Source organism: Pseudoalteromonas denitrificans DSM 6059 (assembly GCF_900112265.1).
Lineage (GTDB): Bacteria > Pseudomonadota > Gammaproteobacteria > Enterobacterales > Alteromonadaceae > Pseudoalteromonas > Pseudoalteromonas denitrificans.
Map to the genome: position 1 here is coordinate 1 of NZ_FOLO01000047.1, position 43,865 is coordinate 43,865.

A 43,865-nucleotide genomic window follows, 5' to 3' on the forward strand; every position below is an offset into this window, starting at 1 on the left:
TGGTTTGTGTGATAGTGACAAGCAAGAAGTTAGTGTTAACTAAAGTAGAGAATTTTTACGATATCTGTATCAGCAGACCGAATTATTAAAGACAAAAACAAGAACAAAGCAAGATGAAAAGAATTTGCTTGGTGACAATAGCGTTTTGGACCCACCTGACTCCATGCCGAACTCAGTAGTGAAACGAAACAGCGCCGATGATAGTGTGGGGTTTCCCATGTGAAAGTAGGACATCGCCAGGCTCCTAATAAGAGAAACCCGATACAGCAATGTGTCGGGTTTTTTGTTTTTGTATTTTAGAAAATATATGAGAATCAAATTAATTCATTTCATCATAGAGCTGATATAAAAACTTTTATTTTTAGAGTTTTTATAAAAAAATGAAAAATTAAGATCTTTATTCGTCAATAATTATAGAAACTTCAACTAATAGTGGAACAATGCTTGTATTTTGCCCTGCAAATAAATAGCATTAGAAGTTCATAAAATAATAAGATAAAAATGAGCAAGAACAGGCCGTTTAGGAATGAAATATATGCGATTAACACCTTTGTCTCTTTTAATATCATTAAGTTTGCTGACATTTAATTCTAATGCACAGAATGTAAATTCAGTTGCAGGAATAAAAAATGAAATTGCGGTTAAACAAACTGAGTTTGATAGCTTTTCTAATGTTCTAAATAAACATTTAAAAGAAGAAAGTCAGCAACAACATCAATTAGATTTACTACGAGCACGTTCAAATAAACTAGAAAAAGAAAAAAAACAAGCTTTGGATGCAATGAATGACGTCTATCGAAGAATGATAGAAGATCCCTCCTTAGAAATTACCGATGTTAGACTTCGGTATCAAAAAGCAGTTAACTCGCATAAAAAGAATAAAGAAGACATAGCGATACAATTGGCCGCAATTTCAGCACATCGCAGAGATATTGAACAGATAAGAATAAGCCGACATGCTTTACTAAATACAATTGAAGGGCTTAAAGAACAAAAAAATTCAGCGCGAGTTGAACGATTAAGAAATGAATTTACTCGTGATGGTGTTTTAGAAATTAATCACACGATTAATTGTAAACGCACAGAAACTTTAGCTGCTTGTGAAAAAAGAGGTCAAAACTTAGGTATGAAAAAAGCAACAAAACGCTTTCTCGATCAAGTTTTTTCTAATTTAACTGAAATTCGTTTAGTTGAATCAAAGCGCAGTTCGTCTGGAGCTAAAGTTAAAGTTTTAAATAGCCATATTGTTAAAAGTGGATTTAGCGGTCAAGGTAATTATGACGTAAACCTAAGTGTGACTATGCGTGGTGATGTAAATAATAGTAGATTATGTCACTTATTGAATCTTGATAATCGTTTTTGTAGTGATTATTTGACTACTTATCAAAGTGTATATGAGCCAGAGGTAAGCCAGCCTAATAATAAAGTTAAAGCTTCTGAAGTTGTCGTAATATCTGAACCTTATGTTGAATCAGGTTCTTTTGAAGAAGATGCTTCTAAAAAAAAAGAAATAAATCGATACTTTGAGTTAACTTTAAGATCAAATGTACATGATGATGAAGTTTTTATTGATGGTGTCAGCTTTGGTTCAACTCGTTTAGTAACAAAATTACCTTTGGGTATACATGACATTGAAGTTAGAAAATTAGGTTATAAACCATATAAAGGGACTGTAAATTTAAATAAAGCTCAAACATTAAGAGTAAAGTTGCTAAAAAAAAATGAAGTTTTAGAATCCGAGACCATAATTAATAATACTTTTGATGGTTTACCCTCCTCTAATATGGTGGTGATCCCGGCTGGAAGTTTTAATATGGGTGATATTACAGGCAACGGTTTGGCCAATGAAAAGCCTGTTTTAAAAAAAACACTAAATAGTTCATTTTCTATGGATGAAAAGGAAGTCTCTGTTTCCCAGTTTGATTTTTTTGTTAGTGAAACAAATTACACTACAGAAGCTGAAATTGGCAAAGGCTGTGCGCATTACTTAAATGGTGAGCCTGTATGGGAATCATCTTTAAATTGGAAAAATCCAGGTTATGCACAGCAGGATGATTTTCCGGTTGTTTGCTTAACTTATAATGACGCTAAAGAGTACGCACAATGGCTTTCTGAAAAAACGGGAAATGAATATCGCTTACCAAATGAAGTTGAGTGGGAGTATGCAGCCAGGGGCGGAACAGAAACAGATTATTCATGGAGTAATGATATTGGTTCTAATTTGGCAAATTGTGGTTGGTGTGGTAGTAGTTGGTCAAATGTAAGTTCAGCACCTGTTGGTTCTTTTGCTGTAAACCAATTTGGTTTATACGACATGGTTGGCAATGTATGGGAATGGACACAAAAAACATCAGGTCAATCAGATGTTGCTGTAAGAGGAGGTTCATGGAACTTTGCTCCCAGCCTCGCAAGAGCTTCAACCCGTTTAATTTTGGCAAGAGATTTTAGAGCTAATTATATTGGTTTTAGATTAGTAAGCGAAAGGTAACTAAAGGGGAAAAGTAGTTTCCTTTTTAGTTTAAAAGCTAATTTCAATTGTTGCATTTTTTTTATAAAATATAACGCGAAACTTTACTCATAAAAGTTCAATTAATTAATAACAATGATTAGTTATTCTTGCCCTATTATAAGGGCATTGGTAAAGTTAACCCAGTAAATAAAATAATAATATACAAGGATCAACCTGCTTTATGTTTAAAAAGCTTCGAGGAATTTTCTCTAATGATTTATCTATAGATCTTGGGACTGCGAATACTCTGATTTATGTAAAAGAGCAGGGAATTGTATTAAATGAACCTTCTGTTGTCGCAATTCGTCATGATAAACCCGGTGGTCCAAAAAGTATTGCTTCTGTGGGTACAGAAGCTAAGCAAATGTTGGGTAGAACCCCTGGTAACATAAAAGCAATTCGCCCAATGAAAGATGGTGTAATTGCAGATTTTTATGTTACAGAAAAAATGTTACAACATTTTATCAAACAAGTTCATGATAATAACTTTTTAAGACCAAGCCCTAGAGTTTTAATATGTGTTCCTTGTGGTGCAACCCAAGTTGAAAAACGCGCAATTCGTGAATCGGCTATGGGAGCGGGTGCAAGGGAAGTTTATTTAATTGAAGAGCCGATGGCTGCTGCAATAGGTGCCGGCTTACCTGTTTCTGAAGCAACGGGTTCTATGGTTGTTGATATCGGTGGTGGTACAACTGAAGTCGCAATTATTTCACTTAATGGTATTGTTTATTCGTCATCTGTTCGTATAGGTGGAGATAAATTTGATGAAGCAATTATAAATTATGTTCGTCGCAATTTTGGTAGCTTGATCGGTGAAGCAACTGCGGAGCGTATTAAGCATGAAATTGGTTCTGCATTTAAAACTGATGAAGCAAAGGAAATTGAAGTTCGTGGTCGTAATTTGGCTGAAGGTGTGCCGAGATCTTTCACACTTAACTCACATGAAATTTTGGATGCTTTACAAGAACCTCTTCAGGGAATTGTAAGTGCTGTTATGGTTGCTTTAGAGCAATCACCACCGGAACTCGCTTCTGATATATCAGCCCATGGTATGGTATTGACTGGTGGTGGCGCATTATTAAAAGATTTAGACAGATTATTGATGGAAGAAACAGGCATTCCAGTTGTTGTTGCTGATGATCCTCTAACGTGTGTTGCGCGTGGTGGTGGTAAAGCATTAGAAATGATTGATATGCATGGCGGTGACGTCTTTAGCTACGATTAATGAATTTACTTTTTGGACGAAATGCTTCTTTACAGCTGCGATTAGTCATCGCAGTTGTTTTAAGTGGGATATTAATGGTTGGGGACAAATATACTTCAGGTGCCTCAACTATTCGTACAAGTTTAAACACTTTAGTGAGCCCGTTATTTTACTTTGCAAATATACCTTCTGAATTTTTAAGTTGGAGCTCTCAAAATTTAGAGAGTAAAAAGCAGCTGTTAGCTGAAAATAGCCTATTAAAAACAAAACAATTATTACTAAATGAAAAATTACAACAATTCCAATTTCTTCAAAATGAAAATTCAAAGTTACGTGCCTTACTAAATTCGACAGCAAAACCAGAAACAAAAAAAATAGTTACAAAAGTATTATCTATTCATTCAAACACTTATAGTCAACAGGTTGTTATTAACAAAGGTTTTCTTGATAATGTAATTGAAGGTCAGGCTGTTGTTGATGATTTAGGTATTGTTGGTAAAGTTGTACAAGTTGGCTCTACAACAAGTAGGGTATTGCTCATGACGGATAATACACACGCTATTCCTGTTCGTGTATTAAGAAATAACGTTAGAACGGTTGTTGAAGGCGTCGGGAAATTAAATCAGGTTGAATTACCTCATGTACCGCATAGTATGGATATCAGGATGGGCGATATTTTAGTAAGTTCAGGCTTAGGTGACCTTTTCCCCGAAGGTTTTCCTGTTGCGACTATCACTAAAATTGAACGAGATGAGAGTAAACCTTTTGCTAAAGTATATGCGGAGCCAATCGCGCAGTTAGATCGAATTCGTCTACTTGTTTTATTGTGGTCTCAGCAGGTTAAGGTTGAAAAAAAAGATGAATAGGCATTTTTGGTTGATTCTAATATCAATTTTTGTCGCTCTTGTCGTTGCTTTAATTCCTTTACCAAGAGAATTACAACCATTTCAGCCTGATTGGGTTTTACTTATATTGATGTATTGGTCTTTGGCATTACCACATAGAGTAAATATTGGTACTGCATGGCTTATTGGCTTACTCATGGATTTAGCGATAGGTTCTCCTTTGGGTGTGCACTCTTTAACTTATTCCATCCTAGTTTATATTACAGCAAGTAATTATCAAAAAATTAGAAATTACTCAGTGCCACAGCAATCTTTATTAATTGCGTTATTTTTAGCTTTATATCACCTGCTTCAATTTTGGGTGAGCCACTTTTTAATTGATATATATTTTTTACCGCAATATTTATGGCCTGTTTTAACTGGTTCTTTATCTTGGGTTTGGATCTTTTTATTGCTTAGAAAATATCGACGTCACTTTAGGATCCGATAATGAAAAATAAAATATATTTAGCTTCGGCTTCACCAAGACGTAAAGAGTTATTAAAACAATTAAATGTTGAGTTTGAGCAGTTTAGCTTAGATGTCGATGAATCACATATTAAACAAGAGTCTCCAGAAGAGTGTGTTGTGCGACTAGCATGCTTAAAAGCACAAACAGCGGTTGAATTAGGTTATAAAGACCGCCCTGTTTTAGGCTCAGATACTATCGTGGTCTTAGATGACAAAATTTTGGGTAAACCAAAAAATGATATCCACGCAAAAAGCATGTTAAAAAGTTTATCTGGGCGTTCACACCAAGTTATGACAGCAATTGCATTAGCAAGCGAGAAAAAAGTTTTAAGTAAACTCGTAATAACAAATGTCACATTTAAAACATTATCTGAACAAGAAATAATAGACTATATTCACACAAATGAGCCTAAAGATAAGGCTGGAAGTTATGGTATTCAAGGCTTCGCAGGACGATTTGTAACTCATATAAGTGGCAGTTATTTCTCTGTAGTCGGTTTGCCTTTATTTGAAACCGAACAATTATTATCTCATTTTTGGAATAAATCATGAGTTCTGAAATATTAATAAATATCACGCCAAGTGAAAGCCGGGTTGCGTTAATTGAAAATGGTGTTTTACAAGAAATTCAGTTAGAGAGGCAAAGTCACTTAGGCATTGTTGGTAACATTTATTTAGGAAAGGTAAGTCGAGTTTTACCAGGCATGCAAGCAGCATTTGTAGATGTAGGATTAGAAAAAGCCGCTTTTCTTCATGCTTCCGATATTGTTAACAGTACCTCTATTGTTGAGGGCGTTGCAGCATCAAATGTGAAAAAAACTCAAGATATCCGTACCTTAGTTCGCCAAGGTCAGCTGATTATGGTGCAAGTAGTTAAAGATCCTTTAGGCACAAAAGGAGCTCGTTTAACCACTGACATCACCATACCTTCTCGTTATTTAGTTTTTATGCCTGATGCTAAACATGTTGGTGTGAGTCAAAGAATTGAAACAGATGAAGAGAGGCTTCGTTTGAAAAACATTGTGAAACAATACAATGATGATGAGGGGGGCTTTATTATTCGCACAGCTGCAGAAGGTGCCTCCGAACTTGAACTTGCTCACGATGCAAAATTTTTAAAGAAACTTTGGCAAAAAATCAATCAAAAAAGAAGTAAAACACGTAAAGAAGGTATTTTACATGAAGACCTAATATTAGCCTTTAGAACATTAAGGGATTATGTTGGTGAAGATATGGAAAGGATCCGAGTTGATTCTAAGTTGACATATCAACAGTTAAAAGCATTTACCGAAGAGTTTGTACCACAATTATCAACGCAACTTGAATACTATCCTGGTGAACGTCCTATTTTTGATTTGTTTGATGTTGAGAATGAAATTCAAAAAGCTTTACAACGTAAAGTTGAATTGAAATCAGGTGGATATTTGATTTTTGATCAAACAGAAGCTATGACTACAGTAGACGTAAATACTGGCGCATTTGTTGGACATAGAAATTTAGAAGAAACTATTTTTAATACAAATATTGAAGCTGCCCATGCTATTTCGCGCCAGCTTAGATTACGTAACTTAGGTGGCATTATCATTATAGATTTTATAGATATGCAAAGTGATGAACATCAGAAGCGCGTTTTGCACTCTCTGGATTTTGGTTTATCAAAAGAGCGCACCAAAACAAACATTCATGGCTTTTCTGCTTTAGGTTTAGTTGAAATGACACGCAAGCGTACCCGTGAAAGCTTAGAACATATTTTGTGTGATTTTTGCCCATCGTGCCAAGGACGTGGCGCATTAAAAACGACAGAAACAGTTTGTTATGAAATTTTACGAGAAATAGTTCGTGTTAACCGAGCTTATGATGCGGCTAAATTTGTTGTTTATACTTCACCCGCTGTAAGTGAGGCTCTAAAAAATGATGAGTATCATAATTTAGCTGAACTTGAACTATTTATAGGAAAACCAGTCAGTATTCAAACAGAAATATTATACAACCAAGAGCAGTTTGATGTGGTGATGATGTAGTGCAAAAAATAATTGTGCGCAACAAAGAACACAAGCAAGAGAAGCGCTTAACAATTGGGCGCTTTTGTTTTTTTTGTGCCCGAAAAATCTGGCAGTTTTTTGCTATTACTTTGGTCCTAATTGCCGTACTTATTTCAGTTTTAAAATATAGTTTGCCTCATGCAAATGACTATAAGTCTCATTTTGAACAGCTTATTTTTGAAAAATTTAATGTGGAATTATCTATTGAGAATATCTCTGCTGGATGGGAGGGTAAAGGGCCTGCGCTAGAATTAAATGGTATTTCTTTTCAATCAAATAGTTTATCTCCAATTAAACTTGAAATAAAACAGACACGCTTGCATGTTAATTTATGGCAAACATTACTTGATGGTCAGTTTAGGTCTAGCTACTTTGTTTTAGATGGATTAAAAGCAAATATAGATTTACCTGAGTTAATCAATTCATCACAACAAAATGACAGTGATAGTTCAAACAATCAATTGGATTTATTTGAAGGTTTATTCTTAGGTGAAATTGGTCATTTTGCCCTAGAAAATAGCGCTATTGAAGTTATTATGCGTGATAGAAAACATCGTACAGTTGAGCTACAAAATTTAACTTGGCACAATAAAAATGAAAAGCATCAAGGGCAGGGAACTATTCGTTTACCTGGAATTTCAGAAAGTTCATTAAACTTAATTTTAGATTTATATGGCACTGAATTTAAAAATGCCTTTGGGGAGTTATATTTAGTTGCTAATAACCTTAATATTACACCTTGGTTATCTTCTACGATTGCCGAGCAAGTTACGCCGATAGCTTCAAATATTAATTTTGAGGCTTGGTCTCGCATTGATAAAGGCATGTTTAAAACAATCCAGCTAGAGTGGCATCAAAGTGAACTAAGTTGGGGGTTTAAAAATTCGAACCAAAAATTTGCTATAAATTCTGGTGCACTACAGTTTAAACCTACCTCAGATGGTTGGCGATTAAATTCATCTGACATAGAGATGAGTAGTAATCAAATACTGTGGCCAAAAATGAATTTTGAGCTTATTAATAGTGGAAATAAATATAAAGGAAAATTGGTTAATTTAGATTTTAAAATGCTTTCCCAGCTATTTCAGTTAACTGATAATGAAAGTCTAATACCTTTGCTTTCACGATCGCCTAAAGGGCTTGTTAGTAGTTTATTTATTAACTTTAATAGTGATGAACAATGGCAGGTTTCGGCTAAGGGTAAGCATTTTGGTTGGGAGCAATATCAAGATGTTCCGGGAATGGAAGAACTCGAATTAGAAATTAATTTAAATCAATCATTAGGTATTGTCAGTTTACATTCGGAAAAAAGTAAGTTGTTTACAGGGAGTTTATTTCCGCAAGATGTTGCTTATGAACAACTCGATTTCACAGCTTTTTTATTTAAAGTAAATAATAAGTGGCAAATTAAGAGCGAAGATCTTTGGCTACACAACAAAGATTTGAGCTTAGCGGCAGAGTTTAAAATAAATTTGTTTGATGTACCTTCTATGAGTCTTTATGCTGAATTAAAAGGCCCTAAAGCAATATTGGCAAAACAATATTATCCGAATGGGTATATGCCTCAAGGGACTATAGACTATTTGAATTCAGCGATTATCGATGGTGAAATTGAACAAGCACAAGTGCTATGGCATGGTTCATTTGAAGATTATCCATATGAAAACAATAGTGGCCACTTTGCAGTAAATGCAAAGATAGTTGATGCTCAATTTAAATTTCAACCAGACTGGCCAAGTATAACTAATTTAGATGTTGATTTAATTTTTAATCGTGAACGCATGGATATTGTGAGTCGTTCAGGGAAGTTGGAAAACTTGTCTTTACATGACGGTGTGACTGTTAGTATTGATGATTTAAGAATATCCGAATGGCTAGATGTTATAATTAACACTGAAGTGAACGCACAAATATTGCAACCTTTTTTTGCAAAAACACCTTTGTCAGCTTCTATCGGTGAAGTTCTCCAAGTTGTTGAAGTCGAAGGGGACGTAGTTGGATTAACACATCTCAGGGTAAATTTATCTGAACCTGAAGTGATCACTTCAGGTCGAGTCGTATTTAATAATCTGGATGTTAATATCACAACACCAGGTATTAGGTTAGATAATGTTGCTGGTGAGTTAACCTTTAATGATGATGTAATCCGTTTACCAAATATTATGGGAACTTGGCTAGATTTACCTATTAATTTATCAATATCAGGTGAGCAAACAGATAAAGAGTACTCATTGACAGCCAAGGCTATGGCAAATTGGAATGTCGAAAATGTCTTATCCAAAAGTTCAGGTTTAATGCAAGGTTATTTAGCTGGGTCTATACCTTTATCAGTTGATTTTAAATTAGGCCTACCAAATACGGGTTTTCATTATCAAGCTGAAATAACCTCTTCACTTGAAAGCGTATCGAGTTTATTACCAGTACCATTTAATAAAGAAGCTGACAAAAAAAAGCCATTTAAAGGGGTCGTTAGAGGTGATGAAATTTCTAACCTGATCACTTTGAATTTAGATAATCAACTTTACTTTAATAGTATTATCGAAAATAAAACTGCAAGCATGACAAATGCCCATTTAATCATAGGTAAAAGTGATTTGGGTTTAAATGCTTCAGACTTTGATGTCAGCATTGATCTAGATAAAGCGGATATGTCGGCCTGGATCCCTTTTATAGACCATCTATTAGAAAATATAAATGAAGGTGAATCTTCTAATTTTTTTCCATCTTTAAAGCAAATTAAAGGTGAAATTTCTCAGGTTGATTTTTTTGGTGCTTTATTTAATCAACTTGATTTTAAATTAGATAACTTTGCTCAAAGTACACAATTAAAAATAATGGCTAAAGAGCTTAGAGCACAGGTGAGTATTCCTAAAGTTTTGGCGCAAAGGCCAATTTATATTGAGACAGATTACCTACGCTTTAATTTACCTGATAAAACTAAAAGTGAAATAGAAAAAGAACCAATAAAAAATACGCAATGGCTTACTTCATTACCAGCTATTCGTTTTAAATGTGCAGATTGTAGGGTTGATGATTACCAGTTAGATAAAGTGACAATTAACTTAGATCCTATAGAAAATGGAATTCAAATGTCTGATTTTATTTTAGATAAAGACAAGCATAAGTTCACAGCTAAAGGTATATGGAAAAACAAAAAAACAGATATTAAAGGGCACTTTACGAGTAAGGACATAGGGGAGTTATTTGATGAATATAATTTTACTTCTTCAATTAAAGATTCAAAAGCTAATGCTGAGTTTGAGTTAAATTGGCAAGGGCTTCCTTATGAATTTGATGTTAATACATTATCTGGAGATATAAAATGGAGTTTAGCTGAAGGACACTTAACTGAAGTGAGTGACGGGGGAGCTAGGGTATTTTCATTACTCAGTTTAGATTCTTTAGTGCGTAAACTTAAGCTCGATTTCAGAGACGTGTTTGCGAAAGGTTTTTTCTATAACAGCATTAAAGGTGATATGCATTTAAATAATGGCATTGCTAGCACCAAAAATACAAAAGTAGATGGCGTACCTGCAGATGTTGCAATTAATGGCTATGCTAATTTAATTACCCAAGAGCTTAATTATAATTTATCTGTTTCACCTGAGGTAACTTCAAGTATTCCTGTTATAGTCGCATGGATGGTTAACCCTGTAACTGGACTTGCAGCTTTAGCGATAGATAAAGTATTACATTCAGCAAAGGTTATTTCCGAAATTAAATTTAAGATCAGTGGCACTATGGTAGAACCGGTTGTAACTGAATTAGGACGTAAAAGTCGAGAAGTGGAAATACCGCAAACAGCAAAACCGACACCAGAATTGCCAGAGTCAAAGTTGCAACTACAATAACAATTGACTAATCGCATTTATTTTTTGGCAATTTATATACTTATTAATTGAATAAAAGAGTTAATACATGACAACTGAAGTAGAAAATAACTTATTACGAGATAGTCATTTATCTCGAGACGATCTAACAAAGGCATTAACACTTATTCATCAGAATAACGTAGATTTTGCCGATCTTTATTTTCAATCGAGTTATAACGAAACTTGGATGTTGGAAGATGGCCTAATTAAAGAAGGTTCATATAATATAGAGCGCGGGGTGGGTGTTAGGGCTGTAAGTGGAGACAAAACTGGGTTTTCGTATTCTGATGCTATTAATTTAGAAGCTTTAACCCAAGCATCAAATGCAGCAAAAAGTATTGCGAAAGCTGGAGAGAGTAAAAAAATACAAATCTTTACAGATAAAAAACATCAACTTCAGTTTGCACCAGTCAACCCCATTAATAGTCTGACAGATGAAAAAAAAATTGAACTGTTACATCAAATAGAAAGTTATATTCGTCAGCTTGCACCAGAAGCAGAGCAGGTTATTAGTTCAATATCGGCTGTATATGAAGAGATATTAGTGGCTGCCAGTGATGGTACTTTTGCGACAGACATTAGACCTTTGATTCGTTTGAACTGCTCTGTTTTATTAGAAAAAAATGGCAAACGTGAACGTGGTGGTGCTGGTGGTGGAGCAAGACTCGATTATGGCTACTTCTTTGAGCTTATAAATAATAAACCTCGTTGGATGGAGTATGCGGAAGAAGCTGTGCGTCAAGCGAGAGTTAATCTTGAAGCTATTGATGCACCTGCAGGCTCAATGCCAGTTGTTTTAGGCTCTGGTTGGCCAGGTGTTTTATTACATGAAGCTGTTGGTCATGGGCTAGAAGGTGACTTTAATCGTAAAGAAGCTTCAGCTTTTAGTGGTAAAGTTGGTCAAAAAGTGGCATCTGAATTATGCACTGTAGTTGATGATGGCACATTACATGACAGGCGAGGTTCACTAAATATAGACGATGAGGGCACTCCAGGACAATATAATGTCTTAATTGAAAATGGTATTTTAAAAGGTTATATGCAAGATAAGCTTAATGCTCGATTGATGGGCGTTGAACCTACAGGTAATGGCCGCAGAGAATCATATGCTCATCTTCCAATGCCTAGAATGACAAATACCTATATGTTGGCGGGTCATAGTACACAGGAAGACATTATATCGAGTGTTAAAAATGGAATATTTGCTCCCAACTTTGGTGGTGGTCAGGTTGACATCACCTCTGGTAAGTTTGTATTTTCTGCCTCTGAAGCTTATTTAATTGAAAATGGCAAAATCACACGACCTATCAAAGGGGCAACCCTTATTGGTAATGGACCAGAAGTTATGCAGAAAATATCGATGGTTGGTAATGATTTATCTTTAGATAAAGGTGTTGGAGTGTGTGGAAAAGATGGCCAAAGCGTACCTGTTGGTGTTGGTCAACCTAGTTTGAAAATTGATATGTTAACTGTAGGCGGTACGGCTTAAGTTATTATTAATAATATAAAGGTTGCTAACTTGTTTAAAAGCCCGCTATTTAGCGGGCTTTTAGTTTACTAAGGCTCTACAAAAGGGATCGTAATACTAGAACCCGAAAGTATTCCTGATGGGCTAGATATTGTAAAGTTTAATATTGATGGGGGTAAAGCCGCTGAAGTTAAGTTATTTGTAACTGTGAACTCCATTAAATAACCTCCATAAACTGATTTTGATATTGCTTCAGAAATGGTGATTGTGTTTTTATCTGCTTGAGCTAAAGGCATTACGGCACCTATAGTATTGGGCACCGTATAATTAATTTTGCCTGCAACTTCCCCTTGACTCGCGGTAATGCTGACGGTTGTACCTGATGGCATTGTTTGCAAAGCTGTGTCTGAGAAAAACAGTTGATAGGTTTTTGATGCATTTCTTTGAATACTATTTATAGTGCCTGAAGCCTGTTCAGGAGAATAATTAGATATTATAGGTTTTGCTTGTCCTTTTTCATATAAAGACCAATTACTATCTGACGAGGCCATGATCATTTTTAATGCTTTGCGAACATTTATCGTTTTACTTATATTTTCACCACACTTACTCGTGCTGATGCAGTGAGGACCATTAAACTTGCTATCTTGTGATGTATAGTTGTCGTCATTTACGTCGTATTGACTATCACGCTCAAAATCAATAAATAACTCACCAGGATCTCTGATATTGTTTTCATTGTCATCTCTCCAAGCCTCTGGCATATCAATAAAACCAGAAGCGAGGTATTCTGAGCGCCCAAAACCACTTGAAACATCAGTATCTACAACAGGTTCACCATCTGAATTATCAAATACATTATTACCATTAGTATCAAAAAAGGTTTCATGTCCAATCGCTGTAGCTAAGATAGTGATCCTATGATTGAAGACTTTAGGTTCGGCACTTTTCCATTTTACAAAACATGAACCATTTGTGGTTTGACATGAAGGTGAAATTTGTCCACCTTCAGTGGTAAAGTTAACTGTGGTCCCATCGGGAACTGGATTATTAAAACTATCAGCTAACCAGGCCGTAATAGTGGCCTCTTCACCATTTCGGTTATGGCCTTCAGGATTGTGATTTGTGGTTGCTAAGGTAATACTATTTTGGTCGGCTAACCCCGTATTAACAGATAACAAGTCTGATTGGGTTGAAATAGAATAGGCATTGCCTTCTAAGTCAGTAGCATTAGCCTGAGCTGTTACTCTGACAACCGTAGGTACATTACCAGAAGTTACCTTAGTGCTAACTTGCCCAAGTGAATTAGTAAAAGCACTGATAGGGCTGATGTTCAATCCACCAATAACAGTATCTAAAGAAAATAGAATTTCTTGCTGTGCAAGAGGATTGCCTAATTTTCCTTTTACTAAAAATGATAATGTTGAAATCTCTTGCTTACCTTGCCCTCCTGTTCCTTTCAAAACGATTGAATCAGGTTCAGCTGAAACAAACTCTATTGCGCCTAAAGTCTCAGCTTGCAAGTTAACAGTTTGTGTTAAAGTAATATTTTCTGCACTACCAGAAACGGTCGCTATGATCTGGTCTTGATTACCGGTTGAGCCCGCACAACTTAAATCTTCGTAAGTCGCTCTGGCTTCGCCATTGATTGTTAATACCTGTTCATCAATTTTAGCTTGTTGATTAGAAACGCAGTTCGACGTAAAAGTAATTGATGTGGGTGTTAATATGCGATTATCATTTTCATCAATGAGTGCAACCTTTAAACCTATAGTACCGCCAGCACTTAAAGTAACACTACCATCTGTATCTTTATTTGTTAAAGTGACACCTATTAAACTTTCAACAAATACACCATTTTGATCAAAGTGTCCGGCTCTTACTTTTGGTCTATCAATAATATCTGCATCTAAAACTTGATAGTTAAATTGCTGGCTAATTGTTTGACTTTGATCTGCCAAGGTATAACTTGCGGTGAATACAGCTGCACCGACTAGGTTGTCAGTTGCAGCAGTTAATGTGGCTTGTGTGATACCTTCTTGATTTGTTAGTTTAGAACTTGCATCTAGGCTTCCCGACTCAGCGGTAAATTTAACAATTTGATTGGTTAGAGGCAAGCTATCAGAGTCTGTAAGTACTACTTCAACCTGTACAGATTCTCCTTGTTTAAATTGATTATTTGCAATGCCATTTTTAAGCATTTTTACATTTATTTGAGGTAAAGTGGGCGTACCTGTATCGTTATTAATAAACTCATATTGAATCGTGGCGCTTGTTTGTTCTAAAGTTGCAGTTAAAGTAGAAGCACCAACGGATGAGGTATCACTATCGAGATAGACAATTGCATTGCCGTCTTTATCACTTAGCTTTGATGTTTGACGTAAACTACCTAAAGGAGCGTCAAAGGTAATTGCGAGACCTGACACTGGTTCATTATTTTTGGCTATATTCGCTTTAATACAAGCTGTATCACCAGCATTAAAGCTAGGTAAATTCACAGGATTACATTGCTCATTAAATATAGCTACAGATATTTGAATGGGGGCATTTGGATCCGGTTCATTACTTTTCAAAAATTCATAACTGGCTGTTGCTGAAATATCGGAAGCTGTTACTGTTAAATTTGCAGAACCTAAGTCTGTTGCAAGGCTGCTAAGTAAGACTTGTGCAATACCGTTTGTATCTGAGAGTTTAGATGCTAAAGAAAGTGAACCTAAAGGTGCATCAAAACTTACAGAAGTATTAGGTACTGCAATGTTATTTTTTAATAATTTTGCTTGAATACAAAAAGACTTACCTGCATATATACTGGGTGTGGCAAGTAATTGGCAATTTTCATCTAATACTGAAATTGTAATTTCAATAGGTGCATTAGGATCTGGTTCATTGCTTTTCAAAAATTCATAGCTAGTCGTAGCAGAAACATCAGATGCCGTTGCGGTTAAGTCTGAAGAACCTAAATCAGTTACTGAACTATTAAGTAAAACTTGTGCAATACCATTTGCATCTGTGAGTTTTGATGTGACTGAAAGTGAACCTAAAGGAGCATCGAAATTTACTGTTGTATTTGTGACTGCTGTATTATTTTTAATAAGTTTTGCTTGAATACAAAAAGACTTTCCTGCTGTAATACTGGGTGTTGCAAGTAACTGACAATTTTCATCTAACATTGATAGTGCCATAATAACGGGGGCATTTGGGTCTGGAATAACGGGCACTTCATTATCACCAGATGAGCCATTACAAGCAGATAGAAGCAAACTTGTAAAAAATACAAAAGAAAGTTTTATTGATTTCATTGTTAATCCTTTTTTATTTATTTCAAGACTTTAGAATAGATTCTTTTAAGTATTGAAATAATTCGCGATAACCCTTTGCTGGCTTTTCTTGTTCTACTTCTTTTTTAGCTAGTCGAGTTAATTGGCGTAATTTTTGTCTGTCTAAATTATCATATTGTTCAAGTAATTCATTAATTTTTTCATCACCAAGCTCAATTATTTGGTCTCGGGTATGCTCTAATTTATTTAAAATAACAGATGCTTGCTGATTTTTATTACCTATAACATCCATTGCTTTTTTTATGGCTTCTAAATCACTGGCTAAACGCAATTGTTTTGCTATGTAATTTAAGTGACGTCGATAAGACTCTTTTTTCTTGCTCAATTTATCGGCCAATAACATAGCAGCTTCAAGTTCTTCATTTAATGGTACCTTCTGACGAGCCTTAGGTGAAAGCGCAGCTAAATCCATGCCTAACTTATGAAGTTCTTGTACCTCACGTTTGATTTCACTTTTAGAGACGTAAATGATTTCTTCTTCTAATTCAGGGTCGCGTTTTTTTCTGGCCATGATGTTCTACACTATTTAAATAATTAGATTTATAAGCGTATAGTATATCATTGTTATTTATCCAAGCCACTTGAATGTGGCTGGTTAAGTTATGATGAGCACTTTGGTTTAATCGCACTTATATAAAGTGCTTAATCATTAAAATAAAACTTAGCGTATGTTATGCTTAGTTTATTATTTTTATTCGCATTATTGGTTATTTACATGAGTGAGAAACATAATCTAGACCCTATATTTAAACAAATTTCTGAAGTTGAAACTGCTGTTGCACAAGTATTAGAAAAAGCAAAAAAATTAGGTGCGACATCGGCCGAAGCTGCTATGAGCAGCACGTCTGGTTTATCTGTATCTACCCGTTTGGGTGAAGTTGAAACGATAGAGTTTAACCAAGATGGTGCTTTAGGGATCAGTGTTTATGTGGGCAATAGAAAAGGCTCGGCATCAACATCTGATCTTAGTCCTAAAGCACTTGATTTAGTTGTTACTAAGGCGATCGAAATTGCTAAATATACATCTGAAGATCCTTTTAATGGCTTGGCGGATAAGGGGTTATTAGAATTTACCCCTGCAGATTTAGATTTATACCACCCTTGGTTAGTGACACCAGAACAAGGAATTGATTTTTGTAAACAAGCTGAAGAGGCAGCTTTAAACTCAGACTCTCGTATTGTTAATTCAGATGGTGCCAGTTTTTCAAGTCATCAAGGATTGAGAGTTTATGGTAATAGTCATGGCTTAATTTCAGGTTTTCCACGTACACGGCATAGTTTAAGTTGTATGGTCATTGGTCAGGATGGTGAGCAAATGGAGCGAGATAGCGCATATACCACCTCTCGTTTACAAAATAAATTAAAAACAGCGAATGAAGTAGGTCTAGAAGCTGCAACTGAAACTTTAGCTAAATTAAATAGTCGAAAACTTAAAACGGGTAAAATGCCTGTTATTTTTAGAGCTGATATTGCCAGCTCTTTATTTGGTCATTTAGTTTCTGCTATTGGTGGGGGATCTTTGTATCGTAAATCGAGCTTTTTATTAGATAGCTTAGGCACACAGGTTTTCAGCTCACTGGTAAATATTGAAGAGAAGCCACATATATTACAAGGCATGGCTTCTTCGCCTTTTGATAGTGAAGGTGTTAGAACTCAAGATTGCACCATTTTGAAAAATGGGGAGTTACAAACTTACTTACTGGCAAGTTATGCTGCACGTAAGCTAAATATGACTTCAACGGGTCATGCTGGTGGCATTCATAATTGGTTGGTTAAAAGTACTGATGGAGAATTAGCGCAACTTATAAAAACCATGGGAACTGGTTTACTGGTTACTGAGTTAATGGGACAAGGTGTAAACATTATCACAGGTGATTACTCTCGTGGTGCGGCAGGTTTTTGGGTTGAAAATGGTATGATTCAATATCCTGTTAGTGAAATTACGATAGCAGGTAACCTTAAAGACATATTTAAAGGTATCACTGCCATAGGTTCTGATATTGATTTAAGAGGCAGTGTGCAAACAGGTTCAATTTTGGTTGAACAAATGCAGGTTTCAGGCGAATAACCATTTAGCCAATATGCCAAGATAATTTGATAAGCATATTGGCCTTAGTTTAAATTAAGAGCCAAGTTGCAGTGCCTAAAAAGGCAAAAATACCGACAATATCTGTCACTGTTGTTAAAATTACTCCCCCGGCTAATGCTGGGTCTATATTCATTTTTTTCAATAATAATGGAATAAATGCTCCGGCCATGCCAGCAGCTAATAAGTTCATAAACATGGCGAACGCAATCACTAAACCTAAATTAAAGTCCCATTGCCACAGTGCAACTACTGAAGCAATTAGTATGGCCCAAATTAAACCGTTTAGTGCGCCAATAGCGAGTTCTTTATAAACTAAAGACTTTTGATTCGCTGAGTTGATATGACCGACGGCCATACCACGGATAACTAAAGTTAAAGTTTGATTACCTGCAACACCACCCATTGAAGGAACTATGCTGTTTAATACCGCTAAAATAGGCAATATACTTAAAGTCGACTCGAAAAAGCTAGCTACAAAAGCAGCGCTCAGAGCCGTAATCAAATTAATTCCTAGCCAGAGAGAGCGACGTTGTGTACTTTTAACAACAGGAGCAAAGGTATCTGCTTCATCATCCAAACCCGCCATGCTCATCATGCTATGTTCTGCATCCTCACGTATAACATCAACAATGTCATCTATGGTAATACGGCCTAATAAATGTTGATTTTCATCTAATACAGGTGCTGAAATCCAATCGTGGCGTTCAAATAACTGTGCAACTTCAGATTCATCCATGGTGACAGGGATAGATTCATACTCATCTTCCATTATAGAACGAACTGTTAAACCTGGGTTACTTGTTAATAGTGATGCTAAAGAAACACCGCCAAGGAATTGGTTATTTTTATCTACGACATAAAGCTCATCTGTCGCTTCAGGTAATTCACCTTTAATGCGTAAATATCGTAAAACAACATCAATGGTGACATCTGGGCGGATAGTTACAGTATCCGTATTCATTAAAGCACCAGCTGATTCTTCTGGATAAGAAAGTGCTAAGGTTGCTCTTTCTTGATCTTGGCTATCCATTGAACCTATTACTTCTTGATATACGGCATCAGGTAGGCTGCGTAAAACTTCAGCCAAGTCATCAACATCCATATCTGCTGTTGCGGCTGCAATAAGTGTTGGATCCATTTGTGCAATGATACCGCTACGTACATCTTCAGAGAGTTCTTCTAGAATTTCCCCTTGCACATCTGGGTCTACTAGTTGCCATAGCACTGCGCGCCCTTTGTAGGGCGATGATTCGATTAAGAGCGCTATATCACAGTCTGCCATATGTGCTAACATGCGTCGAACATGCACAAACATGCCACTACTGAGCGCTTTATTAACTTCCAGCAGTTGCTTTTGTGTATAATCTTGCTCTAAAGCTTCAGGCATAGTGGTTTCTTTTATATAAGTGTTAATTATTCTTGTTCGTGAAATTTATTAGCAATTAATTCACCTATGGTTTTTAGGGCAAGCTCTGCATCTGGGCCACTACAAGTTACTTTAACTTCTTTACCTTGAGCGCCTTCTAGTAACATTAAAGCGAGTACGCTATCGCCATCGGCTTCTTTATCCCCTTGTTGTAGCGTTACTTTCGCATCAAATGAAAGTGCAAGTTGTGCCAGAACGGAGGCTGCTCTTGCATGAAGCCCTAATCTATTTTCAATTAAAAAAGTATCTTGATAATGCATCAATCACCATTTTTTTCTTGTTCTCGGTGGCGTACTTTTACATTTTTATGGCTTCGAGAAAAGCTGTCAGATAAACATTGTGCTAAATAAACAGATCTGTGTTTTCCACCTGTGCATCCTATTGCTATTGTTAGATAGCTTCGGTTATTTCGCTCTAAGTGTGGCAACCAGGTTTGTAGAAAAGTTTGTATTTGCCAAATAAATTTTTGCACTATGCTATGACTTGCTAAGTAATCTTTTACGGGTTGGTCTAACCCTGTAAGTGGTTTTAATTCAGGCTCCCAATGCGGATTGGGTAAAAAGCGGGCGTCAAAAACATAATCGGCATTTTTTGGCATTCCGTATTTAAAACCAAAAGATTCAAATGTAATTATGAGTTGTTTATCTTTTTTCCCTAGTACTTTTTCACGAATTGATTCAGCTAATTGATGAACACTTAAATCTGTTGTATCAATAATGAAATCAGCATTTGTCACTAATATTTCTAATAATTTTTTTTCTTGTTTAATCGCAAGGTCTAAAGGTAGATCATCTTTTGATAAAGGGTGTAAACGGCGAGTTTCTGAAAAGCGCTTTATTAATGTGTGCTCGTCACTGTCTAAATAAAATAGGATAGGTTTTGCAAATTCAGGTAAATAATTAAGAATTTCATTAAATTCTTGTTGTTCTTTAGGTAAGTTTCGAACATCAATACTGACGGCTATTTTATCGTAGTTGTCGGAAACACTTCTAACTAATGAAGAGAGTAAGTTTACTGGTATATTATCAACAGCATAATAACCTAAATCCTCCAATACACGTAGAGCAACTGATTTTCCTGACCCTGAGCGACCACTAATAATAATAAGTTGCACTGAAACTTTCCTTATACTTAGTTAATTATAATGCTATTTCAAATTAGAACGGAATTAATGCCTTTGTGAAATTTAGTCTGCAATTATGTCATATAAATTTTGATCTGATTGTGCATTACGTAGTTTTTTACAAAACTGTTTATCTTTAAGTTTATCAGCTATTGCTGCCAAGGTCTTTAAATGAGTTTGACATTGTACATCAGGTACTAATAAAGTAATAAAAATATCTACAGGGCGATCATCTATTGCATCAAATGCAATAGGTTCCTCATTTACAACTAAAATAGCGAGAGTTTGTTCTATATTAGATAATCTTCCATGAGGGAGTGCTATTCCTTTGCCTATTCCTGTACTACCTAACTTTTCTCTTTTTAATAATGAATTGAGAATTTCATGCTCAGAAAGTTCAGGTAACTTTTGATGAGCAACCTGACTAATATATTCTAGTATTCTTTTTTTACTATGAAAAAGGACTGCAGCTTTAGTACAGTCCTTTGATAAAAATAAATTAATCATGTTTAATGTCTGGCTAGTTTTTCTTTGTGTTTAATAACCTGTCTATCTAGCTTATCAATTAAGCTATCTATTGCGGCGTACATATCTTCATGTGCAGAGGTAGCAAAAAGTTCACCACCATTTACGTGTAAAGTTGCCTCTGCTTTTTGAGAAAGTTTTTCAATGTCTAATATGACATGTACATTATTAATATGATCAAAATGCCTTTCGAGCTTCGCAAATTTGGTTGTTACATAGTCTCTTAATGGATCTGTTATATTTACATGACGACCTGTTAAATTTAATTGCATAAGCATTTTCCTTCTGTTTTACGTCTCAGATTAAACATTTTCTCTGATTTGACGGTGGAATGGACAGTGATTCACGATATTTTGCTATCGTTCTCCTGGCCACCTTGATTCCTTGTTCAGCTAAAATATCCGCTATCTTACTATCACTTAAAGGTTTTACCTGATTTTCAGCAGCTATTAGCTTTTTAATGAGTGCTCTTATCGCTGTCGAAGAGCACTCCCCTCCATTCTCAGTACTAACATGGCTTGAGAAAAAGTATTTTAATTCGTATATACCCCGAGGAGTATGCATATATTTTTGTGTGGTAACACGAGAAATGGTTGATTCATGCATTTCTACCATTTCAGCTACATCATTTAGCACCATAGGTTTCATTGCTTCGTCGCCGTGTTCAAAAAATGCCTGTTGCTGCATGACTATGCAATTAGACACTTTTAATAAAGTATCATTGCGGCTTTCGATGCTTTTAATAAACCACTTTGCTTCTTGTAAATGTGACCTGATGAATTGGTTATCTGCACTTGATGAACTTAATGTTTTAGTCATCGAAGCATACTGGTTGTTTACCCTTATTTTAGGCATAGTGTCAGAATTTAAATCAACCACCCAGCGACCTTTTATTTTTTTTACCGAAACATCAGGGATCACATACTCAGTTTGCTCTTTTACAATACTTGAAGCAGGTTTTGGGTTCAAGCTATGAATGAGATCCATAACTTGTTTTAGCTCTGGCTCTTTTAATTTTGTTTTTTTCATTAAGGCGCGATAATCGCGAGCCCCTAACAATTCAACATGTTCTTTAAGTATATGTTTTGTTTCGGCTAGCTTAGGTGTTGCTTTATCGTATTGATTAAGTTGTACCAATAAACATTCTGACAAGCTTCTTGCTGCGATCCCTATAGGGTCAAATACTTGAATTCGTTTTAAAACAGCTTCTATTTCATCTAATTCAATATCTTCTTCACTGCCTAAACTATCCAGAATATCTTCTGTACTAACAGTTAAATAGCCTGATTCATCAACGGCCTCTACGATTGCGGTTGCAATGGCTTCATCTGTTGGGCTAAATGGAGTAAGGCGTAATTGCCACATTAAATAGTCATGTAAGGACTCACTTGTACTACCTTGATACGCAAAATCATCATCAGGTGCAGGGCCTGCTGAAGTGACTGGTGCAGCACTGACATATTCATCCCAGCTAACATCCATGGCAAGTTCATCTGTGAGTGTATCTTGTGACAAAGCTTCAGAGCTTTCCATTTCAACTTCAGCTGTAGGAGTTGGCTCTTCATGCTCTGAGTTTTTGTCTGAACTGTCATTTTTATCAGTTAAAGATTTTTCTTCAGCATTTAAATCTGGTTCGTCTAATTCTAAAAGTGGGTTATTTTCAAGAGCCTCTTGTATTTCTAGCTGGAGATCTAACGTGCTTAATTGCAATAGGCGAATAGCCTGCTGCAATTGAGGTGTCATTGTTAGTTGTTGCCCAAGACGAAGCTGTAGTGATTGCCTCATTAAATTATAACAATCCTTATAAAATCTAAATTTAATACACCCGATTTAACTTATCTTCGAGTATAGCTCATATTTCTTTTAATAGTTTTTATAGCCTAAATTGTTCACCTAGATAAACATCTCTAACAGTTTGATCTGCTAAAACAGCTTCTGGAGTTCCAGAAGCAATAAGCTCCCCGTGTGAAACTATGTAGGCTTTTTCACATACATCTAAAGTTTCGCGAACATTGTGATCTGTAATTAAAACACCAATGCCTCTATTCTTTAGATGTTGAATAATTTTCTTTATATCTAACACTGAAATTGGATCAACACCAGCAAAAGGTTCATCTAATAAGACAAATTTAGGCTCTGCGGCTAAAGCACGCGCAATTTCAACTCTGCGGCGTTCACCTCCTGATAATGCCATACCTTGGCTATCTCGAATATGGCAAATATTAAATTCATCTAATAAATTATTTAACGCATCTTCTCTTTGTTGCCTATTGAGGTGCTTCCTTGTTTCTAGAATAGCCATAATATTTTGAGAAACAGTTAGTTTTCTGAAAATTGAAGATTCTTGAGGCAGATAACCTATCCCCATACGAGCTCGACTGTGCATAGGTTGTAAAGTTATATCTTGTTCATCTATTTTGATCGTGCCCTTATCGCTTGGGACTAAACCGACTATCATATAAAAAGAAGTTGTTTTACCTGCACCATTGGGGCCCAATAACCCAACTATGGTACCGGCTTTTACTTCTAGGCTAACGTTTTTGACAACTTGTCTGCTGTTGTAGCTCTTAGCTAATTGTGTTGCTTGTAATAAGCTCATTAGTTATTACCTGTATTATCTTTTTCTTCTTTTTTTACAGGTCGCTTATCTTTTTTCACCGGTGTCAGTATCGTATGAACTCTTTGATCTGAGCCTTTATCTTTATTTGCTGTAATCAACTCCTGTTTATGGTCATAAACAATCGTCTTTGCACTCATAGACTGACCGCTTTGGTTTATTTTTGCATTTCCATTAAATGTTAAAGTTCCCGCTGCTACATCGTAACGAATATTTTTAGCACTTGCAGTTACTGGCTTACCATCTTTTAGTTTGCCACTGAAAGTTGCAGGGTTACCTGTTGCTATCAACAATTGTTTTTCTTTTCCTAATTCAGTTCGTCTGTGAACTTCTAATAAATCAGCTTTAATATTTTTATCATTATGGTAGATATCAACGTTATTTTTGAATATTACAATATTTCTTTTTAAATCTGCTTGTTGTGTATCTGCAGAAATTGCCACTTTGCCCACTAGTTCTTTTGCATGTACAGTGAAGTTGGTGACTAAAGCCAATGCTGCTATCAGAAATCTTTTTTTATAAATCATTTTATTGTTCATAATATTCTTGGTCATCATAGATGGTTTGTGTATGGTTTATTAATTCAAGTGTTTCATTTTTTAAATTAGCATTTAGACCTTTACCTGAAATGGATAAATTAGGTCCTATCATTTTAGTTAGGTGATCAGTATGCATGGTTGAATTCTGAATATAAACTTCTATTTGCTCAGTGGTTATTTTTTGAACCATAGACGTTGGGTTTTGATTAATTGCAATAACATTTTGCTCTAAAATCAATTTTCTATCGTCATTATTTTCATACAAAGTTGCTTCGGCAGCGCTAATGGTCCAGATATCACTTTCAGAGAATAAAGTAAAAGTGGGCTCTGTGAAATGTGTAAAACCTAAGTCTTGATATAATTCCATTTTTTTTGCTGTTACTTTATGGCTAATGTTTCCTTTTTTGTCAAAAACAGTTTGTTTAAGAGCATTTGCAGTATAGTCCGGAAATACTTCAATTTCAGGTGTAATATCTGACTTTTTGCTGTCTGCTGTGAGATAGGGATACCATAACCATAGCATAATGCTAATAAATAACGCGCTTAAAATTAGCCTTGCGAGGTTCATGCACTAGTGCCTTCACATAATAGGGGTTTATTTTGTGACAGCATTAACAAGTCTGTTAATTCTCTTACCGCACCAAAGCCACCAGGTAGCATGGTTTTGTAATCGGCTATACGGGCTATGATAGGATGCGCATCATTTACCGCTACAGCAAAGCCAACTTTTAACATGACAGGGTAATCAGGTGCATCATCACCAATATATGCAATTTCATTATCATTTAATGATAAATCATCTTTGAGTTTTTGATATGAAATAAGTTTGTTTTCTTGGCCTTGATAGATATATTTCACAGTAAGACTTTGCATTCTGGTGTTTACTATATTTGACTGTCGACCTGTGATTACTGCAACTTCAATACCTGAATTTATTAAAGCTTTAATACCAAAACCATCTTTGGTATTAAATGCTTTGAGCTCTTCACCCTGATTGCCTAAATAAATACGACCATCAGAAAACACACCATCTATGTCACAAATAAGTAGCTTAACTTTACTCGCTAATAAAGTTGTTTCAGGTGATATGTCTTGATATAGCTCATTAAAAGACAGTTGAGATATTTGTTTTTGATTGGACATTAAAGTACACCTGCTTTTAATAAATCTTGCATGTTTAATGCTCCAATTGGCTGATTTGACTCATTAACGACTAATAAGCCATTAATGCGTTTATTTTCCATAATATTTAAAGCCTGAGCAGCTAACATATTTGAATTAACCGTTGTACACTCCATGGTCATAACTTTACTGATTTTAGTATTATGAATATCTACTCTTTGTTCCAAAATACGCCTTAAATCGCCATCGGTGAAAATTCCTTGAAGCTGGTTTTGAGCATTAACAATGGCTGTCATACCAAGGCCTTTCTCAGACATTTCTAGTAAGGCATCTTTAATAATATCATCGCACTTGACGATAGGAACTTGAGTCCCAGTATGCATAATATCTTTTAAAGTAAGTATTAAGCGCTTACCTAAGCTACCACCTGGATGAGATAAAGCAAAATCATTAGCTGTAAACCCTCTTGCTTCGAGTAAGGCAACTGCAAATGCATCACCCATTACTAATGTGGCTGTAGTACTAGCCGTAGGAGCAAGCCCTAATGGGCATGCTTCTTGTTCTACTTTAATGCAAACATGTACATCTGAAAGTTTTGCTAAGGATGACTTAGTATTACCCGTCATACTCACCATTTTGGCACCTATACGTTTTAGTACTGGAATAATATTAATCACTTCACTGGTTTCACCAGAATTAGAGATTAATATCACAACATCTTGTGCTGTGACCATGCCTAAGTCACCATGGCTCGCCTCACCTGGGTGAACAAAAAAAGCGGGAGTGCCTGTACTGGCTAATGTTGCAGCTATTTTATTGCCAATATGACCAGACTTTCCCATGCCTATAACGATAATGCGCCCTTGGCAATTAAACATTAGCTGGCAAGCATTTTCAAAATTGTGATCTATATATTGCTCTAATTGACTAATTGCTTGTTTCTCAATTGTTAAAACTTGTTTTGCGTGAGTGATAAAATTTTGCAATGACACCTAGCTCCTCTAATTCTATTTAGAACAATATTTAATTATTTATGCTACTTGAGAGAATATATAGTATTGATAAGCTAAAAATCCGCACAACAAAGTAGCACCTTCAATTCTATTAATGCGGCGTGTTCCTTTCAAGTTCAAGCACATTGTAACCAAAATAATCGTAGCGCCAAGCATTACTAGCATATCCCTAGAGGCTGCAGCAGGATCAATTTCTGCTGGGTTTATCATTCCAGCAAGTGATAATACGGCTAATAAATTAAAAATGTTAGAGCCGATAATATTACCTAATGCCAAATCATCTTCGCCTTTTAACACCCCAGCAACACAGGCCGCTAGTTCAGGTAGACTTGTGCCTATTGCAATTATTGTTAGTCCAATTACTAAATCACTCATACCAAAAAACTTGGCAATATCAACCGCTGATTCAATTAAAAAGTGAGAGCTTAATGGTAATAGTATGAGACCGGTTATTAACCAGAAAATGGCACTTCTATTGCTTACATTGCTTGGCACATCACTACAGGCTTCAGTGACAAATGGATCTGCTTCAGTGGTCGTTTGTTCTTTTGCGTTTCTTTTAGTAATAATTATTAAGCCTAATATAAAGGTAATGAAACCTATCATTAAGGCGTAGCCTTCGATTGCTGAAAAGTAGTTATCTGACACGACATACCAAGCTCCTACTGAAATTAACAATAATAAGGGCATTTCGCGTTTTAAGGTTGAAGAAGATACGCTGAGAGGTTTGAATAATGCAGTGATACCTAATACTAATAAAATATTGGTTATATTTGATCCTATTGCATTACCAACTGCGGTATTCGTTTTATCTGCAAGTGCCGCTGATGCAGAAACCATCATTTCTGGTGCTGAAGAGCCCATCGCAACAATCGTTAAACCAACTATTAAAGTTGGAACGCCAAGGTTTTTTGCCAGCGCTGCTGCACCGTAAACAAATCTATCTGCGCTCCAAACTAAGGCTGTGAAAGCGATAAGTAAAATGATTATAGAAGTTAACATAATGAGTTAATTTTAAGCCAATATTTTTAGGATGTTAACCTTAAATTCTAGCAAGATTTAGGGGGAATGTATAACAACAATCCACCCTTTTTGAATTCTGAATTTAAGGTGTAATTAAAGCGTTAATAATGAATTGTTCTAGCTTAGTTGCTTTTTCTTACAAAATTTTACTTTAAATTTATCCCATAATGACAAAAAAAGATTAAAATAGCGGCTAGCAAAAAACATATTGGAGAGCGACTTGTCGCAAAACATAGTTGAAATAAAAGATGTGACCTTTACTAGGGGCGATCGTGTTATCTATCAAAACATGTCTTTTAATGTGCCAGCAGGAAAAATTACAGCTATTATGGGGCCAAGCGGCATAGGCAAAACAACTATGCTGAGATTAATCGGGGGACAGCTTAAACCTGATACTGGTGATATTTTATTTGAAAAGAACAGTATACCTCAAATGTCGCGTAAAGCTTTATATCAAGCTCGCAAAAAAATGAGTATGTTATTTCAAAGTGGTGCGTTGTTTACTGATATGTCGGTATTTGACAATGTTGCTTTTCCTATTAGGGAGCATACACAGTTAAATGAAGACCTAATACGTATCATCGTTTTACTTAAATTAGAGCTAGTAGGTTTACGGGGCGCTAAAAATTTAATGCCATCCGAATTATCTGGTGGTATGGCAAGACGTGCGGCTTTGGCGCGGTCTATTGCTTTAGACCCTGAACTTATTATGTATGATGAGCCCTTTGCAGGACAAGACCCTATTTCTATGGGGGTACTGGTTAAACTCATTAAGTCTTTAAATAATGCTCTAAATATTAGCTCATTAATTGTTACTCATGATGTAACTGAAGTTATGACTATTGCTGACCATGTCATTATTTTGGCCGATAAAGGTGTTATAGGTGAGGGTACCCCACAAGAGATGCTGGAACACTCATCACCATTAGTGCAACAATTTTTACAAGGCTTATCGGATGGTCCAGTGCCATTTCATTTCGAAGCTAAAAATTATATTGAGGATTTATTTACAAACCAAAGTGCTGGAGAGTTTCAATGATTGGTTTTTGGCAAAAGCTAGGGAAGGCAACACTAGCGCGTTTCTCTTCAATTGGAAGAGCAACGGCATTACTTATTGGGGCATTATTTAATGTACCAAATATTAAAAAAGGCACGCCTCTTTTAATTAAGCAATTGTACTCAGTTGGATTTTTATCGCTTATTATTATTGTAGTATCGGGTTTGTTTATAGGCATGGTTTTAGCCCTACAAGGTTATACTGTTTTGCAAGGGTATGGCGCTGAAGGCAGTTTAGGCCCATTGGTAGCCCTAAGTTTATTGCGAGAATTAGGTCCTGTTGTGACTGGTTTACTTTTTGCTGGTAGGGCAGGAAGTGCATTGACTGCAGAAATAGGCTTAATGAAGGCAACAGAACAACTTAGTAGTTTAGAAATGATGGCTGTGGATCCATTAAAAAGAATTATAGCTCCTCGATTTTGGGCTGGCATGATCAGCATGCCATTATTGGCTTTAATTTTTTCTGCCGTAGGTATTTTAGGCGCTCACTTAGTTGGGGTTGATTGGCTGGGTGTTGATACAGGAAGTTTTTGGTCAATAATGCAAGCACAGGTCTCGTTTGAAAAAGATATCCTTAATGGGATTGTTAAAACGCTAGTATTTGCTTTTGTGATCACTTGGATCGCACTTTATCGAGGTTATGACTGTATTCCTACATCTGAAGGGATCAGTGAAGCCACAACTAAAACGGTAGTACAATCTTCATTAGCTGTTTTAGGGTTTGATTTTGTTTTAACTGCAGTTATGTTTAGCAGTTAATAATTTTATAGGTATTAAGGTTTACAAGGTAAAGATAATGGTTTCACGAAAAATAGAAATATTAGTGGGGTTTTTTGTTTCATTAGGTATTTTAGCACTTATTATGTTAGCGCTAAATGTTGCCAATGCGGGAATTGGTGCAAATGGTGAAACCTATATTCTAAAAGCTAAATTTGAAAATATAGGTTCTTTAAAAATACGCTCACCGATAAAGGTTGGTGGTGTTGTTGTCGGTAGAGTTGCCAAAATTGCACTGGACAAAAATGATTATTTGCCTGTTGTTGATATGGAAATATCTACTGATTACAGTCATTTTTCTGAGACTACGGCGGTCAATATATTAACTTCGGGTATTTTAGGTGAACAATACTTAGGATTAAACCCTGGTGTTTTAGTAAATAATGCTGGTACAGATGATGATGAACTAAACGATTTATTTGGGCAAGAAGAGTTAAAGTTACTCGCAGATGGTGATTTTATTACCGATACTAAGTCTGCATTAGTACTTGAAGAATTAATAGGTCAATTTTTATTTAATCAGGGTGGCGAATAACCATGCTAAAAAAAGTTATAGTTTTACTAATATTAAGCGTTGTGATGTTAAGTTCAGGTTTTGCATCTGCACAAGTTTCATTAGACAATCCATATAAAGCAATCAAGCAAGTCGCTGGAAATACTTTTGAGCGTTTGGCAAAAGATCAAACAGCAATCACTAAAAACCCCAATCATTTAAAAAAAGTGGTTGAAGATGAACTTTTACCTTATATCGATTACAAATATGCGGCTTATAAAGTTTTAGGTAGTTATATTCAAAAAATTAGAAGCATCAAAGATAAAGATGAAAAAAAGGCTGAGATAGCTAAAGTTAAACGTTTCATTGAGGTTTTTAAAAGTTATTTGGTAACAACTTATGCGGGTGTTTTCACGCAATATACAGATCAAATAGTTGAATTTGATCCTGCTCAAAAAGTTGAAGATAAAAAAATAGTTATGGTCGGGACGCGTATCGTTGAAAATGGAAAACCTGATATTCATATTGGCTTCAAAATGAAGAAAAACAAAAAAGGACAATGGCGTGCTTATGATATGGTAGCTGAAGGTATTAGTTTACTTGATGCCAAGCAAAGTGAATTGCATGGTATTTTACGAAAAGAAGGGCTTGAGTATGTAATTACTCTTCTGGATAAAAAAAGTAAACTGCCAATTCAAGCTAAAGGTTAAACTCAATGTCTAAGCTTAATTTAATACATGAATCCAAAAATAATTTTAATTTATCTGGTGAATTAAGTCGCGATACGGTTATCGCTTACTCAAATATCAAAAAAATAGCATCTAAAGGTGATGATTGTATTAATTTTAACCTTTCAGGAGTATTAAGAGTTGACACTGCTGGCTTAGCTTGGTTAATTCACATATTATCGGAATTAAGGCAGCAAGGCATTCGCCTTGAGTTAAACAATATACCTGTACAATTGCAAAAACTAATGCAGTTAGGGCAGGTCAGTCATCTATTTGAGTAAAGAGCTAATGGAACCGAATCAAGTCGAAGCAATATTAAAAGAAAATTTATCACTTACAGAAGTGCATGTGAAAGCAAATGGTAACCATTTTGAAGTGATTGCAGTAGGTGAGTGTTTTGAAGAAGTTAGTCGTGTTAAAAAACAGCAACTGGTTTACGCTCCATTAAAAGACTCAATTGCAGATGGTACGATTCATGCTGTGTCTATTCGTGCTTTCACCCCTGTTGAATGGGAAAGAGAGCGCAAATTTATTCTCCCACAATAAGGAGAATATTATGGAACAATTTGTTATTCAAGGTGGTAGTACTTTAGCTGGCGAAGTTACTATTTCAGGTGCAAAAAATGCCGCATTACCTATCTTATTTGCCTCATTATTAGCTAACAGTACAAGTACATTTTTTAATGTCCCTAAATTAAGAGATATAGAAACAACAGAAGCTTTATTAAGTCAGCTTGGTGCAACTATAAAATGGCAAGGCGATACGTTATTAATTGATGGAGCGACTGTAGATAAAATTGTTGCACCATATGAGCTTGTAAAAAAAATGCGCGCTTCAGTGCTTGCTTTAGGGCCTCTTCTTGCACGCTTTGGCGAAGCACAAGTTTCTTTGCCCGGAGGGTGTGCAATAGGTGCGCGTCCAGTTGATTTACATATTAACGGCTTAATTAAAATGGGCGCTGATATTGAAGTTGAAAATGGCTATATCAATGCAAAAGTAGCTGGTCGCTTAAAAGGTGCTCATATCTTTATGGATATGGTAAGTGTAGGGGCTACAGAAAATTTAATGATGGCTGCTGCATTGGCTGATGGTATAACCATACTTGAAAATGCAGCACGAGAGCCAGAAATAATCGATTTAGCAACATATTTAATAGGTATGGGCGCTAAGATTAAAGGTGCCGGAACAGATAGTATTGAAATTGAAGGTATTGAAGAATTAAAAGGGTGTGAGCATAAAATATTACCTGATCGTATTGAAACTGGAACTTTTTTAGTCGCGGCTGCAATGAGTGGTGGTGAAGTTTTATGTAAAAATACAGATCAAAGCTTAGATCCTGTTATTGAAAAATTACGAGCAGCAAATGCTTTTATTGAAGTAACAAATGACAGTATTTATCTTGATATGAGAAATCGAGAGTTGAAGGCTGTAAATATAAAAACGATGCCACACCCTGGTTTTCCAACTGATATGCAAGCTCAATTTACAGCGCTTAATGTTGTCGCTAAAGGTAGTGCAACAATTACAGAAACAATATTTGAAAACCGCTTTATGCATGTACCAGAATTACAACGTATGGGTGCTAATATTCGGTTAGAAGGTAATACCGCTATTTGTGGTGAGACGACTAGCTTATCTGGCGCTCAAGTTATGGCTACAGATTTACGTGCCTCTGCGAGTTTGATCTTAACGGGTATTATTGCCAAAGGTGAAACACTTGTTGATCGTATTTATCATGTTGATCGCGGATATCAAAAGATAGAAGATAAACTCAGCGCTTTAGGTGCAAATATTAAGCGACGTAAAGCATAAAAATAACTTTAGCGAGTAAAGACTTTACTCGCTAAAGTTATTTTATTTATATAGGTTCTAACTCCATTACAGTTACTGGTATTGTTTTCTTTTTACCATCCCGCATTAATTCAAAGTCTATTTTTGTCCCTGGCAAAGTATTCGCTATTTTCTCTAAGTTTTGCTGCATATCGGTGACTATTTCACCATCAATTTTAAAGATGATATCCCTATCTTGTAGCCCTGCTTGCCATGCCGGCCCTAAAGGATCCAGGTTATAAATTTGCATTCCTGCTACGGGTGTTAATTGATCTCTAATGGCAATGCCTGATTTATCTACGGGGTTTGCACTGAAGCCTAAATAGCCTCTTACAACACGTCCATACTTTATGAGTTTATCCATTACATCTTTGGCTATTGAATATGGTACAGCAAAAAATATTCCCTGAATCTCAATATTTCGTTTTGATGTAAATTGGGCTGAATTAATCCCCACTAAAATACCATTAGAATTTACTAACGCACCGCCAGAGTTACCTACGTTAATAGCTGCATCCATCTGTAATAAGTTAGTATGGGAGCTTTGGACTATATTTTGTTTTCCGGTAGCACTAATTATACCTTGAGTAATTGTTTGGCCTAAATTAAGAGGGTTACCTATGGCTAAAACAACATCTCCTACTTGAGGTGTAAAGCTATCATCGGTTGGTACAGTAGGTAGTTGCAAAGCGTCAATTTTTAATAAAGCTAAATCAGTTACGGTATCAAAACCGACTAATTGTGCATTATTAAACTGGCGGCCATCGGCAAGAATTATAATGACTTGGTCGGCATTATTAATGACATGATAGTTAGTTAAAATATAGCCATTTTTAGACATGATCACACCAGAACCTAACTCTTGCGTTGATCTTTGGGGATAACTCGTTTGGTTATTAAAACTTTCTGAATAAATGGTTACAACAGAAGGAGCTGATTTTTGAACACCCGTTGCAAAAGTTAAGTGAGCCTGTGTTAATGCTTCAGGTTGATCATTTGATGGGAATCCAAGAGGCCAAAAATCAGGTCGAAGGGATGGTTTAATAAGCAAAACTAAAAAAGCGATGCCTAATCCAATCAAGATAGGGGAAAGTAAAAATTTTAAAGGTTTTAGCACAGGAGAGTTAACTAATAATGATTAATGTCTACATGATGGCATAAATGATGATAAATGGCACAAAAAAAAGAAACAAGATTAAACATTGTTTCTTTTTTTGCTGTAAGCGGCTCCTTATTGAATCAATAAGAAAATTGAATCTCGTCCACGCTTAACACCTAATACAATATTACCATTGATGTCTTTTAATGAATTAGTTAGGTCTCTTAAGCTAGAAACGCGTTTACGGTTAACTTGAACTATAACATCGCCTTCTTCAAAACCGACACGCTGAGCTGGAGAGCGCTCTTCGAGTTCTGATATAATAATGCCTTTCATATCGTCTCTCGTTGTGCCTACTTCAAGTGCGGCACCTCTAAGCATAGGGTGGAGTTTATCTGCTTCCACTTTGGCAAGCTGTGCACCTCGTAATGTAACATTTACAGTTTTCTTTTTACCGTTTCGAATAAGCTGTAATTTTACTTTTTTACCTTCACCCAAAGTTGATATTTTACTACGCAACTCTTGGAAACCTTGAATGCTATTGCTATTTACGGCTACGATCACATCACCTGTCTCAATCCCAGCATCCGAGGCAGCTGAATCTTCGCTAACGCTCATAACAATCGCGCCTTGTTTCACATCTAATTGTTGTGCTTTTGCAATACCTGCATTTAATGTACGTCCTGAAATACCTAAAGTGCCACGTTTAACCTCACCGTGTTCAATAATTTGATCAACTAAATTTTTCATCATATTGGAAGGGATCGCAAAACCAATTCCAACATTTCCCCCAGAAGCTCCTAAGATAGCAGTATTAATACCAATTAGTTCACCACGTAGATTAACTAACGCTCCACCTGAATTACCTTGGTTTATAGCTGCATCTGTTTGAATGAAATCTTCATAACCCTCAATGTTTAAGCCACTACGACCCATAGCGCTGACAATACCAGAGGTTACTGTATGGCTTAAGCCAAAAGGATTTCCAATTGCTACGGTAAAATCACCAACGCGCAGTTTATCGGAATTAGCTATTTTAACAGCAATTAACTCTTTGGCATCGATTCTAAGTAAAGCAACATCAGATTCTTTATCCGTACCGACTAACTCTGCTTCATATTCTCGACCATCTTGCAGACTAATAATTATTTTTTCAGCATCTTGAATAACATGATTGTTAGTTACTACAAAACCTTCATCAGCATCTATTATGACACCTGAACCTAATCCATTAAAAGGTTGTTTTTGACTTCTTTGTTGACGAGGGTTTCCAAAAAAGAATTCTCTAGGATCTATTTTACGGCGTACTTCTTTAGCACCTGAAACTCTAATGCTGACAACACCTGGGGTAATTTTTTCTAGCATTGGGGCTAAAGTGGGAAGTTGTTGTCCATTTACTGCTATCGGGAGTTTCGCTTGGCTAATACTTGGATTTACTAAAAGGCTTGAAGAAAGAATAATAGCACTTAATAAAGTTAATTTTGTTTTCATAGTCTAAATGTACTCCTGTGTTTATTTATCAAGGATATTAAGTTATTTACTTAATATCCTTGAACTTACTTATAAAGACTATGGGGTAAAAAAAAAGTTCATCAGAAAATGTATTTTGTTTTTTCTTAAATGTAAGTAAATATTTAAACAGTCGGTTCCTTGATAATCTCTTCTTTTTTTGTGCCAGAAAAAATACCTGAATTTTCTTGTGCATAATCCATAGGCTGTGCATCAGTAATATTAGTATGTGCTTTGGGTTCTTCAAGCTGATCTAATGATGCTTGAAGTTGCTCGGTTGTTTCTTTAGAAAAGAAAGGCATTGCTTCTTTTGTATTATCAACCAAAAGTAACTTATTGGTTTGTTGTACGTGATTAGCTAATTGTTCGTAGTTATCTTTCATCTTAGAAACTAGTTTATCAGTACTTGCTAAGTGATCAGCAACATCTTGTTTATATTGCTCCAGATCTGATTTTGCTTTTTCAACTTCTTTTTCTAATTCATCATTTTCATATTGACGTTTAGTGAAAACAGTACCTACAAAAAAACTTGCAATAGCGGTGATTAACAAAAAAGAAAGCCAAGTGATTGTTGACATAAAAATACCCCTGTAATTGAACTAAATGAAAAATAATATACTAACTATAAATATACGCTTACTTGAGCATCGTGTTAATATAAAAACACATAATTTCTGTTTTTTATTAATGTAAAGTTATATGACTCCTTGGCAAAAATATCAATTAGACCTTCAAAGTGACGATTTTCATTACGATGCAGCACAAGAAAATGCAGTAAAAAACTTACAGCGTTTATATGATGATTTGCAAAATGTTCCAGAAGTTAAGGCTGGCTTGTTATCACGTATATTTAAGACTAAACCGGTAAAAAATAATATAAAAGGTTTGTATTTTTGGGGTGGTGTAGGTCGTGGTAAAACTTACTTAGTTGATACCTTTTATGATGCTTTACCTGGTGAGCGAAAAATGCGAATTCACTTTCATCGATTTATGCATCGCGTACATGATGAATTAAAAAAACTAAATGATGTTTCTAACCCTCTTGAAAAGGTCGCTGATAGTTTTAAGGCGCAAACAGATATAATTTGTTTTGATGAGTTTTTTGTTTCTGATATCACTGATGCCATGCTATTAGGTGGACTTATGCAGGAACTATTTAAACGAGATATTATTCTTGTAGCCACTTCAAATATTATTCCAGATGACTTATATAAGTATGGTTTGCAAAGGGAGCGCTTTGTACCTGCAATTAAATTAGTAAATGAAAATACCATAGTGGTAAATGTAGATTCTGGTATTGATTATAGATTACGCACCCTTGAGCAAGCTGAGATATTTCACAGCCCCTTAGATGAGCAGGCAGATAAAAACTTATATGAGTATTTTACGAAGCTGTCACCAGAGCTTGGGCACAAAGAGAAAAAAATCGAAATTGAAGGTCGCATGCTTAATACTCGAATGGAAGCCGATAGTATTGTAATGTTTGATTTCACTGAATTATGTGAAACCGCCCGTAGCCAAGTCGATTATATGGAAATTAGTCGTATCTATCACACGGTACTATTATCTAATGTAAAAATGATGGGTAGACAAAATGATGATGCTGCTAGACGTTTTATCGCTTTGGTGGATGAGTTTTATGAGCGTAATGTGACTTTGATTATTTCTGCTGAAGCTGAATTAATATATCTATATGAAACAGGCATGTTAGATTTTGAATTTAAACGTTGTATTAGCCGCTTACAAGAAATGCAATCTTTAGAATACTTATCAAGAGAACATTTAGCTTAATTTAAAGTAGATTATTATTACTCAATTTATGCAGCAGTTAGAATAATTAGTTTAATAAAACTGTTGCATTTATCATCAATCTCACTATAATACGCAAACTTTCAGAATTATTATTGCTAATTTGATTAGTTTTACTGGAAGTAATAGGCACTGATTTGGATATCAAGTCGTGCTAAACAAGAACTCCGATTTGGAGTTCATCGGTAAGAACATAAACGCAACTGACACTAGTTTACTAGGTGTATCAGTGCGTATTATTGTGTTCTTTTTAAATGCTCTTTTTAATATTTGAGGTTTAAGAATGTCAAGTCAACGCATTCGTATTCGCCTGAAAGCTTTTGACCATAGATTGATTGATCAATCAACTTTGGAAATCGTGGAAACAGCGAAGCGCACTGGCGCACAGGTTCGTGGTCCTATTCCACTACCAACACGCTTTGAGCGTTTTACAGTACTAACTTCACCGCACGTTAATAAAGACGCGCGTGACCAGTACGAAATCCGCACCCATAAACGTCTGATAGACATCGTAGAACCAACTGATAAGACTGTTGATGCATTAATGCGTCTTGATCTTGCAGCTGGTGTTGATGTTCAAATCAGCCTGGGTTAATCGGAAGATTAGAGAGGTTTTAGGAAAATGGCATTAGGTCTAGTCGGTCGTAAAGTGGGCATGACACGTATCTTCACTGAAGATGGTGCATCAATCCCAGTAACGGTTATCGAAGCAACACCTAACCGCATCACTCAGATTCGTTCTGAAGAAGTTGATGGTTATAGTGCGCTTCAAGTAACTGCAGGCACTAAGAAAGCAAGTCGCGTAAATAAAGCTGAAGCAGGTCACTTTGCTAAAGCTGGCGTAGAAGCTGGTCTTGGTCTGTGGGAATTTCGCCTTAACGGTGATGAGGGTGAGTTCGCGCTTGCTCAAGAAATCACTGTAGAGTTATTCAATGACGTAAACAAAGTTGACGTTACTGGTAATTCTAAAGGTAAAGGCAATGCTGGCGTAATTAAACGCTGGAACTTTGCAATGCAAGACGCAACTCACGGTAACTCTCTTGCTCACCGTGCACATGGTTCAATCGGTCAAAATCAGTCTCCGGGCAAGGTTTTTAAAGGCAAAAAAATGTCTGGCCACATGGGTAATGAGCGTGTAACGACTCAAAACCTTGAACTTGTACGTGTTGACGTTGAGCGTAACTTACTGTTAGTTAAAGGCGCAGTGCCTGGCGCTATCGGTGGCGATGTTATCGTTAAACCTGCTGTTAAAGCATAAGTCCTGGAGATTTAGTAATGGAATTAGTATTGAAAGACGCTAAAGGCGCTCTTGAAGTATCCGATGCTACTTTTGGACGTGAGTTTAACGAAGCATTAGTACACCAAGTAGTAGTTGCATTTGCAGCTGGTGCTCGTCAAGGTACTAAAGCTCAGAAGACTCGTTCTGAAGTAAGTGGCGGTGGTAAAAAGCCGTGGAATCAAAAAGGTACTGGCCGTGCACGTGCTGGTACAATCCGTAGCCCAATTTGGCGCTCGGGTGGTGTGACGTTTGCAGCTAAGCCGCAAGATCACAGCCAAAAAGTTAACCGTAAAATGTACCGCGGCGCAATCCGTAGTATTCTTAGCGAATTAGTTCGTCAAGAGCGTTTAATTGTTGTTGAAAACTTTGGCATCGAAGCGCCAAAGACTAAGCACCTTGTAGCTAAGCTTAAAGAGCTTGAGCTGAAAGACGTACTTATCGTTACTGAAGAAGTTGATGAGAATTTATTCTTATCTTCTCGTAACCTTTATAAGGTTGACGTACGTGACGTAGCTGGTATTGATCCAGTAAGTCTAATCGCATTCGATAAGGTTCTTATTACAGCAGCTGCTGTTAAGCAACTTGAGGAGTCATTAGCATGATCCGTGAAGAGCGTTTATTAAAGGTTATTTTAGGCCCGCACATCTCTGAAAAAAGTACAATTAATGCTGAAACAAACAACGCAGTTGTTTTTAAAGTAGTTAATGATGCAACTAAAGCTGAAGTTAAAGCAGCTGTAGAAAAGCTTTTTGAAGTAGAAGTAACGGGTGTTCGTACATTACTTGTTAAGGGTAAAACAAAGCGTACAGGAGCTCGTTTCGGTCGTCGTTCTGACTGGAAAAAAGCCTACGTTACTCTTAAAGAAGGTAGTGAACTAGACTTTGTCGGCGGCGCCGAGTAATTTAGGAGTTAGAATTATGGCACTTCAGAAGTGTAAACCAACTTCTCCGGGTCGTCGTCACCTAGTTAAAGTGGTTAACTCTGAGCTACATAAGGGTAAACCATACGCACCACTTTTAGAGAAAAAATCTAAATCAGGTGGTCGTAATAACAATGGTCGTATTACGGTTCGTCACATTGGTGGTGGTCACAAGCATCATTACCGTGTAGTTGATTTTAAACGTAACAAAGATGGCATTCCAGCTAAAGTTGAGCGTTTAGAATACGATCCAAACCGTAGCGCAAACATCGCACTTGTATTATATGCAGACGGTGAGCGTTCATACATCATTGCACCTAAAGGCGTTTCTGCCGGTGATGCTATCCAGTCTGGTGTTGATGCACCGATCAAAGCTGGTAACACATTACCAATGCGTAACATGCCTGTAGGTTCTACAGTACATTGTGTTGAGTTAAAACCAGGTAAAGGTGCACAAATTGCACGTTCTGCTGGTTCTTACGTACAAATCCTAGCTCGTGATGGTCAGTATGTAACATTACGTCTTCGTTCAGGCGAAGTTCGTAAAGTTGAATCTGATTGTCGTGCGACATTAGGTGAAGTAGGTAATGCTGAACATATGCTTCGTTCTTTAGGTAAAGCTGGTGCTAGTCGCTGGCGTGGCGTTCGCCCAACTGTTCGTGGTGTTGCCATGAATCCAGTTGATCACCCACACGGTGGTGGTGAAGGTCGTACATCTGGTGGTCGTCATCCTGTGTCTCCATGGGGTAAGCCTACTAAAGGTGCTAAAACGCGTAAGAACAAGCGTACGGATAAATTTATAGTACGTCGTCGTACTAAGTAATATTGAGGAATAGCCATGCCACGCTCTCTCAAGAAGGGTCCTTTTATTGACCTACACTTGCTGAAGAAGGTAGAGAAAGCTTTGGAAAGCGGTGATAAGAAGCCAATTAAAACTTGGAGCCGTCGTTCAATGATCATACCTAACATGATCGGATTGACCATTGCTGTCCATAATGGTCGCCAGCACGTACCTGTATTCGTTACAGACGAAATGATCGGTCACAAACTGGGTGAATTTGCGCCAACTCGTACTTATCGCGGTCATGCTGCTGATAAGAAAGCGAAAAAGAGATAAGGGGTTAAAAAATGCAAGCATTAGCTAAACATAAATTTGCCTCTGGTTCAGCGCAAAAAGCTCGTCTAGTAGCAGATCAAATCCGTGGTTTAGCGGTAGATCAAGCTCTAGAAATCCTAGCGTACAGCAACAAATCAGCTGCTGTATTAGTTAAAAAAGTACTTGAGTCTGCTATTGCTAACGCAGAGCATAACGAAGGTGCCGACATTGATGAGCTACGTGTAGCTACGATCTTTGTGGACGATGGTCCTACAATGAAGCGTATCATGCCACGTGCTAAAGGACGCGCAGACCGCATCCTTAAGCGTTCAAGCCACATCACTGTTGTGGTTTCAGATAACTAGGAGTAATAGTAATGGGACAAAAAGTTCATCCTACTGGTATTCGCCTAGGTATATCGAAACCTTGGGTTTCTACTTGGTTCGCGAATTCTAAAGATTTTCCAGATATGCTTTTCGGCGATCATCAAGTACGTGAGTACCTTACAAAGGCACTAAAAAGCGCGTCACTTGCTAAAATCGTAATCGAACGTCCAGCTAAATCTATCCGCGTTACAATTCACACGGCTCGTCCTGGTGTTGTAATCGGTAAGAAAGGCGAAGACGTAGAAAAGCTCCGTAAAGCAGTAACAAAGATTGCTGGTGTACCTGCTCAGATTAATATCTCTGAAGTTCGTAAGCCAGAGCTTGAAGCAAAATTAGTTGCTGATAGCATTGCATCTCAACTTGAGCGTCGTGTTATGTTCCGTCGTGCTATGAAGCGCGCAGTACAAAATGCAATGCGTATTGGTGCCAAGGGTATCAAAGTACAAGTTGGTGGTCGTTTAGGTGGTGCAGAAATCGCACGTGCTGAATGGTACCGTGAAGGCCGTGTTCCACTACACACTTTACGTGCTGACATCGACTATGCAACAGCAGAAGCTAATACTACTTACGGTATCATCGGTGTTAAAGTTTGGATCTTTAAAGGCGAAGTTATTGGTGGTCTTCCACTTAAAACTGAAGTTGAAAAGCCATCTAAACGCGGCCCGAAAAAGCCACGTAAAAGTGCTAAGTAGAGGAAGCGAATAATGTTACAGCCAAAACGTACAAAATTCCGTAAAGTGCATAAAGGTCGCAACCGCGGTCTTGCGCAAAACGGTAACAAAGTAAGCTTCGGTACTTTCGGTTTGAAAGCAGTTGGCCGTGGTCGTATGACTGCACGTCAAATTGAAGCCGCTCGTCGAGCTATGACTCGTCACGTTAAGCGTCAAGGTAAAATCTGGATCCGTGTGTTCCCTGATAAGCCTATCACAAATAAGCCGCTTGAAGTTCGAATGGGTAAAGGTAAAGGTAGTGTGGAATATTGGGTTTGTGAAATCCAACCAGGCCGCGTACTTTACGAGATGGAAGGAGTTCCTGAAGAGCTTGCACGTGAAGCTTTCGAACTTGCTGCTTGTAAACTACCATTCAAGACAACATTTGTAACTCGGACGGTGATGTAATGAGCGCTAACGAACTTAAAGACAAAAATGTAGAAGAGCTAAATACTGAGCTTCTAGAACTACTTCGTGAGCAATTCAATATGCGCATGCAAGCAAGTACTGGTCAGTTAGCACAAACACATTTGCTAAGAAAAGTACGTCGCGATATTGCGCGTGTTAAAACGGTTATCAACCAGAAGGCAAACGCATAATGAGCGAAAATATCCGTACTCTTCAAGGCCGTGTAGTTAGTAACAAAATGGACAAGTCTATTGTTGTTGCTATTGAGCGTCAGGTGAAGCACCCAATCTATGGTAAATTCATCAAACGTACAACTAAGCTACATGCACATGATGAAAGCAACACATGTAAAGAAGGTAACATCGTGACGATTCGCGAATGTGCACCTATCTCTAAAACTAAGTCTTGGACTTTAGTTGCTGTTGTTTCTGAAGCTTAATTAGTACTTACTAATCTAAGTTTTAGACTAAAAACCCACTCTTAGGAGTGGGTTTTTTTATGGCCAAAATAAATAACCTATGTGCTTAAAAATTAAATACTAGGTATTAGTTTGTTTCTATTTTTGCTAAGGCAAGTTTATTAGTATTTACTCAGCTAGATTTTAGACTAGAGTGAACTCTTCGGCGTATTTTATTGTTTTTAAGCTCGGCTGGAGGGGGATAACGGTTAAAGCAAGCTCCGCTACTATTAATGTAATGCAAAAAATCGTATTTTTTGTATAATTGTCGGCCTCATTATTTATTAATCTATTCTGCAGTTGCCCTATGAAACGAACTTTTACCAAACCTTGGACAGATTACGAACTTATTGATGCTGGAAATCAAAAAAAGTTAGAACGCTGGGGCGATATTATCACTATTCGCCCTGATATGAATGCCTATTTTAAATCAATATTAAGTGACAAAGAGTGGCAAAATAAGGCTCACTTTGAATTTGTAGAAAGCTCAAAAAGTTCAGGTAGTTGGTCAGCACTTAAAGCGGACACGCCAACTAAATGGGCGATTCAATTTAAGCAATTAACACTAAATATTGAACTGACCAAATTCAAGCATGTAGGGGTATTTCCGGAGCAAAGAGTTAATTGGGATTTTATTACGGAGCACTTAAATAAAGACGATCGTTTTCTAAATTTATTTGCATATACAGGTGCAGCATCAATAGCTGCACGCGCTCAAGGTGCCGAAGTCTTTCATTGTGATTCAGTAAAACAAGTAATTACTTGGGGCAATGAGAACATGCAATCGTCAGGCTTATCCGATATTCATTGGATTCATGAAGATGCGCTTAAATTTGCACAACGTGAAATTAAACGTGATAAGAAATATAAGGGGATTGTGATGGATCCGCCTGCGTTTGGTATTAGTGCAAAAAAGGCACGCTGGAAAATTGAAAATAAATTCCCTGAGTTATTATCGTCAGCATTAGAATTAAAAGAGAAGGGGGGATTTATTATCATTAATACATACTCTCCTCGGTTAGACGAAGAAAAGATTCGTAAAATTGCAAGTGGGTTAGTAGAGAATGAATCAGTTGAAGTAACAACGCTCAGTATGAAAACGACTACCGGAAAAACCTTAGAGTATGGTTTAAGAACAATTATTACGGGGTAGTTTTGATTTTTTGTTTTAAAATAAATTTATGAAAATCAGAGTTTGGGGAAATGCTATTGTCATTTCCCTATTTTTTAATGTCGTTTCAAACATAAGACAACTAAAGTGAACTTTCCATAATCTTAGCTATCTATATAATTTCAATATAAAAAATATAACTTAATTATGGAAATAAGACGTTGGGGAGGTGCGCTTGCTATTTCCTTGGTATTACACGCAATACTGCTATTTTTATTACTAAAAAATAACTCAAGAACAAAAGTGGTTGAATTAAAAGAACAAGCATTAAAAACCTATATTGTATCTTATGTAGAGCAAAAACGATTACTAAAAAAGGATGAGAAATTAGAGGTGAAAACACAAGCAAAAAATATAAAAAAAATTACTAAAAGTAATGAGTTAAAACTTGAAAAAGTTATTAAACAGAAGACAAACAAGCTAGTTATAGATAAAAATATAAATGCTGAAGTGCAAGAAGATTTAACTCTAAAAAATCAAAATAAAACAAAAACCTTTAAGAAATTGAACCCGTATTCTGGAGTCAGCAGCATTATAAACCAAGAGTATAACCGTTCACGGCAAGATCATTATAAATTGAACTTATAGAACAAGTAGCGATCAGATCAAGGCATAATCCCCCTTTGGTAACTTAATATGAGCGCTACTTTTTTGAAACACTTTAATTCTATTACAGATCCTCGCATTGAGCGCTGCAAAAAGCATGAACTTATCGATATTCTTCTGCTAGCAATTAGTGCCGTACTCTCTGGTGCACAAGGATGGGAGGATATTGAAGACTTTGGGCATCTAAAGCTTGATTGGTTAAAAAGATATGGCTCTTTCGACGCTGGAATTCCAAAGCATGACACTATTGCTCGTGTCGTCTGTCG

48 protein-coding genes and 1 rRNA gene are annotated in these 43,865 nt (G+C 36.4%); 32 read left to right on the forward strand and 17 right to left on the reverse strand.

The genetic code is table 11. The annotated features are described in order from the left end of the window. Nucleotides 1-127 precede the first annotated feature (127 nt). From rrf to tldD, 9 genes are all read left to right on the forward strand, one after another. A 5S ribosomal RNA gene (gene rrf, locus BM088_RS20405) occupies nucleotides 128-242 on the forward strand. A gap of 293 nt (nucleotides 243-535) precedes the next feature. Beyond that, nucleotides 536-2,488 carry an SUMF1/EgtB/PvdO family nonheme iron enzyme gene (locus tag BM088_RS20410; protein WP_091989123.1) on the forward strand — a complete coding sequence of 651 codons (1,953 nt, stop codon included), beginning with the start codon at nucleotides 536-538 and terminating at the stop codon, nucleotides 2,486-2,488. 202 nt (nucleotides 2,489-2,690) lie between these two features. Beyond that, nucleotides 2,691-3,734 (forward strand): rod shape-determining protein, encoded by a 1,044-nt coding sequence (locus tag BM088_RS20415; RefSeq protein ID WP_091989126.1) that lies wholly within the window; start codon nucleotides 2,691-2,693, stop codon nucleotides 3,732-3,734. After that, nucleotides 3,734-4,579, forward strand: a complete 846-nt coding sequence (gene mreC / locus BM088_RS20420; RefSeq protein ID WP_091989129.1) for a rod shape-determining protein MreC — start codon at nucleotides 3,734-3,736, stop codon at nucleotides 4,577-4,579. Before BM088_RS20415 ends, mreC begins: the two co-directional genes overlap by 1 nt. Then, nucleotides 4,572-5,048: a rod shape-determining protein MreD gene (mreD, locus tag BM088_RS20425; RefSeq protein WP_091989132.1), complete on the forward strand. Its 477-nt coding sequence runs from the start codon at nucleotides 4,572-4,574 to the stop codon at nucleotides 5,046-5,048. The genes mreC and mreD overlap by 8 nt, the downstream gene beginning before the upstream one ends. Then, entirely contained in the window at nucleotides 5,048-5,620 is a 573-nt protein-coding gene (locus tag BM088_RS20430) for a Maf family protein (RefSeq protein WP_091989135.1), read from the forward strand. The genes mreD and BM088_RS20430 overlap by 1 nt, the downstream gene beginning before the upstream one ends. Next, complete coding sequence (gene rng / locus BM088_RS20435) at nucleotides 5,617-7,089, forward strand: ribonuclease G (protein ID WP_091989139.1); 1,473 nt, start codon at nucleotides 5,617-5,619, stop codon at nucleotides 7,087-7,089. Before BM088_RS20430 ends, rng begins: the two co-directional genes overlap by 4 nt. Next, nucleotides 7,089-10,961, forward strand: coding sequence for a YhdP family protein (locus BM088_RS20440; protein WP_091989142.1), 3,873 nt, complete (start codon nucleotides 7,089-7,091; stop codon nucleotides 10,959-10,961). Before rng ends, BM088_RS20440 begins: the two co-directional genes overlap by 1 nt. 67 nt (nucleotides 10,962-11,028) lie before the next feature. Continuing rightward, nucleotides 11,029-12,471, forward strand: coding sequence for a metalloprotease TldD (gene tldD / locus BM088_RS20445; protein WP_091989145.1), 1,443 nt, complete (start codon nucleotides 11,029-11,031; stop codon nucleotides 12,469-12,471). A 68-nt stretch (nucleotides 12,472-12,539) separates the two neighbouring features. Here tldD and BM088_RS20450 read toward each other — a convergent pair whose 3' ends face one another. Beyond that, nucleotides 12,540-15,749 carry an Ig-like domain-containing protein gene (locus BM088_RS20450; RefSeq protein WP_245763880.1) on the reverse strand — a complete coding sequence of 1,070 codons (3,210 nt, stop codon included), beginning with the start codon at nucleotides 15,747-15,749 and terminating at the stop codon, nucleotides 12,540-12,542. A 22-nt stretch (nucleotides 15,750-15,771) separates the two neighbouring features. Beyond that, nucleotides 15,772-16,299, reverse strand: a complete 528-nt coding sequence (gene yjgA / locus BM088_RS20455; RefSeq protein ID WP_091989148.1) for a ribosome biogenesis factor YjgA — start codon at nucleotides 16,297-16,299, stop codon at nucleotides 15,772-15,774. A gap of 204 nt (nucleotides 16,300-16,503) precedes the next feature. On the opposite strand from yjgA, the gene pmbA reads away from it, so the two are divergent. Then, a complete protein-coding gene (gene pmbA / locus BM088_RS20460; RefSeq protein ID WP_091989232.1) occupies nucleotides 16,504-17,856 on the forward strand; it encodes a metalloprotease PmbA in 1,353 nt (450 codons plus the stop codon). Between the two features lie 49 nt (nucleotides 17,857-17,905). On the opposite strand, the gene mgtE is transcribed toward pmbA, so the two are convergent. The 12 genes from mgtE to BM088_RS20520 form a co-directional block, all read right to left on the reverse strand. Then, nucleotides 17,906-19,264 (reverse strand): magnesium transporter, encoded by a 1,359-nt coding sequence (gene mgtE / locus BM088_RS20465; RefSeq protein WP_091989151.1) that lies wholly within the window; start codon nucleotides 19,262-19,264, stop codon nucleotides 17,906-17,908. Between the two features lie 26 nt (nucleotides 19,265-19,290). Beyond that, the gene (locus tag BM088_RS20470; RefSeq protein WP_091989153.1) at nucleotides 19,291-19,563 is read right to left on the reverse strand and encodes an HPr family phosphocarrier protein; all 273 of its coding nucleotides are present in this window, start codon (nucleotides 19,561-19,563) and stop codon (nucleotides 19,291-19,293) included. Beyond that, nucleotides 19,563-20,417, reverse strand: a complete 855-nt coding sequence (gene rapZ / locus BM088_RS20475; RefSeq protein ID WP_091989156.1) for an RNase adapter RapZ — start codon at nucleotides 20,415-20,417, stop codon at nucleotides 19,563-19,565. Before rapZ ends, BM088_RS20470 begins: the two co-directional genes overlap by 1 nt. A gap of 72 nt (nucleotides 20,418-20,489) precedes the next feature. Beyond that, nucleotides 20,490-20,933, reverse strand: coding sequence for a PTS IIA-like nitrogen regulatory protein PtsN (gene ptsN, locus BM088_RS20480; protein WP_091989158.1), 444 nt, complete (start codon nucleotides 20,931-20,933; stop codon nucleotides 20,490-20,492). Between the two features lie 2 nt (nucleotides 20,934-20,935). After that, entirely contained in the window at nucleotides 20,936-21,223 is a 288-nt protein-coding gene (gene hpf, locus BM088_RS20485) for a ribosome hibernation promoting factor (RefSeq protein ID WP_091989161.1), read from the reverse strand. A 25-nt stretch (nucleotides 21,224-21,248) separates the two neighbouring features. Continuing rightward, on the reverse strand, nucleotides 21,249-22,736 hold the full coding sequence (locus tag BM088_RS20490; RefSeq protein WP_091989163.1) for an RNA polymerase factor sigma-54: 1,488 nt from the start codon (nucleotides 22,734-22,736) through the stop codon (nucleotides 21,249-21,251). 88 nt (nucleotides 22,737-22,824) lie between these two features. Continuing rightward, a complete protein-coding gene (gene lptB / locus BM088_RS20495) occupies nucleotides 22,825-23,550 on the reverse strand; it encodes an LPS export ABC transporter ATP-binding protein (RefSeq protein ID WP_091989165.1) in 726 nt (241 codons plus the stop codon). Beyond that, the gene (gene lptA / locus BM088_RS20500; RefSeq protein ID WP_245763881.1) at nucleotides 23,550-24,107 is read right to left on the reverse strand and encodes a lipopolysaccharide transport periplasmic protein LptA; all 558 of its coding nucleotides are present in this window, start codon (nucleotides 24,105-24,107) and stop codon (nucleotides 23,550-23,552) included. Before lptA ends, lptB begins: the two co-directional genes overlap by 1 nt. Further along, nucleotides 24,097-24,675 carry an LPS export ABC transporter periplasmic protein LptC gene (gene lptC / locus BM088_RS20505; RefSeq protein WP_091989168.1) on the reverse strand — a complete coding sequence of 193 codons (579 nt, stop codon included), beginning with the start codon at nucleotides 24,673-24,675 and terminating at the stop codon, nucleotides 24,097-24,099. The genes lptA and lptC overlap by 11 nt, the downstream gene beginning before the upstream one ends. Beyond that, the gene (kdsC, locus tag BM088_RS20510; RefSeq protein WP_091989238.1) at nucleotides 24,672-25,223 is read right to left on the reverse strand and encodes a 3-deoxy-manno-octulosonate-8-phosphatase KdsC; all 552 of its coding nucleotides are present in this window, start codon (nucleotides 25,221-25,223) and stop codon (nucleotides 24,672-24,674) included. The genes lptC and kdsC overlap by 4 nt, the downstream gene beginning before the upstream one ends. Nucleotides 25,224-25,249: 26 nt before the next feature. Further along, a complete protein-coding gene (locus BM088_RS20515; RefSeq protein ID WP_218156543.1) occupies nucleotides 25,250-26,221 on the reverse strand; it encodes a KpsF/GutQ family sugar-phosphate isomerase in 972 nt (323 codons plus the stop codon). Nucleotides 26,222-26,260: 39 nt separating this feature from the next. Next, complete coding sequence (locus BM088_RS20520) at nucleotides 26,261-27,244, reverse strand: calcium/sodium antiporter (RefSeq protein ID WP_091989171.1); 984 nt, start codon at nucleotides 27,242-27,244, stop codon at nucleotides 26,261-26,263. Between the two features lie 241 nt (nucleotides 27,245-27,485). Between BM088_RS20520 and BM088_RS20525 the strand changes: the two genes are divergently transcribed. The 7 genes from BM088_RS20525 to murA are packed head-to-tail and all read left to right on the forward strand — an operon-like array spanning nucleotide 27,486 to nucleotide 32,132. Further along, a complete protein-coding gene (locus BM088_RS20525; protein WP_177208118.1) occupies nucleotides 27,486-28,304 on the forward strand; it encodes an ATP-binding cassette domain-containing protein in 819 nt (272 codons plus the stop codon). Continuing rightward, nucleotides 28,301-29,080 (forward strand): lipid asymmetry maintenance ABC transporter permease subunit MlaE, encoded by a 780-nt coding sequence (gene mlaE, locus BM088_RS20530; protein WP_091989177.1) that lies wholly within the window; start codon nucleotides 28,301-28,303, stop codon nucleotides 29,078-29,080. The genes BM088_RS20525 and mlaE overlap by 4 nt, the downstream gene beginning before the upstream one ends. A 37-nt stretch (nucleotides 29,081-29,117) precedes the next feature. After that, nucleotides 29,118-29,633, forward strand: coding sequence for an outer membrane lipid asymmetry maintenance protein MlaD (mlaD, locus tag BM088_RS20535; protein ID WP_091989180.1), 516 nt, complete (start codon nucleotides 29,118-29,120; stop codon nucleotides 29,631-29,633). A gap of 2 nt (nucleotides 29,634-29,635) precedes the next feature. After that, a complete protein-coding gene (locus BM088_RS20540) occupies nucleotides 29,636-30,301 on the forward strand; it encodes an MlaC/ttg2D family ABC transporter substrate-binding protein (RefSeq protein ID WP_091989183.1) in 666 nt (221 codons plus the stop codon). 5 nt (nucleotides 30,302-30,306) lie between these two features. Then, on the forward strand, nucleotides 30,307-30,600 hold the full coding sequence (locus tag BM088_RS20545) for an STAS domain-containing protein (RefSeq protein WP_091989186.1): 294 nt from the start codon (nucleotides 30,307-30,309) through the stop codon (nucleotides 30,598-30,600). A gap of 7 nt (nucleotides 30,601-30,607) precedes the next feature. Continuing rightward, a complete protein-coding gene (locus BM088_RS20550) occupies nucleotides 30,608-30,865 on the forward strand; it encodes a BolA family protein (RefSeq protein ID WP_091989189.1) in 258 nt (85 codons plus the stop codon). A 10-nt stretch (nucleotides 30,866-30,875) separates the two neighbouring features. Continuing rightward, on the forward strand, nucleotides 30,876-32,132 hold the full coding sequence (gene murA, locus BM088_RS20555) for a UDP-N-acetylglucosamine 1-carboxyvinyltransferase (RefSeq protein WP_091989192.1): 1,257 nt from the start codon (nucleotides 30,876-30,878) through the stop codon (nucleotides 32,130-32,132). Between the two features lie 46 nt (nucleotides 32,133-32,178). On the opposite strand, the gene BM088_RS20560 is transcribed toward murA, so the two are convergent. From BM088_RS20560 to BM088_RS20570, 3 genes are all read right to left on the reverse strand, one after another. Then, on the reverse strand, nucleotides 32,179-33,267 hold the full coding sequence (locus BM088_RS20560; protein WP_091989195.1) for a trypsin-like peptidase domain-containing protein: 1,089 nt from the start codon (nucleotides 33,265-33,267) through the stop codon (nucleotides 32,179-32,181). A gap of 114 nt (nucleotides 33,268-33,381) precedes the next feature. Beyond that, the gene (locus BM088_RS20565) at nucleotides 33,382-34,740 is read right to left on the reverse strand and encodes a Do family serine endopeptidase (RefSeq protein WP_091989198.1); all 1,359 of its coding nucleotides are present in this window, start codon (nucleotides 34,738-34,740) and stop codon (nucleotides 33,382-33,384) included. Between the two features lie 143 nt (nucleotides 34,741-34,883). Then, nucleotides 34,884-35,336 carry a Z-ring associated ZapG family protein gene (locus BM088_RS20570; protein ID WP_091989201.1) on the reverse strand — a complete coding sequence of 151 codons (453 nt, stop codon included), beginning with the start codon at nucleotides 35,334-35,336 and terminating at the stop codon, nucleotides 34,884-34,886. Between the two features lie 121 nt (nucleotides 35,337-35,457). Here BM088_RS20570 and zapE point away from each other — a divergent pair, with 121 nt between their 5' ends. The 15 genes from zapE to BM088_RS20645 all read left to right on the forward strand — a co-directional run. Beyond that, nucleotides 35,458-36,549, forward strand: coding sequence for a cell division protein ZapE (zapE, locus tag BM088_RS20575; protein ID WP_091989204.1), 1,092 nt, complete (start codon nucleotides 35,458-35,460; stop codon nucleotides 36,547-36,549). Between the two features lie 301 nt (nucleotides 36,550-36,850). Continuing rightward, entirely contained in the window at nucleotides 36,851-37,162 is a 312-nt protein-coding gene (gene rpsJ / locus BM088_RS20580; RefSeq protein WP_042146798.1) for a 30S ribosomal protein S10, read from the forward strand. 27 nt (nucleotides 37,163-37,189) lie between these two features. Continuing rightward, a complete protein-coding gene (gene rplC, locus BM088_RS20585) occupies nucleotides 37,190-37,825 on the forward strand; it encodes a 50S ribosomal protein L3 (RefSeq protein WP_091989207.1) in 636 nt (211 codons plus the stop codon). A gap of 17 nt (nucleotides 37,826-37,842) precedes the next feature. Next, entirely contained in the window at nucleotides 37,843-38,448 is a 606-nt protein-coding gene (rplD, locus tag BM088_RS20590) for a 50S ribosomal protein L4 (protein ID WP_091989209.1), read from the forward strand. Continuing rightward, nucleotides 38,445-38,747 carry a 50S ribosomal protein L23 gene (rplW, locus tag BM088_RS20595; protein WP_091989212.1) on the forward strand — a complete coding sequence of 101 codons (303 nt, stop codon included), beginning with the start codon at nucleotides 38,445-38,447 and terminating at the stop codon, nucleotides 38,745-38,747. The genes rplD and rplW overlap by 4 nt, the downstream gene beginning before the upstream one ends. Nucleotides 38,748-38,763: 16 nt before the next feature. Next, a complete protein-coding gene (gene rplB, locus BM088_RS20600) occupies nucleotides 38,764-39,588 on the forward strand; it encodes a 50S ribosomal protein L2 (RefSeq protein WP_091989215.1) in 825 nt (274 codons plus the stop codon). A 15-nt stretch (nucleotides 39,589-39,603) separates the two neighbouring features. Then, nucleotides 39,604-39,882 carry a 30S ribosomal protein S19 gene (gene rpsS / locus BM088_RS20605; protein WP_010367084.1) on the forward strand — a complete coding sequence of 93 codons (279 nt, stop codon included), beginning with the start codon at nucleotides 39,604-39,606 and terminating at the stop codon, nucleotides 39,880-39,882. A gap of 11 nt (nucleotides 39,883-39,893) precedes the next feature. Beyond that, entirely contained in the window at nucleotides 39,894-40,226 is a 333-nt protein-coding gene (gene rplV, locus BM088_RS20610; RefSeq protein ID WP_042146786.1) for a 50S ribosomal protein L22, read from the forward strand. A gap of 11 nt (nucleotides 40,227-40,237) precedes the next feature. Further along, nucleotides 40,238-40,939, forward strand: coding sequence for a 30S ribosomal protein S3 (gene rpsC / locus BM088_RS20615; protein WP_091989217.1), 702 nt, complete (start codon nucleotides 40,238-40,240; stop codon nucleotides 40,937-40,939). Nucleotides 40,940-40,951: 12 nt separating this feature from the next. Next, nucleotides 40,952-41,365, forward strand: a complete 414-nt coding sequence (gene rplP, locus BM088_RS20620; protein ID WP_042146783.1) for a 50S ribosomal protein L16 — start codon at nucleotides 40,952-40,954, stop codon at nucleotides 41,363-41,365. Beyond that, nucleotides 41,365-41,556: a 50S ribosomal protein L29 gene (gene rpmC, locus BM088_RS20625; RefSeq protein WP_042146781.1), complete on the forward strand. Its 192-nt coding sequence runs from the start codon at nucleotides 41,365-41,367 to the stop codon at nucleotides 41,554-41,556. The genes rplP and rpmC overlap by 1 nt, the downstream gene beginning before the upstream one ends. Next, complete coding sequence (gene rpsQ, locus BM088_RS20630; protein ID WP_091989220.1) at nucleotides 41,556-41,804, forward strand: 30S ribosomal protein S17; 249 nt, start codon at nucleotides 41,556-41,558, stop codon at nucleotides 41,802-41,804. The genes rpmC and rpsQ overlap by 1 nt, the downstream gene beginning before the upstream one ends. Before the next feature lie 325 nt (nucleotides 41,805-42,129). Then, nucleotides 42,130-42,975, forward strand: coding sequence for a class I SAM-dependent methyltransferase (locus BM088_RS20635; RefSeq protein ID WP_091989223.1), 846 nt, complete (start codon nucleotides 42,130-42,132; stop codon nucleotides 42,973-42,975). A gap of 261 nt (nucleotides 42,976-43,236) precedes the next feature. Further along, nucleotides 43,237-43,581, forward strand: a complete 345-nt coding sequence (locus BM088_RS20640; protein ID WP_143085125.1) for a hypothetical protein — start codon at nucleotides 43,237-43,239, stop codon at nucleotides 43,579-43,581. Between the two features lie 48 nt (nucleotides 43,582-43,629). Continuing rightward, nucleotides 43,630-43,865 (forward strand): transposase family protein (locus tag BM088_RS20645; RefSeq protein WP_143085126.1); only part of this gene is annotated, 236 nt, incomplete at its 3' end.

Coding starts and splice junctions, on each gene's coding strand:
- BM088_RS20410 (WP_091989123.1), top strand. CDS start 536: ATGCGATTAACACCTTTGTCTCTTTTAATATCATTAAGTTTGCTGACA.
- BM088_RS20415 (WP_091989126.1), top strand. CDS start 2,691: ATGTTTAAAAAGCTTCGAGGAATTTTCTCTAATGATTTATCTATAGAT.
- mreC (WP_091989129.1), top strand. CDS start 3,734: ATGAATTTACTTTTTGGACGAAATGCTTCTTTACAGCTGCGATTAGTC.
- mreD (WP_091989132.1), top strand. CDS start 4,572: ATGAATAGGCATTTTTGGTTGATTCTAATATCAATTTTTGTCGCTCTT.
- BM088_RS20430 (WP_091989135.1), top strand. CDS start 5,048: ATGAAAAATAAAATATATTTAGCTTCGGCTTCACCAAGACGTAAAGAG.
- rng (WP_091989139.1), top strand. CDS start 5,617: ATGAGTTCTGAAATATTAATAAATATCACGCCAAGTGAAAGCCGGGTT.
- tldD (WP_091989145.1), top strand. CDS start 11,029: ATGACAACTGAAGTAGAAAATAACTTATTACGAGATAGTCATTTATCT.
- BM088_RS20450 (WP_245763880.1), bottom strand. CDS start 15,749: ATGAAATCAATAAAACTTTCTTTTGTATTTTTTACAAGTTTGCTTCTA.
- yjgA (WP_091989148.1), bottom strand. CDS start 16,299: ATGGCCAGAAAAAAACGCGACCCTGAATTAGAAGAAGAAATCATTTAC.
- pmbA (WP_091989232.1), top strand. CDS start 16,504: ATGAGTGAGAAACATAATCTAGACCCTATATTTAAACAAATTTCTGAA.
- mgtE (WP_091989151.1), bottom strand. CDS start 19,264: ATGCCTGAAGCTTTAGAGCAAGATTATACACAAAAGCAACTGCTGGAA.
- BM088_RS20470 (WP_091989153.1), bottom strand. CDS start 19,563: ATGCATTATCAAGATACTTTTTTAATTGAAAATAGATTAGGGCTTCAT.
- ptsN (WP_091989158.1), bottom strand. CDS start 20,933: ATGATTAATTTATTTTTATCAAAGGACTGTACTAAAGCTGCAGTCCTT.
- hpf (WP_091989161.1), bottom strand. CDS start 21,223: ATGCAATTAAATTTAACAGGTCGTCATGTAAATATAACAGATCCATTA.
- BM088_RS20490 (WP_091989163.1), bottom strand. CDS start 22,736: ATGAGGCAATCACTACAGCTTCGTCTTGGGCAACAACTAACAATGACA.
- lptB (WP_091989165.1), bottom strand. CDS start 23,550: ATGAGCTTATTACAAGCAACACAATTAGCTAAGAGCTACAACAGCAGA.
- lptA (WP_245763881.1), bottom strand. CDS start 24,107: ATGAACAATAAAATGATTTATAAAAAAAGATTTCTGATAGCAGCATTG.
- lptC (WP_091989168.1), bottom strand. CDS start 24,675: ATGAACCTCGCAAGGCTAATTTTAAGCGCGTTATTTATTAGCATTATG.
- BM088_RS20520 (WP_091989171.1), bottom strand. CDS start 27,244: ATGTTAACTTCTATAATCATTTTACTTATCGCTTTCACAGCCTTAGTT.
- mlaE (WP_091989177.1), top strand. CDS start 28,301: ATGATTGGTTTTTGGCAAAAGCTAGGGAAGGCAACACTAGCGCGTTTC.
- mlaD (WP_091989180.1), top strand. CDS start 29,118: ATGGTTTCACGAAAAATAGAAATATTAGTGGGGTTTTTTGTTTCATTA.
- BM088_RS20540 (WP_091989183.1), top strand. CDS start 29,636: ATGCTAAAAAAAGTTATAGTTTTACTAATATTAAGCGTTGTGATGTTA.
- BM088_RS20545 (WP_091989186.1), top strand. CDS start 30,307: ATGTCTAAGCTTAATTTAATACATGAATCCAAAAATAATTTTAATTTA.
- BM088_RS20550 (WP_091989189.1), top strand. CDS start 30,608: ATGGAACCGAATCAAGTCGAAGCAATATTAAAAGAAAATTTATCACTT.
- murA (WP_091989192.1), top strand. CDS start 30,876: ATGGAACAATTTGTTATTCAAGGTGGTAGTACTTTAGCTGGCGAAGTT.
- BM088_RS20565 (WP_091989198.1), bottom strand. CDS start 34,740: ATGAAAACAAAATTAACTTTATTAAGTGCTATTATTCTTTCTTCAAGC.
- BM088_RS20570 (WP_091989201.1), bottom strand. CDS start 35,336: ATGTCAACAATCACTTGGCTTTCTTTTTTGTTAATCACCGCTATTGCA.
- zapE (WP_091989204.1), top strand. CDS start 35,458: ATGACTCCTTGGCAAAAATATCAATTAGACCTTCAAAGTGACGATTTT.
- rpsJ (WP_042146798.1), top strand. CDS start 36,851: ATGTCAAGTCAACGCATTCGTATTCGCCTGAAAGCTTTTGACCATAGA.
- rplC (WP_091989207.1), top strand. CDS start 37,190: ATGGCATTAGGTCTAGTCGGTCGTAAAGTGGGCATGACACGTATCTTC.
- rplD (WP_091989209.1), top strand. CDS start 37,843: ATGGAATTAGTATTGAAAGACGCTAAAGGCGCTCTTGAAGTATCCGAT.
- rplW (WP_091989212.1), top strand. CDS start 38,445: ATGATCCGTGAAGAGCGTTTATTAAAGGTTATTTTAGGCCCGCACATC.
- rplB (WP_091989215.1), top strand. CDS start 38,764: ATGGCACTTCAGAAGTGTAAACCAACTTCTCCGGGTCGTCGTCACCTA.
- rpsS (WP_010367084.1), top strand. CDS start 39,604: ATGCCACGCTCTCTCAAGAAGGGTCCTTTTATTGACCTACACTTGCTG.
- rplV (WP_042146786.1), top strand. CDS start 39,894: ATGCAAGCATTAGCTAAACATAAATTTGCCTCTGGTTCAGCGCAAAAA.
- rpsC (WP_091989217.1), top strand. CDS start 40,238: ATGGGACAAAAAGTTCATCCTACTGGTATTCGCCTAGGTATATCGAAA.
- rplP (WP_042146783.1), top strand. CDS start 40,952: ATGTTACAGCCAAAACGTACAAAATTCCGTAAAGTGCATAAAGGTCGC.
- rpmC (WP_042146781.1), top strand. CDS start 41,365: ATGAGCGCTAACGAACTTAAAGACAAAAATGTAGAAGAGCTAAATACT.
- rpsQ (WP_091989220.1), top strand. CDS start 41,556: ATGAGCGAAAATATCCGTACTCTTCAAGGCCGTGTAGTTAGTAACAAA.
- BM088_RS20635 (WP_091989223.1), top strand. CDS start 42,130: ATGAAACGAACTTTTACCAAACCTTGGACAGATTACGAACTTATTGAT.